We start from the raw sequence: 57671 nt of genomic DNA, 5'->3' as shown, positions 1-57671 counted from the left end.
TCCACAGAATGAACCCCCCCGCAGGCCGACTGATCTGCGTGCCTTCGGGGAACATCTGCTGCACCGCCAGCTGAAACGCACTGAGGTTCTTGCGGTGTTCCTGGCGGATAAAGCGTAAGTGCCGGTCATAGCCGCCGTTTTCAAGGTAGGACGCCACCGCCATCTGCGTCACGCTGCACGCCGAATGCGTAGTGAAGGTCTGCAGGCGCTGGATTTCCGCCTGGTACTTGCCGGCGATCATCCAGCCGATCCGCACCCCCGGCGACAGGGTCTTGGAGAAGCTGGAGCAGTAGATGACATGGCCCAGCCGGTCGAAGGCCTTCAACGCCTTGGTCTTGTTCTGGTCGTACATCAACTCGCCGTAGATGTCGTCTTCGACGATTTGAATATCAAAGTCTGAGGCCAGCCGCAGCAAGTGTTTCTGCCGTTCTTCCGGCATGGTGCTGCCCAGCGGATTGCTCAGTCGCGAAGTCATCACCAGCGCCTTGATTGACCACTGGTTGGCGGCCAGTTGCAAGGCTTCCAGGCTGATCCCGGTGTTAGGGTCGCTGGGAATCTCAATGACTTTCAGGCCGAGCAGATCGGCCAGTTGCAGCAGGCCGTAATAGGTCGGGGATTCTGCAGCGATCAGGTCGCCCGGACTGGTCAGCACCCGCAGCGACATTTGCAGCGCATCGACGCAGCCGTGGGTGATCACCACTTCAGACGGGTCGATCACCACGCCGGCGTCGCGCATGCGAATGGCCACCTGACGGCGCAGCGGCTCGAAGCCGGGGCTGAACATGTAATTGAACGCCCGAGGGCTCTGAAAACGGGTCACCTTGGCCAGTTGCTGATGCAGCGCGCGCAGCGGCAAGTAATCGATGTGAGGGACAGCAGCGCCGAAGGCGAACACCCCTTCACGCCGCGCTTCGACCAGCACCTGTTGAATGATACTGGCGCGAGTCACCAAGCCGGGGCGCTCCACCCGCGCGATATCCGGGGTCGCCGCGGTGAGGGCCGGGGTTTGATGCACGTAGTAGCCGGACTGCGGCCGCGCGCGGATCAAGCCCTGGTCTTCGAGATTAGCGTAGGCCTGCAGGACGGTGGCATGACTGACGTTGAGCTGGGAGCTCATCTTGCGCACCGAGGGGACGCGCTCGCCGGGCTGATACACGCCCCGGCGAATGTCTTCGGCCAGTTGTTGGGCGATGCGTTGGTACAGCAACAGACTGGTCATTTCGCGTCCCTCGATCCCATGCTCTGATCATGCGTGCGGCGATCAACAGGGAAGATCACCGGAACAGTTCGGAAGTGTACGGTGACAGTTCCTGTTCCGGCTAGAGGGCGCAGTGTTTGAATAGAGATTGACTGCCTGGATGGGTTCTGTAGGAGCCGGCTCTCTGGCCAATCCGGTAGATCACGCGCCCTCTATGGCGTCTGATCAAATGCGTTCGCCAGCAAGCCGGCTCCTACAGACTGCGCGGCCGCAAAACTCTGCAAGCCCGACAAAAACACGACACTTTGAACAGCCAGGCCGGCGCTGTCATTCCTCTCAACGAGGGGCGCTGAGGTGACCCTTGTCGTCCGAGAAGACAATTTCAACACGGCGATTCTGTGCACGACCGCTTTCGGAGGTGTTTGCGTCCACCGGGTATTGGTCGCCGTAGCCTTCGACCTGAATGCGGTCTTCCTCGATGCCCAGATCAGACAGCACGTCAGCCACGGACTGTGCCCGGTCTTTCGACAGCGCGAGGTTTTCCTGAGCGTCGCCGGTACTGTCGGTATAGCCCTCGATCCGCACCACACGCTTGGGATTGAATTGCAGGAACTGCACGACCTTCAGCACGGTGCGGTTGGCGGAGCTTTTCAGTTCGGCGCGGCCGGTATCGAAGAGCATGTCGCCGAGGGTCATCACCAGCCCGCGCTCGTTCTGCTGCGTCGACAGGCTGATCACTTGATCTTCCGCCCACTTGCCCTGTTGCTGCGCACCGGCGAGCTTGGCTTCACGCAAGGCCAGTTGCAGACGCTGACGTTCCAGCTCCAGCCGCGCGAGCTTTTCCTGATTCAGCAGCAGCTTGCTGTGCTCACGGGCGATCGCGCTGTAACGACTGCTCAGGTACGCGTAATGACTGACGTCGTCAGCGCTGCCGATATAGCTCGACAGGCGCTCGGCCCGGCCCAGCAACTCGCCGGCACGGATGACGTCCTTCGGCGCGCTGCGCAGGACGTTGGTGTCTTCCCTGACCTTCTGGTAATCGGCAATGGCGCCCTGCAGCGCCTGCTCACTGCTCTGATGACCGGCACAGCCAGCAAGGCCGACACTGGCCAGCAACAGGCCGAGGCTGAGGCTTCGCCCGACGGCATTCATTGATTAGCCCCCAACTGCTTGCGCAGACGCTCGAGCCGGGTGTTGACCTGAGCCACCTGCGCTTCGCTCTTCTGGGTCAGCACACGGGCCTCGGCCAGACGCGCGTCCAGCTCGGCCTGTTCAGCCTGCATGCGTGCGTCCTTATAGGACTTGTCCGCCATGTCGGCGCGGGCCTGGGTCAGCTTTGTCTGCGCCGTCACCAGGTCCGGCTCTTCATCGGTAGCGCCGACCGCTGTGGCCTGGGCGACAGCCTGTTCGGTGAGTTTGAGTTGTTCGGTGGGCGCCGGGTCGTTGGCACAGCCGACGAGGGCGGCGAGCACGACAGCGGCGAAGACAGGCTGGATTTTCAAAAGAAAGCTCAAAACACATTCCTACTGATGGAGGGCGCTGGCGGACTGCTGCAACTGGATTTTCCACAGGTCCAGATTGCGCGTGACGGCTTCACTGGAGCGACCGGAAGCCGCCAATTCTGTCATTTTTTTCGCCAGCTGTCCGCGCAGCCATGGATCATTGCAGGCGGAGTTGAACGACAGCGCCAGATAAAAGCCCGGGCGATCGAGGGGCATGGGCTGGGTTTGCAGGTCTTTGGCGATGTTCAGCGCCTGAGTCACGGCCATCCCCGCATAGCGGCCGGCAAGGACGTACTCGACCTGCCCCGCCGCCAGTTTCTGAAAGGCCAAGGGAAGACTGGCCTGCTTCTCCAGCGTCAAGTGCGCCTTGATCGCCTCATCGAACCCAACGGTCACCCGGGTCTTTTCAGACATGGCGCCGGGATGAGCCTGCAAGTCGGCCAGCGCATTGAACGGCTGCTCATGGCCGTTGCGCGTCCACACCATGATTTCGTTCTGGGCGATGGACGGGTGGATGAAATCCAGGGATTCCAGCTCGGCGCTGTTGAGCGGCGTGTCCGCCAGCATGTCCATGCGCCCGGTGCGCACTTCTTCAAGGGCCTGGCTGCGCTTGCCGCCATACAGCAGCTCGACCTTGACGCCGATCTGTTGCGCGACCTCCTTGAGCAGGTCGGCATTGGCGCCCATCAGGTGTTTGGGGTCCTGGGGGTCGCGCCACAGGTACGGCGGCGCGTCCGGGCTGCCGGTGACGATCAGCCGGTCGCACTTGCCCGCAGACCAGGCCAGCGACGGCAGCAACAGCAACCCGCCCAGCAATGAAGCCAGCGTCTGCTTTGGCGACAACATGACAACGTCCTTTTTTGAGCCCATAAAAAAACCCGCCAGCTCCGACTGCCTGGGCGCTGGCTCATCGACTGAACGATGATTCACGCGTGCGGCAGCCCGAACGAACGGGTTCTCTTTATAAGTCAGGGAAGTGGATTAAACCAGCTTCTCCAACTCAGGGATCGCTTCGAACAGATCCGCCACGAGGCCGTAATCGGCCACCTGGAAGATCGGCGCTTCTTCGTCCTTGTTGATCGCGACGATCACCTTGGAGTCTTTCATGCCGGCCAGATGCTGGATCGCGCCGGAGATGCCGACCGCGATGTACAGCTGCGGCGCGACGATCTTGCCGGTCTGGCCGACCTGCATGTCGTTGGGCACGAAGCCTGCGTCGACGGCCGCGCGGGAAGCGCCGACCGCCGCACCCAGCTTGTCAGCCAGGGTATACAGGTGTTTGAAGTTGTCGCCGTTCTGCATGCCACGGCCGCCGGAGACGACGATCTTGGCAGCCGTCAGTTCCGGACGATCGGACTTGGCCAGCTCTTCACTGACGAAAGACGATTTGCCCGCATCATGGGCCGCGCTGACGGCTTCAATCGAAGCAGAACCGCCTTGCGCTGCCACTGCGTCGAAACCGGTGGCGCGAACAGTGATGACTTTCACCGCTGCCGACGACTGAACGGTCGAAATAGCGTTACCGGCATAGATCGGGCGCTTGAAGGTGTCAGCGCTTTCGACCGAGACGATTTCGGAAATCTGGTCGACGTCCAGGTGCGCCGCGACGCGCGGCAGGATGTTCTTGCCGTTGGAGGTTGCAGCGGCCAGCACGTGGCTGTAGGCCGAGGCCAGCTCGACAACCAGAGGGGCGACGTTTTCCGGCAGTTGGTGCTCATAGGCAGCGTTGTCGGCCACGAGGACCTTGGACACGCCTGCGATTTTTGCAGCTGCTTCGCCGACGGCAGCGACGTTCAAACCCGCGACCAGAACGTGGATATCACCACCGATTTGGGTGGCAGCGGCAACGGTATTCAGGGTGGCGGGAGCGATTGCGCCGTTTTCGTGCTCAGCGATAACCAGGGTCGTCATCAGATCACCTTCGCTTCGTTTTTCAGTTTATCAACCAGTTCAGCCACCGACTTGACCTTGATGCCTGCGCTGCGGGCAGCCGGGGCTTCAACTTTCAGGGTCTTGTTGGTCGACGCAGTCGAAACACCCAACGCATCAGGCGTCAGCACTTCGAGCGGCTTTTTCTTGGCTTTCATGATGTTTGGCAGCGACGCGTAGCGCGGCTCGTTCAAACGCAGGTCGGTGGTGACGATGGCCGGCAGCTTGAGGGAAACGGTCTGCGCGCCGGCGTCGATTTCACGGGTGACGTTGATGCTGTCGCCGGAGACTTCGACTTTGGAGGCGAAAGTGCCCTGCGGGTAGCCGCTCAGCGCAGCCAGCATCTGGCCGGTCTGGTTGTTGTCGCTGTCGATCGCCTGCTTGCCGAGAATGACCAGCTGCGGCTGCTCTTTGTCGACAACCGCCTTCAGCAACTTGGCCACAGCCAGGGAGGTCAGTTCGTCAGCGGATTCTACGAGGATGGCGCGATCGGCACCCAGTGCCAAGGCGGTACGCAGTTGCTCCTGAGCCGTGGTCGGACCAATGGAAACGACGACGATCTCGGTCGCAACGCCTTTCTCTTTCAGGCGGACGGCTTCTTCTACAGCGATTTCGCAGAAGGGGTTCATCGACATTTTAACGTTGGCGAGATCGACGCCGGAGTTATCCGCTTTGACGCGAACCTTTACGTTGTAGTCGACCACTCGTTTGACAGCTACAAGAACCTTCATGGATTCCTCGTTTCTCTCCGGTGAAAAGAAATCGCCAGGCCTTGCCCGGCGATGGGTACTCGTCAGTGTAAAGAACACCTGTGAAAACAACGTATTCGCGGTTGCTGAATGCGGATGTCAGCAAAAGCGGCCACGCTCCGGCGGCAATCCAAGCCAGACGTTGATCGCCCGTGTAAACTGCTGCGCGCCGCCGGCGCTGGTGGTGCTGCTGCTGCTGCTGACGGTTGCGCGGGGGGCTATGCTCACGTTGCTTTTACCGGTGTTCTGATACCGACGGTCTGTACGCTGCTATAAAAAATCCGGGGCTGACGAACGACCCGGAGCGAGCGCAAAACCGCCCGTATCTTGACCGCAACGCCGGGTCGGGTCAATACGACATAAACGCCAGTCACAAGCCGTCTCACCGTGATTTATCAGGGTTTCGGCCGATTCAAACAAACGTTTGTATTGGACCTGCGAGGTGGTGTAGATATAATGCGCGCCTTCAAGATGACAGCCGGGCCAACGACCTTCCCGGTGTCGGTTTTAGCCATCTATAAAAATACGCCTAAAAAATACGCCGTTTAGCCTTGAGTAGGAGATAGCCTGTGGAACGCGAATTTATGGAATTCGACGTCGTCATCGTCGGAGCCGGGCCCGCCGGGCTGTCTGCCGCTTGCCGCCTGAAACAGAGAGCCGCTGACGCCGGTCAGGAAATCAGCGTCTGCGTGGTGGAAAAAGGCTCCGAAGTCGGTGCTCACATCCTCTCCGGCGCCGTGTTCGAACCGCGCGCCCTCAATGAGCTCTTTCCCGACTGGAAAGCCCTTGGCGCCCCGCTGAACACACTGGTCACACGTGACGACATCTACGTCCTGACCGGCGCCGACGCCAGCCAGAAAGTGCCGGGCGCGTTCGTGCCCAAGACCATGCACAACGAAGGCAACTACATCATCTCCCTGGGCAACCTGTGCCGCTGGCTGGCGCAGCAGGCCGAGAACCTGGGCGTAGAAATCTACCCCGGCTTTGCGGCTCAGGAAGCACTGATCGATGAAAACGGCGTCGTGCGCGGGATTCTCACCGGGGACTTGGGCGTTGACCGTGAAGGCAACCCCAAAGCAGGTCTGTACACCCCCGGCATGGAACTGCGCGGCAAGTACACGCTGTTCGCCGAAGGCTGCCGTGGCCACATCGGCAAGCAACTCATCAACCGTTTCAACCTCGACAGCGAAGCCGACGCCCAGCATTACGGCATCGGCCTGAAGGAAATCTGGGAAGTCGATCCGGCCAAACATCAGCCAGGCCTGGTGGTACACACCGCGGGCTGGCCGCTGGAAGTCATGGGCACCGAAAACACCGGCGGCTCGTTCCTTTATCACCTGGAAAACAATCAGGTCGTGGTCGGGCTGATCGTCGACCTGTCCTACGCCAACCCTTACCTGTCGCCGTTCGATGAATTCCAGCGCCTCAAGCACCACCCGGTCCTGAAGCAGTACCTGGAAGGCGGCAAGCGCATCAGCTACGGCGCGCGGGCGATCTGCAAGGGCGGCCTGAATTCGTTGCCGAAGATGGTCTTCCCCGGCGGCGCGCTGATCGGTTGCGACCTGGGCACGCTGAATTTTGCCAAGATCAAGGGAAGCCACACCGCCATGAAGTCCGGCATGCTCGCCGCTGAAGCGGTGGCGGATGCGCTGTTCGCCGGCAACGAGGGTGGCGACGCGCTGAACGGCTACGTCGAGGGTTTCAAGGCCAGCTGGCTGCACGAAGAACTGTTCGCCAGCCGCAACTTCGGGCCGGCGGTGCACAAGTTCGGCGCGATCTTCGGTGGCGCGTTCAATTTCATCGACCAGAACCTGTTTGGCGGCAAGATCCCCTTCACCCTGCACGACACCACGCCGGACTATGCGTGCATGAAGCTGGCGGCTGACTCGAAGAAGATTGATTACCCGAAACCCGACGGCAAGCTGAGCTTCGACAAGTTGAGCTCGGTGTTCATCTCCGGCACCAACCACGAAGAAGAGCAGCCGTGCCACTTGAAGCTGAAGGATCCGAGCATCCCGATCAGCGTCAACCTGCCCAAATGGGATGAGCCTGCGCAGCGTTACTGCCCGGCGGGGGTTTACGAGGTGGTGACCCAGGAAGACGGCGCCAAGCGCTTCCAGATCAACGCGCAGAATTGCGTCCACTGCAAAACCTGCGACATCAAAGACCCGTCGCAGAACATTACGTGGGTAGCACCGGAAGGCGCAGGCGGCCCGACCTACCCCAATATGTAAGGGAAGCGGCAAGCTTCAAGCTTTGAGCTGCAAGCTTTCCGGCTGAAGCCGGTCCTACTGACACTGTGCGTGTTCAGTGGGACCGGCTTTAGCCGGGAAGGCGCCAGCGGTCATACCGCAAAATTGATGTTGTACACACCGGCCTCTTCCCGGCTGAAGCCGGTCCCACAAAGACACCGCATAACCTTCGTAGGACCGGCTTTAGCCGGGAAGCTTTTGAGGTTCAGCAATCACCCTCACGCTGATACCTTCAGCCGCTCGCCCTCTTCCCCCGGATTGCGCTCGAAGTAGCGTTTGTACTCGCGACTGAATTGCGACGTGCTCTGATACCCGACCTTGTGCGCGACCTGCGCCACCCCCATGCCCTCGCCAATCAGCATCTGCTGTGCCTTGAGCAGCCGCACGCGTTTGAGGTACTGAACCGGCGACAGCAAGGTGCTGCGCTTGAAATGCTCGTGGAAGGTCGAGGCGCTCATGTTGGCGCAGCGGGCCAGATCCTCGACACTCAAGGCCTGATCGTAATGGTCGCGCAGGTGCTGCAGCGACGCGGCAATGCGCGCGAAGTGGCCGGTCTGCTCGACCAGTGCCCGCAGCACCCCGGCCTGGGGACCGCGCAACGCGGCATACACCACTTCCCTGACCCGAGCCTGACCCATCACTTGCGCGTCCAGCGGATCGTGCAGGCAGCGCAGCAACCGCTCGACGCTCTCACGCATCGGCGTATCCAGCTCGGCCGACGTCATGGATTCCGGCGTCTGCGCCTTGACCTTCACGTTGGGCGCCTCGCCCATGGCTTGCACCAGCTCGCCCAGCAGCGCGCGATCGATCGACACCGCGACGCCATACATGGGCGCCTGGGCGGTGGCGAAGGTCTCGCACATAAACGGCACCGACAACGCCTGCACCAAGTAATGGCCGGCGCCGTACTCCAGCGTTCGCGGGCCCAGGCGCGCGAGTTTACTGCCCTGGGCAATGATCACCAGGCTCGGTTCATAGATCTGCGGGCTGCTGGCAACGTAGTAATCCCACGACATCGCCTGCACGCCCGGCACGCGGGTGTCGACGAAACCCGGGCGCGGCGCCAGGGGCTTGATGAGGGCGACCAACTCGGCGTTGGCGTCGGAATGGGAAAGAGGAGACATGGGCAGCCATACGGAGGATTTGACACCGCCATCATCGCAGATCAGCCGCCCGCCGCCCTACTCCAAATGATAAATCCGGAGGATCAGGCATGACAGACGGAGGAATGACCATGGCCGGCGATGCCCTGGCTGCGGACAATGCACCGCCTCAACCGTCATCGTTTTTGCGAGGTTCTTCATGTACACAGCCATCGGTTACGCCGCCCAGTCCGCCACCGCTCCCCTCGCCCCCATGACGTTCAGCCGCCGCAGCCCGCGGCCCGACGACGTGGCCATCGAGATCCTCTACTGCGGCGTTTGTCACTCCGACATCCACCAGGCGCGCAACGAGTGGGGCATCGCCGTGTACCCGCTGATGCCGGGCCACGAGATCGTCGGCAAAGTCACCGAAGTCGGCGCCAACGTCAGCAAGCACAAAGTCGGTGATCTGGTCGGTGTCGGCTGCATGGTCGATTCCTGCCGTCAGTGCGAAGCCTGCGCCCGCGACCTCGAGCAGTATTGCCTCGAAGGCGCGACCATGACGTACGCCACCCCGGACCGTGTCGACGGCAGCAACACCATGGGCGGCTATTCCAACAGCATCGTGGTCAGCGAGCACTTCGTCGTACGTATCCCGGAAAAACTCGACCTGGCCGCTGCCGCGCCGATCCTGTGTGCCGGCATCACCACCTACTCGCCGCTCAAGCATTACGGCGTCAAGGCCGGCGACAAGGTCGGTATCCTGGGCATGGGCGGTCTGGGCCACATGGGCATCAAGTTCGCCAAGGCCATGGGCGCGGAAGTGACGCTGTTCACCCGCTCGGCGAGCAAGGCAGAAGAAGGTCGTCGTCAGGGCGCCGATCACGTCATCGTTTCGACTGACGCCGAGCAGATGAAAGCCGCTGCCGGTCATTTCGACTTCCTGCTGGACACCATTCCGGTGCAGCACGACTTGAACCCCTACCTGGAAACCCTGCGTTTCGACGGCGTGCACATCCTCGTCGGCCTGATCGAACCCGTGGAACCGGCGCTGCATGCGGCCAACCTGGTGATGAAGCGTCGCGTACTGGCAGGCTCGCTGATCGGCGGCATCGCCGAGACTCAGGAAGTGCTGGATTTCTGTGCCGAGCACGGCATCACCTGCGACATCGAGATGCTCGATATCAAGCACATCAACGAAGCGTACACCCGCATGATTGCGGGCGATGTGAAATACCGTTTTGTGATCGATATGGCGACGCTGAAGGCCTGATAAAACAGTCGCCCCAGCAGGAGCTGCGCTTGCCCGCGATCGGAATATGTCTGCAACCCCTGTGTTGAATGAGATGACGCCATCGCGGGCAAGCGCGCTCCTACAGTTTGGGTTCCGCCCGACGCACTACCCGCCCAACTCCGCCGACAACCGTGCCGCTGCGTCCTTGATCACCGGCACCAGGTCGGCCATCTTTTCCAGCGGCATGTACGGCACGGTGCTGGCAATGCTGATGCCGGCGACAATCTGCTTGCTGGCGTCACGCACGGGCGCGGCCACGCAGCGAATCGACGGTTCGTTGTCTTCCAGATCGAACGCATAACCGCCCTGCACATACTCGTGCATGCGCGCCTGCACCTGCTCCCAGGTCTGCTCCTCATGGGCCGGCCACAACGGGTTTTTGCCGGTGGTCGGCACGCTGATTTCGTACAGCCGTTGCCATTCGCTTTCCGGGCTGTCCAGCAACAACGCCTTGCCGATGCCGGTGCGCGCCAGCGGCATACGATGGCCCACCCGTGAACGCATTTCCGGGCCATTGCGCCCGGGATTCTTATGCAGGTACAAGACCTCGTCGCCATCGCGCATCGCCAGGTGAACGGTGTCACCGGTGAGCGCCGACAGTTCGTCGAGAAAGGGTCTGGCCAGCACCAGCAGCGGCACTTCTTCCTGGGCCTGATACCCCAGCTCGATCAACCTGGGCCCCAGCACATAACCCGTTAGCGGCAACACTCGCAGGTAACGCTCATCCACCAGACAACTGGCGAGCCGGTGGGTGGTGCTGCGGGTGGTGCCGATCAGCCGGGCGATTTCCTTGAGGTCGCGAGCGCCGTTGGCGACCGCATGAATCACACCCAGGCCGCGAATCAGCGTTTGCGTGCCGGTGGGTGCAGGGTCTTTGCCAGTGACGGCGGTGTCGGATGCATCTTGCATGGCGCGCCTTATCGAATCAGAAAACCGGCGACATTATCGTCGCCAGCCTTGAAGCCTGCCAGCGCTGTGCGGAATCTGGCCTGCATCTGCACTGCGTCATTACACCTCGATGCGTTCGACCTTGCCCACCAAAAGGGTGTAGGACAACGCCCCGAGCAGCGCGAGAACGGCGATGTAGGCAAGTGGCAGTGTGGACGCGTTTGCTGATCGACGCTAAAGCAGCGATGTAACAGTTGGCATCAGTTGCGTGTATTTAGTATTCGTTGACGAAATCCGCTTTCCTTGATCAATTTTGGATAGCCTTCGACATGGGTCATTTCTTTGAAGGCATGCAAAAAAGCCCCTTCTTCATATTGAATCTGGCAGGAAGCTAGATCAAACGCATGCCGTAATAACGACTTTGCCTGAGACACCCGATCTCCTGAAACTCGAATGACTATTCCGATAATGTCTAATTGATCTGTCTGACCACGGTACAAGTCAAAGGCCATTGTATTCTCCGGTTGGTCATCACTGATGAAGGCGTGGACGTTACCCTCGCCAATCGGTGTCCTATCGAAATAGAGGTCACACAATGCCGTTATTTTTTCCACATCGAATCCCAGCAGATCAATGATTTGCACCCAGTCATCCAGAAGATGAGGGACGTCGTCATCCGACCACTCGAATAGATCCGGCATGGAAACAACCAAATGAAACTGCCTGCTTTCTATGATCACTTTGCCCTCGAAAATCTACTTAAATACGGGCGTGAACTGACTTAACCAGACCAAGGGGTCGCGGGTCAAATGTGGTCTGATCCTGATGCCCCAAATGTCGCGCAGGGGGAGCGGTGCGGCGGGCTCAACCGCACTACGGCGGCGACAGGAATGGTGGTGTTTCGTGGGAGGGGTGCAGAGAAACTACGAAATGGCTATAAATCTGCTTACAAACTCTCGGTGGACGTAGTGGTGGCCGATTGCTAGCTTCCGCAAATTACCACTGCGAGTGCTGCCATCTTGGCCCCAGTCAACGTCAAGCTCCCCTATCTGCGTCTGAGCTACCTATTCTGCGGCATCGCCCTCACTTTACTTGGCATCGGCGGCCTGATCGTGCACTCGTGGCTCGTTGGTGGGGCGTTGGGGGCTGTCGGGTTGACTGCCTTGGGAATCGCCGCGTATCCCAGTCGGGAGACCTTTAACCGAATGTGGAATGATGGCGCTTGGGTAGATTTCGCAAATCTCGTGGTGCAAGTATTGGAGTTTTTGACATCCTGAGCCGGCAGTTAGGTGGTGTTAGTTCACCCGCAGGCATTTTGTTTGAAGGGACTGCTGACCTTCATGGGGGTCATGGCTGCCCCTTTAGAAAGCGACGTTCATGATCTTGAGTCGGCATCAGGCAGGCATCGTATTGGCCGAACAACCGATACCGGTTGAGCGCGATACGGTCATAAACCCAGTCCCGCAGCCAACGTGGAAATACCTTCAGCACTTGAAGCAGGGGCCACGCGCCCGGCAGCCGACTGATGACCTCAAAAAACGCATCAGACCTCACCCAGTAACGATGATCGCGGATCACCACCATTGTATCGAAGGTATCGACGGGTAACCCCGCCCAAGCCAGCAACGCCTGACCTTCCCTGGACTGAACGGTGGCAAGCCGAACGCGGTGGCCGTGATCATACCGGATCAAAAACTTCGCCCAGCCATTGCAAAGCTTACAGACCCCGTCGAACAAGACGACGGTTTCATCAGGCGCCAGATAGGGTGCGGGGGTGGGACGAGTGAACGACGCAGGCATAGGCAGGACTCTCGGGCGATACAGTGGGTCATTCTAGGCGCCAGCGAATGCGCTACTGAACTGTTGATCCATACAGTATCTGGCGCTACTCTAGCCGGAGAACATACGTACTCCTGGCGGCAATTTTATGACCCACCCCACTCAATCGCTAGCTCACACTGCTCTAGACCGTGGTATGCCCACCGAACTCGAAAGCTACCAGCACCAGTGTCTGATGCTGTTGGACGAGCTGCAGGAGGCCTGGTCTGACATCCGAAGGTTGAAAGCTGATGCACATACCTTGATAGCCATGAACGACGGCCTCAAGGCAGAGCTCAAAGCTTTGAAACCCCCGGCCACAGCACAATCGATGGAGAGTCATGTCGCGTTGGTCGGGACGTCAGCTGGACAGCAAGCGCGGTGATTGGCGTCCGGTGAGAAAATGCAGATACTGCCACCAAGCCAGCCCATCATGATGGAAGCACGTAATGGCAAGGAAGCATCAAAGCAGCCCAGATATGGCGGCCATGGCGACCTTGATATTCATACTGGTCGTGCTCATCGTAGCCGTGCCACCCCGAATGCGGCTCTTGGTCGCGCTTTTGGCGGGGATCGCTGGCTTCATCTGGCTCGTAAAAAAGTCTATTAGAGCGTCATCAACCGGCCCTCCTCGCCCGAAGAGTACGATCCTCTCCGACTCAAAAGGTCAGACTACACCCTTGTCGAATAACGAGCCCAAATCAGAAATCAGTCTTGAAGTGAGCAACGCGAACGGTGCTCACTCGGATTTCCATGTGGTCAGGGTGAACTCGCCTGAGCAGCAGTTCACGATCCCCAAGCCCAATGATGTTTTTCCGCAAGCTCGATGGATTGGCACGGATGAAACCATCACTGTCAGCGGCCACGTTCTTCAGGGTGGCATGGTCTATTTTGCTGAAAAAGCAGATCGCACGTTCAAACAAGAGCCCTCGCTGATTAACGGCCAGCTGCCTGTACAAGCTGCGCATGTCGATCTAACCGAAAGAATTACCGGCTACTGGCCCAGTTACAGCGGCATCTCACCTGCAGCCCGGCGTGGCTACCTGCAATGGCTGTCCGGAGGGCGAAGTACACCCGATGTGGATATTGGCTACGTCTTCATCTTCTTTTACGGGCTTGAACGTCGGGCGGTCGTTGATTCGCTCACGGACGATGTAGCGCGCGCTGAGCTCCCCACCCTCGTCAGAGAGGTCAAGCGTCTAAGGATGCTTTACCGTGAGAACGCGTCGTTTCGAAACTACGCGTCGAATTTGCTCAATCACATCCAGCTCATGGATGTGAAGCCGCAGATGTACATAGAAGCACCGCCTCGTTTCGAGTCGACTGACGTTGAAATGCCGATGTCGCTGCGGCTGGCATTGGGGCAAATGGCCCAGGACAAGCATCCTTTAAATGCTGCGTGGGCGTTGGCATGGGCAAAGTCAGACCCAAACATCAGCCGACGCACCTCAGTAAGCAGATGTGCGGATCAGTTTGAACAGCTGTTCGTGGCGCAGTATTCCACCCGTTATCCAAACGGTCTTGTGCTCAACCAAAACAAGACCATGCTTAAAACGAGCTACCGCTCAGCCTCTTCTCGCCTGGGTGTTCCCGACATGGCGCTGGGCGACATACCGGATGTTTCCGTTACGTCGGCAACGCGCAAAAAGCTACAGGCCATAGTCGATGAATGCACCTTTATCCTCGACCCATACAGTAGATACCTGGGTCGCAATCCTGAAGGGGCCTCAGATCTGGAGGGTATTTTGCAACTGCCAGTGACGCTCTGGCCGACTGCAGCAAAGGATGTGATTACTGATCTGCAACGGCAAGTCGGCGAGGAGCATCTGGTCATGACCTTCGAGGATCTTGCAGGGCGCTTTGGGTCTGCAGGCGCTCTCCCGCGCGGAACAATCGTCGCCCTGGCGAGAGCATTCGAGTCCTTGAATATCGGCTTTGAGCCGGACGTCCTGTCCGGCAGCCGTACTCCCAAGAATCTGGACACGATCGTATTGTTCGCGGCAGGTGACGATGATGCGAACGTACGGACAACCTCGGACTACCACGCCGCAGTGGTGACGCTGGATTTGGCAAGTGCGGTGGCAGCAGCAGATGGGGAAACCTCCAGCAATGAGATGGCCCTGCTCGGGCGGCATATCGACTCCTGGACTCATCTTGGTATAACCCATCGCAAACGGCTCCAAGCCCACTTGCAGATCCAGATTCTGCAGCCACCTACCCTGGCGAGCCTGAAGAAAAAGTTGAGCCCTCTGAACGCCGATGCCAAACGCGCCATGGCCAGGTTTGTCGCTCATCTCGCTCAAGCTGACGGAAACGTTTCGCCGCAGGAAGTCAGGCTGCTGGAACGCGTCTATAAAACTCTGGAGCTGGATCCCCAGTTGCTTTACGGGGACTTACACGGCGCAGCCATCACCCCTCGTGAAAATGTCTCCACGGCGCCCAGATTTGGTGCCTTGCCCAGTTCCCACCAGGCCGGTGAGATGCCAGGCAATTCTGCCGCCACCCAAAGCTTCAATCTGGACATGGATAAAATTGCGCAGCTCCAGCGCGAGACAGCAGTGGTGTCAGCGTTGCTGGCCGAGGTATTCAGTGATGAATTCCCAGAACCGCCTGCCATCGTGGACAGCATCAAAGATCAGCCCAATGACCATGCAGCAACCGTACATGGGCTCGACACAGAGCACTCAGCGTTTCTGCGAATGATCGTGTCACGCCGCGAATGGAGCCGCCAGGAGCTGGAAGATGTGGCCACCGATATGGAGCTCATGCTGGATGGCGCTCTTGAGCAAATCAACGACATGGCGTTTGAGCGGTTCGACATGCCAGTCTCTGAGGGGGATGACCCCATCGAGATCAACCCGGATATCCTGGAAGAATTAGCCCTATGAGCACGATACGCCCAAAGGATCGCGATGCGGTCATCCAGTCATTGCGAGCCGGTGTAGTCCCTCGTGCGGGCCAGCATCTTATTCAGGTGGGTCGAGCGGGTGAACTGGACGCCCTTCTGAAAGACATAGATCGACTCGCTGACGGCGGCTCCGCCTTCAGGATTGTGGTAGGCGAATATGGGGCCGGGAAAACCTTCTTCCTCAACCTCGTCCGGGGCATTGCGATGGAGCGAAAGCTGGTCACAATGCACGCCGATTTGAACCCGGATCGCCGTCTGCATGCCTCAGGCGGACAGGCACGCTCACTGTATGCAGAGCTTGCTAAAAACATGTCCACCCGGACGAAACCGGACGGTGGTGCGCTGCAGGGTATCGTAGAAAAATTCATTTCTCAGGCTAAATCGGAAGCGAAAACTCGGGGCGTCGAGAGCGAAGTCGTTATTAGAGAATTCCTCGCCGATCTCACTGAGATGGTAAACGGCTACGACTTCGCTGACGTCATTGCCAAGTATTGCCAAGGGTTTGAACAAGGCAACGAGCAACTCAAGGCGGATGCCATCCGGTGGCTTCGAGGCGAATTCACTACCAGGACAGATGCACGTGCGGCGCTCGGTGTCCGAACCATCATTGATGACGCATCGGTCTACGATCAGCTGAAGTTGCTGTCGCGGTTCGTACGCCTGGCGGGGTTCGGCGGCCTCATGATTTGCCTGGACGAGCTCGTCAATCTATACAAGCTCGCGAACACTCAGGCACGCAACGCCAACTACGAGCAGATCTTGCGGATTCTGAACGACTCCCTACAAGGCTCGACCGAGGGCCTTGGCTTCGTCCTCGGCGGTACGCCTGAGTTTCTGATGGACACCCGGCGCGGACTTTACAGCTACCCCGCTTTGCAATCCCGGCTTGCCGAAAACACGTTTGCCAAATCTGGCTTGATCGACCTGTCCGGGCCGGTCATCCGCCTGAGCAGCCTCACCCCGGAAGACTTCTACGTACTGCTTCAAAAGCTGCGTAACGTCTATGCCTATGGTGACCCGGGAAAATACCTGATGCCTGACGAGGCAATCCCTTCGTTCATGGCGCACTGTAACCAACGGTTGGGTGAGGCCTACTTCCGCACTCCACGCACAACCATCACAGCCTTCATCAACCTGCTCGCGGTGCTGGAGCAGAACCCTGGAGCGGACTGGCGTGCCTTGGTGGGGGCCGTTCAGATTGCCCAGGATGATGGCGGCAAGCAGGATTTAAGCATCGAGGCGGACGATGAGCTCACAACCTTCAAACTCTGAATCCTCGTCTTTCGAGCGCCTGCACCCCGACGTTCAACAGTGGGTCTGGGCTCAGGGATGGACAGCGTTAAGGGACGCACAGGAATGGGCAATTTCCGCGCTGGTCGATGCTGATCGGGATGTGATTATTGCCGCCTCAACAGCTGCCGGTAAGACTGAGGCCGCATTCCTGCCCATCCTCACTAACCTGATGGAGCACCAAGACCCTGCCGGGGCCGTCCTCTATATCAGCCCGTTAAAGGCACTCATCAACGATCAATGGGACAGGCTGAGTCGACTCTGTGAGCAGTTGGATCTTCCCGTCGTCGCATGGCACGGCGATGTGTCTGCCAGCAAAAAACATACGTTTCTCAAGTCTCCTAATGGCGTCTTGCTGATCACCCCAGAGTCGCTTGAGGCGCTGTTCGTCAACAGAGGCTCCAGCCTGATAGCCCTGTTCCAGAACCTGCGTTACATCGTGGTCGACGAGCTGCATGCCTTCATTGGCAGCGAGCGTGGCAAGCAGCTCCAGTCATTGATGCAGCGAGTCGAGCTTGTAGCCGGAAAAACCCTGCCGAGAGTCGGCTTGTCCGCCACGCTGGGAGACATGTCGCTGGCGAGCGAGTTTCTCAGGCCCGGGCATCCAGAGCGGGTGCAGGTGATTGAATCGAAATCATCTGGCCAGAATCTTCAGGTGCAAGTGCGCGGCTACATGATGCCGCCGATGCAAAAGTTGCGTGCTGTCGACGTACCAAATGCCGACCCTGATCAGAACCCTGAAGAAGAGGAGGAAGAAGACGAGTCCGGCTCCAGGCATGCCATCGCCGCACACATGTACAAGGTGCTGCGGGGCAGTAACAACTTGGTTTTCCCAAACAGTCGGCAGGAGGTGGAGTGGTACGCAGACCGCCTGCGTCGGCTGTGTGAAATCACCGGTATGCCCAACGAATTCCTGCCTCATCACGGCAGCCTTTCGAAAGACCTTCGAGAAGACACGGAGCGTGCGCTCAAAGCAGGCACACCGCCGGCGACCGCGGTCTGCACCACTACCCTGGAGCTTGGCATAGACATCGGCAACATCAAGACTGTTGTCCAGATAGGTTCGCCTCCATCAGTTGCGAGCCTGCGCCAACGCCTGGGCAGGTCAGGCCGCCGCAACGACGAACCCGCCACTCTCCGGGCCTACTGTCAGGAACGGGAGCTGACTGACCAATCATTATTGTCAGACCTGCTACGCCAGAACCTCGTCCAAACTATCGCGATGATCAGGCTGCTGATAGGCAACTGGTTCGAGCCGCCCAGGGCTGAGGGTTTGCACGCCTCGACTCTGGTGCAACAGATTCTGTCAGTGATCGCACAGCAAGGAGGCGCCAGCGCTGCACAACTGTGGGGTGGTCTTGTCGGAAGCGGGACATTCAAGAGCATTTCCAAGACTGACTTCTTCTCTCTGCTGAAAGGTCTCGGCGAGAAGAAACTGATCGTGCAAGACAGCTCAGGCCTGTTGCTTCCAGGAGAGATCGGCGAACGACTCATCAACCACTACGAGTTCTACAGCGCCTTCACCAGCGATGAAGAGTTCAGGCTTGTTCGAGAAGGCAAACCGCTTGGCTCAATACCGGTCAGTCGGCCTCTGATGAAGGGCCAGCGCATTATCTTTGGTGGCCGGCGATGGCGGGTACTCGATGTCGATATCGAAAAAAAGGTGATTGTCGTCACTGCCGCCCGAGGCGGTCAACCACCCCAATTCGATGGACTAGGTGCCATGGTGCACGATCATGTCCGCGAGGAAATGCGCGCTGTACTGACCGAAACGACGCCCTGCCCCTTCATCGATAGCAAAGCACAGGAGTTGCTGAGCGAAGCCCGTAAATCGTTCAGATCACTCGGGCTGGTAGATGAATTCACCTATGGCTCTGACTCGAAAACTCATTTAGTCACCTGGCGTGGCGATCAAACCAACGACGCTCTGGTACTCATGTTCAACCACGTAGGAATGGCGTGCGAGAGCTCAGGCCTTGCGTTGTCGGTTGGCGGCTCACAAAAGAATGTCGCTGAAGCGCTCGCCAAGATCGCTGAGCTGGATCCGGACGATATCGAATCACTGCTGGAAGGTGTCGAGAATCTCATCAAGGAAAAATGGGACTGGGCGTTGCCCCGCTCGCTGCTCATGAAATCCTATGCCTCGTCTCAGCTCAACTTCAAAGGCGCGGTCGAGTTCGCAACGTTGTTCAGTACTCGGTGGCTTCACGGTGCAAGCACGTTTGAAAGCACAACCGTTCACTAGCGCTAGTGCTCGATTACTAAAGGCGATGGCTGAAGATATAGCGTGTGTGCTTGAGGTGAACGAGGGTGGGAAGTTTGGCGACTCGAACGTCCGAACGCGTTTCAAGCGTCGCTCTCTCACGCCCTCACCTAACTCCGCCATGCCTTCGTGGTGCCGATCAGGCCGAGACCCGACACATGGCAAATCGACCTCATCGCTACGCTTGCGCCCTCGGCAGTAAATGCGCGGACGCTGCGATGGTCGAGGAGTTGATCGATGATATCGTTCCAGGCGAGGAGCGCTGATGCATCTGGCTCACCATAGCGAGCCGCCATCTTTGATTGGTTGTTGGTAGCCACGAACACTCTCCAAAAAGGTGAACGGAGGCTATCAAATCGATGCCTGCGCCGCATGCCCCAGCAAAAATACTTCCTGCACCTAGTCCTCGAAAGCCAGAGCCACGAAGGTATATCCGTTTGTCTCCAAACCCACTCACCGCGCGCGAAACCTATCAAATCCTGCGGGACATCGCCCTGGGGGTGCGATCGATGCGCCGCATAGGCGAACACTCGTGGGTAGAAATTTACTGCGGCCTGATGACAGTCGAAACCGATGGGTGGGTGATCACGTTTTACAACGATTGCGACACACTCGATTATTGCGACAGCTGCTACAACCCGGAAGGCAGTGCCTATACCTTTGACTCCTCCAAACGGTTCGGTACCGATCCGGTGGAGCTGCTAAGCACGTGGGAACACCGCGAGCTCGAAAGGTTGCTCTCTTTGATGTAGACAAACTCTCAACCACGGTCCTACCAGAGCGCTCGGGCCAGGTGATTCTCGGTGACCCTTTCAGCAGCAACACCCCACGAACGATCTGCGACTCCAGGAAATAGTGAATATGCGCCCTGAGCGCAGCTCTCAAGGAAATGCACTCAGGTAAAGGTTCGTCACACGGTAAGTGATTGACGTGCCTCATTACGTATCGACAGAGCCATTACACCTCGATGCGTTCGACCTTGCCCACCAAGAGGATGTAGGACAACGCCCCGAGCAGCGCGAGAACGGCAATGTAGGTGATCGCAGGCGCAAAGGAATCACCCGACGCCAGGAAGCCGATGACGATCGGCGTGGCGATCGCCGCCAGGTTGCCGATCAGGTTGAACGTGCCGCCGGTCAGCCCTAACAGCCGCGCCGGGGCGAGGGTCGACACCAGTGACCAGGTGATCGACGCCAGGCCGTTGCCGAAGAAGGCCAGCGCGAGGAAGGCGATCACCAGCGGGGTCGAGTCGACGTAGTTGGCGCCGATGATCGAGGTGGAGATCAACAGCCCGGCGATGATCGGCGTCTTGCGCGCGAAACCCACGGTGTGGCCGCGACGGATCAGCCAGTCGGAGAAGAACCCCGAACAGAGCACACCGACGAACGCTGCGAGAAACGGCAGCGAGGCCAGCAGGCCGGACTTGATGAAGTCCATGCCGCGGTATTTGACCAGATAGGTCGGGAACCAGGTAAGGAAGAACCACAGCGTCGAGTTCAGGCAGAACTGGCCCAGGTAGATGCCCCACAGCTTGCGCTTGGTCAGCACGATGCCCAGATCCTGCCAGCTGAAACCGCTCTTGCGTTTCGAGGCATCGGTCTGCATGTCGACCAGGCCGCCGCCGTCCTTGATCAGGTCGATCTCGCCCTGGTTGATGCCTTTGAAGTCACGCGGTTCGCGATACACCATGTACCAGATTGCTGCCCAGAGCACGCCGACGCCACCGGTGGCCACGAACACCATGTGCCAGCCGTAGCGGCTCTGCAGCCACGCGAGCACCGGCGTCAGGAACGCCAGGCCGACGAATTGGCCGGAGGTGTAAAAGCCGACGGCGGTGGCGCGTTCCTTTTCCGGGAACCAGGCGGTGACGACCCGGCTGTTGATGGGATAGGCCGGGGCCTCCAGCGCGCCGACGGCCATGCGCAAAATAAACAGTCCGATGAAGCTGCCGACGAAGCCGAGGAAGATGGTCGCGATGGACCACAACGCCAGCGCTACGGTGTAGAGGATGCGCGGCGGTACGCGATCCACCAGCCAGCCGCCGGGCAGCTGCATGGCGGCGTAGGTCCAGCCGAACGCGGAGAAGATCAGGCCGACGTGCACCGGGTCGATGCCCAGCTCGCTGGTCAGTGCGGGCGCGGCGATGGACAGGTTGCTGCGGTCGAGGTAGTTGATCACCACGGTGATGAACAGCAGCACCATGATGAAAAAGCGTTTGCGGGTCGGCGTGGCCGTGGTCGCCCGCGCTTGCGGAACAGTCTGTGTGCGCATGGGAAGTGCCTCTTTTTATGGTTATCTGAGGTCTGGAGTTTTGTGTTTCGTGTGTTAATTGATTGGTGATGTGATTGGTCCCACGCTCTGCGTGGTAACAACGCCCCGACGCTCCGTGTCTGCCGGTCGACGCGGAGCGTCGGGAGATGCATTCCCACGCAGAGCGCGGGAACGATCAACATGCAGGGGCATGAACACCGCCCTGTAGGAGCCGGCTTGCTGGCGAACGCAATTCATCATTCACCAACGCAGCGCCTGACCCACCGCGTTCGCCGACGAGCCGACTCCTATGGGTTCAGCGCCTGTCAGTCAGCACGCTGCAATCACCTCAATCACCACTCGGCAAAGCTGCCGTCGGCGTGGCGCCAGATCGGGTTGCGCCAGCGGTGGCCGATGGCGGCGCGTTCCTTGACGTACTCTTCGTTGATCTCGATGCCCAGGCCGGGGCCGTTCGGGATCTTCACCATGCCCTTGTCGTAGTCGAAGACTTCCGGGTTTTTGATGTAGTCGAGCAGGTCGTTGCTTTCGTTGTAGTGAATGCCCAGGCTCTGCTCCTGAATGAACGCGTTGTAGCAAACGGCGTCCAGTTGCAGGCACGCGGCCAGCGCGATCGGGCCCAGCGGGCAATGCAGGGCCAGCGCCACGTCATAGGCTTCGGCCATGTTGGCGATCTTGCGGGTTTCGGTGATACCGCCGGCGTGGGAAGCATCCGGCTGGATGATGTCGACGTAGCCTTCGCTCAACACGCGCTTGAAATCCCAGCGGGAGAACAAACGCTCGCCCAGGGCAATCGGCGTGCTGGTCAACGGCGCCAGTTCCTTCAGCGCTTCGTAGTTCTCGCTGAGCACTGGCTCTTCGATGAACATCAGCTTGTACGGGTCCAGCTCTTTCATCAGGACTTTGGCCATCGGCTTGTGCACGCGACCGTGGAAGTCGACGCCGATCCCCACGTTCGGGCCCACGGCATCGCGTACCGCGGCGACGTTGGCGAGGGCCAGATCGACCTTGTCGAAGGTGTCGAGGAACTGCAGCTCTTCGGTGCCGTTCATTTTCACCGCAGTGAAGCCACGCTCCACCGCTTCTTTCGCCGCACGCGCGGTGTCAGCCGGACGGTCGCCACCGATCCACGAATACACCCGAATCTTGTCGCGCACCTGGCCGCCGAGCAGGTCGCTGACCGACACGCCCAGCGCCTTGCCCTTGATGTCCCACAGCGCTTGGTCGATACCCGCCAGCGCGCTCATGTGAATGGCGCCGCCTCGGTAGAAGCCGCCGCGATACAGCACGGTCCAGATGTCTTCGATGTTGCGCGGGTCTTTGCCGATCAAATAGTCGGACAGTTCCTCAACCGCGGCAGCCACGGTGTGGGCGCGGCCTTCGACCACAGGTTCGCCCCAACCGGTGACGCCCTGGTCGGTCTCGACTTTCAGGAAGCACCAGCGCGGCGGAACGATGTACGTCGTGAGTTTCGTGATTTTCATGTCTTGTCTCTCTTATTCAAAAACACATGCTGTTCGCGCACTGCTCAAAAACACAGCCTCGATGGCGCAACGAGCGGGTGGATCACTGATTGTTTGCAGGCTTGTGCTGGTTCCAGGCGTCCACGTAGGCCTTGGCGCTCTTGGCGACGTCATCGGCGCTCATGCCCGGCTTGAACAGGCCCGAACCCAGGCCGAAACCGGAGACGCCGGCGTCGAGGAAGACTTTCATGTTGTCCGGGGTAATGCCCCCGACCGGAATCAGCGCCGTGCCGGCCGGCAATACCGCCAGCCAGGCCTTGACCACCGCCGGGCCCATTTGCTCGGCCGGGAACATCTTCAGCACGTCGGCGCCTTCGGCCAGCGCGGCAAAGGCTTCGGTCGGCGTCGCCACGCCCGGGGACAGGAACAGGCCTTCGGCCTTGGCCGCCCGCAGCACCTTCGGATCACTGTGGGGCATGACGATGACCTGGCCGCCGGCTTCCTTGACCTGGCGCACTTGCTCCGGCGTCAGCACCGTGCCCGCTCCGATCAGGCAATCGGCGGGCAGGCTCTGACGCAGCAGGCGGATGCTGTCGTACGGCTGCGGGGAATTGAGCGGTACTTCGATGACGCGGAAACCGGCGGTGTACAGGACATCACCAATGGCCGGCGCTTCTTCGGGGCGCAGGCCGCGCAGAATCGCGACCAGACCGTTTTGCACGAGGGCTTGCTTGAGCATGTCAGTTCTCTACGTGAAGGGGCCGGGCAGCGGCCGAAGAGGATGATTGAATCAGACCGGCCTGCACCGCGACCTGCCAGAGGCCACGCTCGGTGGCCTGCTCCGCCGGGGTCACCTGGGCAAAACCGTTGGCATCGAGGGCGCGCTGATAGCGTGCGATCAGGGCGTCGCTGCCGACAAGGATCACGGCAGGCAGCTGCGCGTCGGTCTGGCGCAGCAGTTGCGCCAGCGCGACGATCTCGTGGCCGATCAACAGGCCGGACAGGTAATCGGATTGAGCGGTGCCGGACAGTACGCCGGTCAAACCGAGCGTGCGGCAGCTGAAGATGGTCGACAGCGGACCCGCCGCGCCGTTGGCCGACCGCGACACCCCCACGCCTCGGTCAAACGCTTCAGCGTCGAAGGTGTCGCTGCGCTGCATCGTACGGCCGAGAATGGTATGACTGGACAGCGCGGCGTAGACCTCACCGGTCATGAAGGTATCGAAATGCTCGATCCGGCCGTCCACCGCCCTCACCCACTTCGAGTGGCTGCCGGGCAGGCCGATCAACAGGGGTTTGGCGGCTTCGCTGGCGGTCAGCGAGTCGAGAATGCCGAGGACTTGGGTTTCTTCGCCGCGCATCACGTTGGGCAGCTCGGAACGCTGCAGGATGCCGGGAATGATGTGAATGTCGACGCCGCGCACGCTGCGCACCGTGACCAGCGCAGAGCTGAGGGCTGCAACGCTGGCGGGCGTCTGCTGATAGACCGCCTCGCGCCAGCCCTGGGCGCTGCCGACCATGCCGCAGGCGATCACCGGCAGCGTTGGTTCGGCGTCGAGCCAGTCGCCGCAGGCTTCGTCAAACGCCAGCTCGAATCCGTTGGAAACCTGCTGCCCGCCGATCGAACGGGGTGTCGATGGCAGCTGCATGATGCCCGCGCTGAGCGAACGTTGTTCCAGTACCCGGCCGTGTTCGCCGAGTCGATACGCGCGAAGGGATGTCGTACCCCAGTCGAGCGCGATCAATTGCGCCTGCATGGCTTCACCTGATTGTTATTAATGAGTGAATGCGGAGCGGACTATAAACCTGTTGCGCGGGCGATCTCAATATATAACTGACGATCCCATATAGTGGGATTTACTGTGTCAGGGCAGTGAGATCGATGAATGCCTGTTCCGAACAAGTTTGCGGTTAGGGCATACTCCTGCCCGCCGTTGGCAAAACTTTCACGAATCCCGTGTTAGTTTTTGGCTTGCAGCCTACGGTGCGTCAACCCCTGTTTTTCAAGCAGCTCCCACCACTCATCAGCCTCAGTGCCGAAGGTGGTAACTTTCCTGTATGCCCCATCCTTTCGCTCTCTGCCCTGCACGCCTGCTGGCGCCTGTTCGCGCGCCCGCACGCCTGACTCATCTGAAAAAAGGATACTCAAGATGAAGCGATTCCTCGTGCTCGACAGCCTGCGCGGTCTCTGCGCCCTCACCCTGATTGTTCATCACTCGCACATCGAGCGAAGCATCACGGAGCTTTCGTTTTTCCGTAACGCCAGCCAGTTCGCAGGTCTGTTCTTCGCCCTGAGCGGGTTTCTGATTTACCGGCGATACGTCGGCACGCTGAACACCTCGCGACAGCTGGGCGACTTCATGATTGGCCGGGCCTGCCGGGTCATGCCCCTGCACATCGCGGTGTTGTTGTTCTTCATCGGTTTCGAGTGTTTGAAGCTGGTGCTGGAACGCTATGGGCTGCTGTTGAATTTCCCGGCGTTCAGCGGTGACCGGGCGCCTGGGGAGATCCTGCCCAATCTGTTGCTGATTCAGGCGTGGTGGCCGGGCTTCAATGCGCTGTCGTTCAACTATCCGTCGTGGTGGGTCAGCGTCGCGTTTTATCTGTGGCTGATCTTCGGGCTGGTCTGCTATGCGCTGCCGGGCATGGCGCGGATGATTTTCACGCTGCTGGGGGGGTTGGCGTTTGTCGGGCTGTTTGCGGATTCCGATCTGCTGAAGCGCTATGTGTTGTCGGGCGGGGCCTGTTTTTTTGCGGGCACGGTGACGTATCGGTTGTACGCGCGCCTGCGCAATTTCGCGCCGGGGCTGGTGCTGGGCAGTGTGCTTGAGGTGGGGATATTGGCGTCGATCGGCTGGCTGATGGTGGACGGCGAAGCCCCGCTGACGATTGAGCTGGCGCTGCTGTTTTGCCTGGCGATTCTGGTGTTCGCCTGGGAGGCCGGGGTGGTGTCGCGGCTGTTGCAGGTGCGGGTGTTTCCGGCGCTGGGCAAATTGTGGCTGTCGATTTACCTGACCCATGCCGCGGTGATTTTCGTGGTCGCGACGGGGCTGACAGTGGCGGCGAAGTTTGGCGGTTATCCGCTGTTGGTGGATAAGCCAGGGGAGATTCCGGGGTCGTTGGTGCGTTATCTGAGTACGGGCAGTGCCCTGAACGACAATCTGTTGTTGCTGTTGGTGGTGGTGGCGGTTTTGGTGGTTTCGATGTTGGCGCATCGGTATATCGAGGTGCCGGGCGTGCGGTTTGCTGCAGTTTTAAGATCAAGGTCAAATTCAAGATCAGAAGCATCTGCCTAGGGGCAGATTGTTTCGCCTTCGGCGAGTTACTTTTAAAAAGCACTAAAAGTAACCAAAAGTGCCTGCTCTCGGTTTGGCCCGACTACGTCGGGTTCCCTCACTCCGACGACGCTCCGTGGGCCCGCGCCGAACGGACATCCATGTCCTGACGGCGCTCTCGCGGCATCCATGCCGCTCGGCCCACTGCGCGTCGTCTGCGTTCGGCCTGCACCAAAGTCGCGTTTTGCGGTGTTTGGGCTTTTTGCACATGAAGATCAAAAGCGCCATCAAGCAGATCAACAGCTTCCCGGCTGAAGCCGGTCCTACAGGAAACGGCGTGCATTCAGTGGGACCGGCTTTAGCCGGGAAAGCGTCAGTGGGCACGCCGCGAAATTGATGGCGAATGAACCGGTCCCCTTATTGATTGTTGATCGTTCCCACGCTCCGCGTGGGAATGCGTCCTGTGACGCTCCGCGTCAGATCGGTGGCTTGATGCACATCTTCTGCAGGACGCAGAGCGTCCGAGGCGGCATTACCACGCAGAGCGTGGGAACGATCGGATTCGACGCCAAACCGTGCGGCGGATGAAGATCAATTGTAGGAGCGCGCTTGCCCGCGAATTATGGTGGGTCAGCTTTATCTGTGTGACTGACAGAACGCCATCGCGGGCAAGCGCGCTCCTACACTGGATTGCGTCAGCCCTTGATCTGCTTTTGATCTTCGTACGCAAAAAGTCCAGACAACACAAGTCGCGACTTGGGTGCAGGCTGAACGGAGGTTTCGCGGAGTGGGTCGAGCCGCATGGATGCGGCGAGAGCGCCGTTGCGGACATGGATGTCCGTTCGGCGCGGACCCACGGAGCGGGACCGGAGTGAAGGAACCCCGAGGAACGAGGGGCCCAACCGAGAGCAGGCACTTTTGGTTACTTTTGGTGCTTTTCAAAAGTAACTCGCCGAAGGCGAAACGTCTGCCCTCAGGCAGACGCTCTTGATTTTGAAGTACTAACCCACGCCGCAGGGCTAGCGCGAACGCCGGATTACCGTTCCAGCAGAATACGAAGCATCCGACGCAACGGCTCGGCCGCGCCCCACAACAACTGGTCGCCCACGGTAAACGCGCCCAGATACTGCGAACCCATGTTCAACTTGCGCAAACGCCCCACCGGAATATTCAACGTCCCGGTCACCGACGTCGGGCTCAGCTCCTGAATGCTCGCTTCGCGATTATTCGGCACCAGCTTCACCCACGGGTTGTGCTGACTGATCATCCCCTCGATGTCGGCGATCGGCACATCCTTGTTCAGCTTGATCGTCAGCGCCTGACTGTGGCACCGCATCGCGCCGATGCGCACGCAAATACCGTCGACCGGGATCGGGCTCTTGAAACGACCCAGAATCTTGTTCGTCTCCGCCTGCCCTTTCCACTCCTCGCGGCTCTGACCGTTCGGCAGCTCCTTGTCGATCCACGGGATCAGACTGCCCGCCAGCGGCACCCCGAAGTTCTCGGTCGGGAAGCCCTCGCCACGCATCGCGTCAGCCACTTTGCGATCGATGTCCAGAATCGCGCTGGCAGGGTTCGCCAGTTCGTCCGCCACCGACGCATTGATCGCACCCATCTGCTTGATCAACTCACGCATGTTCTGCGCACCGGCACCGGAAGCGGCCTGATACGTCATGACGTTCATCCACTCCACGAGACCTGCCTCGAACAGCCCGCCCAAGCCCATCAGCATCAGGCTGACGGTGCAATTGCCGCCGATGTAATTTTTGGTGCCGGCATCCAGCTGCTGGTCGATGACCTTGCGGTTGACCGGATCGAGGATGATCACCGCATCATCCTGCATGCGCAGGGACGACGCCGCGTCGATCCAGTAACCCTGCCAGCCCGCTTCGCGCAGCTTGGGGAATACTTCGTTGGTGTAGTCGCCGCCCTGGCAGGTCAGCACCACGTCCAGGGTCTTGAGCTCGTCGATGCTGTAGGCATCTTTGAGCGGCGCGACGTCCTTGCCCACCGACGGGCCTTGGCCGCCGACGTTGGAGGTGGTGAAAAAAACCGGCTCAATGAGATCGAAATCCTGCTCTTCCAGCATGCGCTGCATGAGCACGGAACCGACCATCCCGCGCCAACCGACCAGACCTACACGTTTCATCGCAACTACACCTTAATTAAAAGTGGGGCCCCGACCGCAGAGAGCCACAGGGCTCAACCTGACAGTCGTGGGCCCGAGATATTACAGATTGCGCAGCGCGGCGACTACGGCATCGCCCATTTCCTGCGTCCCGACCCGGGCATTGCCTTCGGACCAGATGTCGCCGGTGCGCAAGCCCTGGTCCAGCACCAGGCTCACGGCTTTCTCGATGGCGTCGGCGGCGGTGTGTTCGTTGAAGCTGTAACGCAGCATCATCGAAACCGACAGAATCGTCGCCAGCGGGTTGGCCACGCCTTTGCCAGCGATGTCCGGCGCCGAACCGTGGCAAGGCTCGTACATGCCCTTGTTGTTCGAATCCAGCGACGCCGACGGCAGCATGCCGATGGAGCCGGTGAGCATCGACGCTTCGTCGGAGAGGATGTCGCCGAACATGTTGTCGGTGACGATCACGTCGAACTGCTTCGGTGCGCGGACCAGCTGCATGGCGGCGTTGTCGACGTACATGTGGCTGAGTTCGACGTCCGTGTAATCCTTGGCCACCTGCTCGACGATTTCGCGCCACAACTGACTGGACGCCAGCACGTTGGCCTTGTCCACCGAGCAGAGCTTCTTGCCGCGCACGCGAGCCATGTCAAAGCCGACACGGGCGATGCGGCGGATCTCGCTCTCGCTGTACGGCAACGTATCGTAGGACTGACGCTCGCCGTTTTCCAGTTCGCGGGTGCCACGTGGTGCGCCGAAGTAGATACCTCCGGTCAGCTCGCGAACGATGAGGATGTCCAGGCCGGCGACGATTTCGGGCTTCAGGCTGGAGGCATCTGCCAGTTGCGGATAAAGGATCGCCGGACGCAGGTTGGCGAACAAACCCAGTTGCGAGCGGATCTTCAGCAGGCCGCGCTCAGGACGGATGTCGCGGTCGATGGCGTCCCATTTCGGACCACCCACGGCGCCGAGCAATACCGCGTCAACCGAACGGGCGCGCTCAAGGGTCTCATCTGCCAGCGGCACGCCATGCTTGTCGATGGCCGCGCCGCCGATGACGTCGTGGCTCAGTTCGAAACCCAGCTGATATTTCTCGCTGGCCAGTTCCAGCACCTTGACCGCCTCGGCCATGATTTCCGGACCGATGCCATCACCTGGGAGAATCAGAATCTGCTTGCTCATAACGTCCTCGTTTCAATAAGTGCATCGGCGCTTCGAAAGCGCCGATTATGTAAGCAGGTGCTATGCCGTCTGTAGGAGCCGGCTTGCTGGCGAATGCGCCTTTTCAGTCACCGTCGCGTCGCCTCGCACACTGAGTTCGCCAGCAAGCCGGCTCCTACAGACCGGGTATCAATCAGGCATCCCTGAAAAGCCACGGCTGCGACGCGCGGTGCTTGCTCTCGAACGCTGCAATTGCCTCGCCGTCCATCAGGGTCAGGCCGATGTCGTCCAGGCCATTGAGCAGGCAGTGCTTGCGGAAGGCGTCGATTTCAAAGTGGTACACCTTGCCATCTTCACGGGTCACGGTCTGCGCTGCCAGGTCCACGTTCAACTGGTAGCCCGGGGTTGCCTCGACCACTTTAAACAGCTCATCGACTTCGCTTTCGCTCAGGATGATCGGCAGCAGGCCGTTCTTGAAGCTGTTGTTGAAGAAGATGTCCGCGTAGCTCGGCGCGATGATGCTGCGAAAACCATACTCTTCCAGCGCCCACGGAGCGTGTTCACGACTCGAACCGCAACCGAAGTTTTCCCGGGCCAGCAAGACACTGGCGCCCTGGTAGCGCTCGGCGTTGAGCACGAAATCCGGGTTCAGCGGACGCTTGCTGTTGTCCTGATACGGCTGGCCCACGTCGAGGTAGCGCCACTCGTCAAACAGGTTCGGGCCAAAGCCGGTTCTGCGGATCGACTTCAGGAACTGCTTGGGAATGATCTGATCGGTGTCGACGTTGGCGCGATCCAGCGGAGCGACCAGACCAGTGTGTTGGGTAAAAGGCTTCATACGGGGCTCCTTATGCCTGGCTCATGGTGCGAACGTCGACGAAACGGCCGTTGACCGCCGCCGCTGCCGCCATCGCCGGGCTGACCAGGTGAGTACGCCCACCGGCGCCCTGACGGCCTTCGAAGTTGCGGTTGGAGGTCGACGCGCAGTGCTCGCCGCTCTCGAGGCGGTCCGGGTTCATCGCCAGGCACATCGAGCAGCCCGGCTCGCGCCATTCGAAACCGGCTTCGATGAACACCTTGTCCAGCCCTTCCCGCTCGGCCTGTTCCTTCACCAAACCCGAGCCCGGCACGACGATCGCCTGCTTGATGGTCGCCGCCACTTTGCGGCCCTTGGCGATTTCCGCCGCGGCGCGCAGGTCTTCGATCCGCGAGTTGGTGCACGAGCCGATGAACACGCGATCCAGTTGAATATCGGTGATCGCCTGATTGGCTTTCAGGCCCATGTACTTCAAGGCCCGCTCGATGGAGCCACGTTTGACCAGATCGGTTTCCTGCGCCGGATCGGGCACATGCTGATCCACGGCGACGACCATTTCCGGCGACGTGCCCCAGCTGACTTGCGGTTTGATCTGGGTCGCGTCGAGCTCGACCACGGTGTCGAACACCGCGTCGTCGTCGGACACCAGGTCTTTCCAGGCCTCGACGGCTGCGTCCCATTGCCCGGCACTCGGTGCGAAAGGACGACCCTTGACGTAGGCAATGGTCTTTTTATCGGTCGCCACCAGCCCGACGCGAGCGCCGGCTTCGATGGACATGTTGCAGATGGTCATGCGGCCTTCGACGGACAGGTCGCGAATGGCGCTGCCGGCGAATTCGATGGCATGGCCGTTACCGCCGGCGGTGCCGATCTTGCCGATGATGGCCAGGACAATATCCTTGGCCGTGACGCCGAACGGCAGCTTGCCGTCGACCTTCACTTGCATGTTCTTCATTTTCTTGGCGACCAGGCACTGGGTCGCGAGGACGTGCTCGACCTCGGAAGTGCCGATGCCGTGGGCCAGCGCGCCGAAAGCGCCGTGGGTGGAGGTGTGCGAGTCGCCGCAGACCACGGTCATGCCGGGCAGGGTCGCGCCCTGCTCCGGGCCGATGACATGAACGATGCCCTGACGGATGTCGTTCATCTTGAATTCGGTGATGCCGTACTCGTCGCAGTTGTCATCGAGGGTTTTGACCTGCAAGCGCGACACCTGATCGACGATGGCGTCGACGCCGTCCTTGCGGTCCGGGGTGGTCGGCACGTTGTGGTCGACGGTGGCGACGTTGGCGTCGATGCGCCACGGTTTGCGACGGGCCAGGCGCAATCCCTCAAAAGCCTGAGGCGAGGTCACTTCGTGGATGATGTGACGGTCGATGTACAGCAGCGCGGAGCCATCGTCGCGCTGCTTGACCAAATGCGAATCCCAGAGCTTGTCGTAGAGCGTTTTGCCGGCCATCAGACGGTTCCTCATCAGCGTATTTCTATGCCCCGGCCGCCGATGTCGAGATGACACCGTAAAGACCTTTGGCTTGTGGGGGTGATGCTATGGAATATGCTTAAATAACTCAAATTCATATTTTTCATGCTTTGCATAACCAACAGGAATCCGAGATGGATCTGGCTAATCTCAATGCCTTTATCGCCATCGCCGAGATGGGCAGTTTCTCGGCAGCCGGTGAGCGTCTGCACCTGACGCAGCCGGCGGTCAGCAAGCGCATTGCCGGTCTGGAGCAGCAGCTGGACGTGCGGCTGTTTGATCGGCTGGGTCGCGAGGTCAGCCTGACCGAAGCCGGACGCGCCCTGCTGCCCCGCGCTTATCAGATCCTCAATGTGCTGGACGACACCCGTCGTGCGCTGACCAACCTGACCGGGGAAGTCACCGGGCGTCTGACCCTGGCGACCAGTCACCACATCGGACTGCACCGGTTGCCTACGCTATTAAGGGCGTTCACCAAGACCTATCCGGACGTCGCGCTGGACATTCAGTTTCTTGATTCGGAAGTGGCCTACGAAGAAATCCTCCACGGTCGTGCGGAGCTGGCGGTGATTACCCTGGCGCCCGAGCCTCACGCGCTGGTCAAAGCCGTGCAGATATGGGACGACCCGCTGGATTTCGTCGCGGCCCCCGAGCATCCGCTGGCGACCCAGGCAAACGTCAGCCTGGCGGACATCGCCGGCTACCCCGCGGTGTTCCCGGGCGAGAATACCTTCACCCACCACATCGTCAGCGGTCTGTGCGAGGCCCAGGGTTTGAAGCCGAACATCGCCATGAGCACCAACTACATGGAGACGATCAAGATGATGGTGTCCATCGGCCTGGCCTGGAGCGTGCTGCCCAGGACCATGCTTGATGAGCAAGTCACGGCCATCCCGTTACCGGGCATTCAGTTGCGGCGACAGCTGGGGTACATCGTCCACACCGAACGCACGCTCTCCAACGCGGCACGGGCGTTCATGGCGCTGCTGGACGCGCAGGCTGCGGAGTTTCAGCAACGGTAGAACCCGGCTTGCTGGCGAACGCGGTTCGGCGATCCCACTTCGGTGAATGACAGACAGCATTCGCCAGCAAGCCGGCTCCCACGGACCTCATGCACGCCAAAGCTTGTGTGCCATGGCCAGATTCATCGTAAGAGCGCGCTTGCCCGCGAACGCATTCTACCTGTGACGAATCACTCGCCTGACACCCTGCCTTCGCGGGCAAGCGCGCTCCTACAGGTTTTGCGGGGATCCGGGATTGGTTGGGTGTCAGGTTGAGCTTTTGATTCTGCCCGCAGGGCGTAGGAGCGCGCTTGCCCGCGATCGGCTGCACAGCAGTCGTGAATGCCGATCGGCGCCACACTCACGATGGGCACGAGACAGAAACAAAAAAGGCGCCCCGCAGGGCGCCTTTCTGGCCTGACTCGGGATCAGTGAGTCAGGGTTTTGCGGGCATTGATTTCGATGCGTTTTGGCTTGGCCTCTTCAGGCACCAGACGCAGCAGATCAATGCTCAGCAGGCCATTGGCCAAAGCGGCGTTCTTGACCTCGATGTGGTCAGCCAGGCGGAACGACAGCTTGAAGGCACGCTGGGCGATGCCCTGGTGCAGGAAGGTCACGCCTTCCGCGGTGTTCTCGCGCTTGTTGCCGGTGACGGTCAGTACGCCCTTCTCGACTTGCAACTCCAGATCTTCCTCCTTGAACCCCGCCGCCGCGATGACGATGCGGTATTGGTCATCAGCGTGTTTCTCGACGTTGTAGGGAGGGTAGCTGCTGGCCGACTCGTTGCGCGCCGCCGATTCGAACAAGTCGTTGAAGCGGTCGAAGCCAACCGAGTGACGGAACAGTGGAGCCAGGGAAAATGCAGTAGTCATCTGAAAATCTCCTGATAGATCAGCAAGTGGTTATAACCGCGACCCGTCTTCGGCATCGCGTAACCCCAAAATAGGGACGGCCATTTGCGTTTCAAGCCTCATCAAAAAAAAATTTCAGGCGGCTTCCGGCACGCTCACACCGAGCATCTGACTGATCCGCTCGCAGTCGGTTTCGCGGCGCAGGGCATCAAACAGCAGAGTCGCTTCGGGGTAGCTTTTGGTCAGCAGGACCACCCATTGCTTGAGGCGGCCGGGTGCCTGCACGCGGGTCATCTTGGCCATGGCCTGCAGCCAGAAATCCCGCAGCAGCGGCTGCAGCTCCGCCCAGGTCATGGGGATGACGTCGCGCCCGGCTTGCGCAGCGGCGATCTGCCGGCCCAGGTCCGGACGCGCCACCAGACCGCGGCCGATCATGATGTCGCGGGCTCCGCAGATCTCCCGGCAGCGGCGCCAGTCGTCGACGGTCCAGATCTCGCCGTTGGCGATGATCGGAATCTTCACCACGTCCTGAATCTTGCCAATCCACTCCCAGTGCGCCGGCGGCTTGTAGCCGTCGACCTTGGTGCGAGCGTGGACGACGATGAGTTCCGCGCCGCCTGCTTCCAGCGCCCGCGCGCAATCCAGGGCTGGCTCGGTGCTGTCGTAACCCAGGCGCATTTTGGCGGTGACCGGAATGTGCGCCGGCACAGCGCGGCGAACGTGGCTGAGGATGGTGTGCAGCAGCTCTGGCTCCTTGAGCAGCACCGCCCCGCCCCGGGATTTGTTGACGGTCTTGGCCGGGCAGCCAAAGTTCAGGTCAATGACCGGTGCGCCCAACTCGGCCGCGAAGGCGGCGTTCTCGGCCAGGCACACTGGGTCTGAACCCAGCAGTTGCACACGCAAGGGCACGCCGGCGCGGGTTTTCGAGCCCTGCAATAGCTCGGACGCAAGCTTGTGGAAGTAGTGCTCCGGCAGCACGCGCTCGGTCACCCGGATGAATTCGGTCACGCACCAGTCGATGCCGCCGACTTGCGTCAGCACGTCGCGCAGGATGTCGTCGACCAGGCCTTCCATGGGCGCCAGGGCAATTTGCATGGGTCACACTCAAAAAAAAGTCAGGCAGTTTACGCAGAGGCCGGCGGATTGGATACGGATTAAGCGCGCCGGACGTCAGGACACAACGCGGTGAAGGCCGGCTGCATATCCGTCGATGAATTCGCTCGGCATGCGCTTGGGCTTGCCCGACGACAACTCGATGCAGACGAAGGTGGTTTGCGCGCGCAGCAACGTCACGCCGTCGCTGGGCCGTTTGAGCTGGAAGCGCCGGGTCATCTTCAGGCGCTGGTCCCAGTCGACGATCCAGGTCGCCAGTTGCAGTTCGTCATCCTGATAGGCGCTGGCCAGGTAGTCGATTTCGTGACGCACCACGGCCATAGCCCGGTCAAGTCGGCGGTACTCGGTCAGGTCCAGTCCCAACTGCTGGGAATGCCGCCACGCGCAGCGTTCAAGCCAAGTGACGTACACGGCATTGTTGGCGTGGCCCAGGCCGTCAATGTCCTCCTCGCCCACCTGCAGATCGATGACGAACGGCGTTGCCAGATCCCAGACCATGTCTTCCCGCCCTATCAAATTCATTACGCGGACAGTGTAACCAAAAGCATCGGACAAAAACGGATGAGGGTCTCGCTTGACCAGAGGCTGCGGGTGTCCACGCGGGCCTCTTCCCGGCTGAAGCCGGTCCTACAAATGCGCGGTGATCCGGCGGGAACCATTAGAGCCAGGAAAGCGCTGCGCATTCTGTAGGACCGGCTTTAGCCGGGAAGGCGTCGGATGTCACGCCGCAGAATGGATGGTGCCGGTCCCACTGACGGACCGCGTGTATCTCGTAGGACTGGCTTTAGCCGGGAAGACGTCGGATGTCACACCGCAGAATGGATGGTGCCTGCGCTGGCCTCTTCCCGGCTGAAGCCGTTCCCACGGGGTCCAGAGCGACTCAGAGCACCGCCGACTTCGCCGCCCTCAGCACCCGATCCGACAGTTCGCTGGGCCCCAGGGCTCGGGCGAGTGCCAGACCACCGACCATCAAGGCGATATCGGCCAGGGTCTTGTCGGTCTCTTCAGGGCTGGCGGCGAGCTGCGCCACCATCAGTTCGACGTGTTCTGCCAAGGCGTTGCGAAAATCATCGGACAGACGCGCCATCTCCCCTATCGCCGTCGGCAGCGGGCACGCGTGCTCTTGGGCGTCTCGGTGCCTGCGCGACAGGTAGAACGCCGCCAACAGCGCACGGCGTTCCTCACCCGGCAATTGATCGTCGATGCCGGCGACCATCTCACGTCGCTCGGCCAGCAGGTGGCTGAACGCCTCAAGCATCAACGCTTCCTTGCTGTCGAAATGCGCGTAAAAGCCACCCACCGTGAGCCCGGCTGCGCCCATGATTTCGTTGACGCTGGGCTCGATCGGGCCGCGTGCGATCAGTGCGGAACTGGCAGCAGTGAGAATACGTTCGCGGGTCTGTGCTTTTTTGTCGTTCATGACCGCCTCCGGGATGATGGCGATAATATTATCCTCATCATGTGCGTTGGCAAGGGCGTATCGGTGCCTTGGGATAAACGATAAGCGGGATGAACGAGGGAGATAAACAGAGAAAGGGTCAGGAACCAAACCCCGGAAAAACAAAAGGGCCATTCAATAATCGAATGACCCTTGGTCTCGCAGAGCGAGAAATCGTGGCGTCCCCTAGGGGACTCGAACCCCTGTTACCGCCGTGAAAGGGCGGTGTCCTAGGCCACTAGACGAAGGGGACGCAAAACCTTCAGTCAGGTTCGTCGTCCCGCAATGACGAACCCTGGCGAAATTGGTGGAGCTTAGCGGGATCGAACCGCTGACCTCCTGCATGCCATGCAGGCGCTCTCCCAGCTGAGCTAAAGCCCCGACTTTACGCCTCTCGGCGGAGATCAGCTCTAACAACGGCCTCACTCGGTAAAACTGGCGTCCCCTAGGGGACTCGAACCCCTGTTACCGCCGTGAAAGGGCGGTGTCCTAGGCCACTAGACGAAGGGGACGTAACCCTTGCGTACCGCATCGGTGCTGGTTCCGATGCGGGACGAACTTCAAGGCAGTAAAGCAAACCTTGAAGCTTCTAATTTGGTGGAGCTTAGCGGGATCGAACCGCTGACCTCCTGCATGCCATGCAGGCGCTCTCCCAGCTGAGCTAAAGCCCCACAATACACTTACGTAGAACGCCGCGTTACCGCGTGTTTCTGCGTTGCCGTGTGGACGGGGCGCATATTAAGTGCGACCCACAAAGCTGTCAAACTCTTTTTCAAACAATTCCAAAAGAATTTTCCGGGATAACAATCACTTACCGCCTCCCGGAAAACCGGTTCACGCCGGGCCATTGGGCCATCGCTCAATGGCCCGGGCTGACTCAGGTAGCCAATCAGCCAATTGCGCCGAGCAGCTTTTCCCACTCTTTGTTCTCTTTCTTCGACACGCCGCCCAGCATGTCCAGCGCCTGGCGCAGACGGAAACGGGTCAGGTCGGGGCCCAGGATCTCCATCGCGTCGGTGACCGATACCGAGTTCGCCTGACCGGTAATGGCGGCGAACATCAGCGGCATGGCGTCACGCAGCTTAAGCTCCAGGTACTCGACCACCGCCTGAATGCAACCGGTGATCTTGTCCTTCTCCCACTGACGCAGGGATTCCAGCTTCCACAGAATCAGCTGAATGACCTGACGCACCTGCTCCGGCGACAGCTTCTTGTGCTCGAACAGCTTGGCGTCCGGCGTCACGCCACCGGCGAAGAAGAAACCGCCCAGCGGTGCGATCTGGCTGAAGGTCTCGACGCGGCCCTGCACGTGGGGCGCGATCTTCATCATGTAGTCGCTGTTGAACGCCCACTTCTGCACGCGGGTGGCGAATTCTTCCACCGGCAGTTCACGCAGCCATTGGCCGTTTAGCCACGAGAGTTTCTCGATGTCGAAAATCGGGCCGCCGAGGGACACGCGGGTCAGGTCGAAGTGCTCGACCATTTCGTCCAGCGAGAACTTCTCGCGCTCGTCGGGCATCGACCAGCCCATGCGTCCCAGGTAATTGAGCATCGCTTCCGGCATGAAGCCCATGCGCTCGTAGAACGTCACCGAGGTCGGGTTCTTGCGCTTGGACAGCTTGCTCTTGTCCGGGTTACGCAGCAGCGGCATGTAGCACAGCGCCGGTTTTTCCCAGCCGAAATATTCGTAGAGCAGGATCAGCTTGGGTGCCGACGGCAGCCATTCTTCGCCGCGCAGCACGTGGGTGATGCCCATCAGGTGGTCGTCGACGACGTTGGCCAGGAAGTAGGTCGGCAGGCCGTCGGTCTTCATCAGGACCTGCATGTCCATGCGGTCCCACGGGATTTCGACTTCGCCACGCAGGAGGTCCGGCACTACGCAGACGCCTTCGCTCGGCACCTTCATGCGGATCACATGGGGTTCGCCCGCGGCCAGGCGACGCTCGACTTCTTCTTTGGCGAGCAGCAGCGCGCGGCCGTCGTAGCGAGGGGTTTCGCCCCGGGCGGTCTGCTCGGCGCGCATCTGGTCGAGCTCTTCAGCGGTGCAGAAACACGGGAAGGCATGACCGGCGTCGACCAGTTCCTGCACGTACTTCTTGTAGATGTCGCCGCGCTCGCTCTGGCGATACGGGCCATGGGGACCGCCGACGTCGGGGCCTTCGCTCCACTCGATGCCGAGCCAGCGCAGGGCGTCGAAAATCTGTTGTTCGGACTCGCGGGTCGAGCGCAGTTGATCGGTGTCTTCAATGCGCAGGATGAATTCGCCGCCATGCTGCTTGGCGAAGCAATAGTTGAACAGCGCGATGTAGGCCGTGCCAACGTGGGGGTCGCCGGTGGGCGATGGCGCGATGCGGGTGCGAACGGTGGTCATGGAAAATCCCGGATAGGTCGAACAAGCCGCGAATGTTAACAGGCGCGGCCTGCGCGGCTCCAGCGCCGGCGCTTGATGGACCGCAGAATCGTGGTGATGGCAGGACAGGCGGCCCCGCCCTCGCCGCCCGGCACACGTACCGACGCGTGTTAAAACGAATAGCTCGCCATCAGTGGCGGTCATGATCGCGACGATGGCTAGGTGCCAGACCGCCAACCCTGATAAGTTTGCTTACATTCCAATAATTCAGAACGCCCATGCCCGCCCAACTCAAGCGCCGCCTGTTCATTTTCTTCGTGGTGGTCCTGCTGATCGCCCTCGCCTTCTTCGCCCAGTGGTACCTGAAAGGACGCTTTCACGAGTCCACCGACAACGCCTACGTGCAGGGTGAAATCACCCGGGTGTCCAGCCAGCTTGGCGCGCGGATCAACGAGGTGTTGGTGCAGGACAACCAGCACGTGGAAAAAGGCCAGTTGCTGGTGCGGCTTGAGCCGGATGATTTCCGCCTGGCCATCGACCGTGCCCAGGCGACCCTGGCCACCCGCGAGGCGGAGCGCCTGCAAGCCCAGAGCCGTCTGACCCAGCAGTCGAGCCTGATCGCCGCCAGCGATGCGCAGGTGCAAGCGAATCAGGCGACCCTTGGGCGCACGCAACTGGACCTGGCACGACTGCAAAAGCTGCGCACCCCGGGTTTCGTTTCGGAAGCCCAGGTCACCACCATGACCGCCGACAGCAACGTCGCCCGCTCCCAGGTCACCAAGGCCCAGGCCGACGCCCAGAGTCAGCGCCAGCAGGTCAACGCGCTGAACGCCGAGATCAAGCGCCTCGACGCGCAGATCGCCACCGCACGCGCCGACCTGGCCCAGGCGCAGATCAATGTGCAGCGAACCGAAATCCATTCGCCCCTCAGCGGGCTGGTCGGCCAGCGGGCGGCGCGCAATGGTCAGTTCGTTCAGGCCGGCGCTTATCTGCTGTCCATCGTCCCCGATGAAGACATTTGGGTGCAGGCCAATTTCAAGGAAACCCAGATCGAGCACATGGAGATCGGTCAGGTTGCCCAGTTGACGTTCGACAGCTTTCCCGGCACGCCCATCGACGGCCGCGTCGACAGCCTGTTTGCCGCCTCCGGTGCGCAGTTCAGCCTGCTGCCGCCGGACAACGCCACCGGCAACTTCACCAAGGTCGTGCAGCGCATCCCGGTCAAGCTCACCTTCGCACCGGACAACCCGCTGCACGGCAAGATTCGCCCGGGCATGTCGGTGACCGTTTCGGTCGATATCCGGCCAGCGAACGACCCGCAACGTGGCCGGTGACGAGCTGATCCGCCCGGTCGGCGAACCGACCCGGCGCGACTGGATTGCCGTGATGAGCGTCATGCTCGGCGCGTTCATGGCCGTGCTCGACATTCAGATCACCAACTCGTCGCTCAAGGACATTCAGGGCGCGCTGTCGGCGACGCTGGAAGAAGGCTCGTGGATTTCCACCTCGTATCTGGTGGCGGAAATCATCATGATTCCGCTGACGGCCTGGCTGGTGCAGTTGCTCTCGGCGCGGCGTCTGGCGGTTTGGGTGTCGGTGGGGTTTCTGCTGTCGTCCCTGCTCTGCTCCATGGCCTGGAGCCTGGAAAGCATGATCGTCTTCCGCGCCCTGCAGGGCTTCACCGGCGGCGCGCTGATCCCGCTGGCGTTCACCCTGACCTTGATCAAACTGCCGGAGCATCACCGGGCCAAGGGCATGGCGCTGTTTGCCATGACCGCCACCTTCGCCCCTTCCATCGGCCCGACCCTGGGCGGCTGGCTGACTGAGAATTTTGGCTGGGAATACATCTTTTACATCAACATCCCGCCGGGGTTGGTGATGATCGGCGGCCTGCTGTACGGCCTGGAGAAAAAGGCGCCGCACTGGGAATTGCTCAAGAGCACCGACTACGCCGGCATCGTCACCCTGGGTGTCGGGCTGGGCTGCTTGCAGGTGTTTCTTGAAGAGGGGCATCGCAAGGACTGGCTGGAATCGAACCTGATCGTCGGCCTGGGTAGTATTGCGCTGGTGAGCCTGATCAGCTTTGTGATCATTCAGCTGTCCAAGGCGAAACCGCTGATCAATCTGGGCATCCTCGGCAACCGCAATTTCGGGCTGTCGAGTATTTCCAGCGTCGGCATGGGGGTCGGCTTGTATGGCTCGATCTACTTGCTGCCGCTGTACCTGGCGCAGATTCAGGGCTACAACGCGCAGCAGATCGGCGAGGTGATCATGTGGATGGGCGTGCCTCAGCTGTTTCTGATTCCGCTGGTGCCGCAGCTGATGAAGATTATTTCGCCAAAGCTGCTGTGTACGCTGGGGTTTGGTTTGTTCGGGCTGGCGAGCTTTTCTTCCGGCGTGCTCAATCCGGACTTCGCCGGGCCGCAGTTCAATCAGATTCAGATCGTGCGGGCGCTGGGTCAGCCACTGATCATGGTGACCATTTCCCTGATCGCGACGGCATTCATTCAGCCCCAGGATGCAGGGTCGGCGTCGAGCCTGTTCAACATTCTGCGCAACCTGGGCGGCGCCATCGGCATTGCGCTGCTGGCGACGTTGCTGGATGCGCGGACCAAGACCTACTTCGACTATTTGCGCGAATCGATCTCCCCCGCCAACCCGCAAGTGGCCGAACGCATGGCAATGCTCACCGACCGGCTGGGCAGTGAAACGGCGGCGTTGGGCAAGCTCAGCGAGATCGCCCATCAACAGGCGGCGATCATGGCCTACAACGACGCGTTTCATTTTGTCGGCATTGCGCTGGGGGTCAGCATGCTGGCGGTGTTGCTGACGAAGAAGTTGCCGTCGGGGGTCAAGAGTGGCGCGGCACATTGATTAATCAGCGGTCTGGCACCGGTCTGTAGGAGCGCGCTTGCCCGCGAAAGCGTCAGGCCGCCCACCTCCTTGGTGATTTGAATCAATGCAATCTCCAAGGAGCCGGCTTGCTGGCGAATGCTGTGTGTCAGTCGCCGGGTGGGTGACGGCTAGAACGCGTTCGCCAGCAAGCCGGCTCCTACGGATTGAATGGCGCCGTGACGACAGTCTGCGCCATCACGACAGTCCGCGCGTTCTCGCGGCATCAAACCGCCAGCAACCGCTCGCGCAGCTTGCCGATCTCGTCGCGCATCTGTGCCGCGGCTTCGAACTCCAGGTCGCGGGCCAGTTGGTACATCTTCTCTTCCAGCTGACGGATGCGTTTGGTGATTTCGCTCGGCGAGCGCAGCTCGGCTTCGTACTTGGCGTTCTCCTCGGCGGCTTTGGCCATGCCCTTGCGCTTCTTGCTGCGCGAACCGGGCACGGTGGCGCCTTCCATGATGTCGGCGACGTCCTTGATCACGCTTCTCGGCGTGATGCCGTTGGCCAGGTTGAAGGCAATCTGCTTCTCGCGACGGCGATCGGTTTCGCCAATCGCGCGCTCCATGGAGCCGGTGATGCGGTCGGCGTACAGGATCGCCCGGCCGTTGAGGTTACGTGCGGCGCGGCCGATGGTCTGGATCAGCGAACGCTCGGAACGCAGGAAGCCTTCCTTGTCGGCATCGAGAATCGCCACAAGCGACACTTCCGGCATGTCCAGGCCTTCGCGCAGCAGGTTGATCCCCACCAGCACGTCGAAGGTGCCCAGACGCAGGTCGCGGATGATCTCGACGCGCTCGACGGTATCGATGTCCGAGTGCAGATAACGCACGCGCACGCCGTGGTCGGCCAGGTAATCGGTGAGGTCTTCGGACATGCGCTTGGTCAGCGTTGTCACCAGCACCCGTTCCTCGATCGCCACGCGCTTGTGGATCTCGGAGAGCAAGTCGTCGACCTGGGTCAGCGCCGGACGGATCTCGATCTGCGGATCGACCAGACCGGTCGGCCGTACCACCTGCTCGACGATGCGACCCGCGTGTTCGGCCTCGTAGTTACCCGGCGTCGCTGACACGAAAATGGTCTGCGGGCTGACGTTTTCCCACTCATCGAAACGCATCGGCCGGTTGTCCAGCGCCGATGGCAGCCGGAAACCGTACTCCACCAGTGTTTCTTTACGCGAACGGTCGCCCTTATACATGGCGCCGACCTGGGGCACGCTGACGTGGGATTCATCGATCACCAGCAAAGCGTCAGCGGGCAGGTAGTCGTAGAGCGTCGGCGGCGGCGCGCCGGACGGACGCCCGGACAGATAGCGCGAGTAGTTTTCGATGCCGTTGCAGTAACCCAGCTCGAGGATCATCTCCAGGTCGAAACGGGTGCGTTGCTCCAGACGTTGCGCTTCCACAAGCTTGTTGGCGCCGCGCAAGTATTCCAGGCGCTCCTGCAGCTCGACCTTGATGCCTTCCATCGCGTCCAGCAGCGTTTCGCGCGGGGTCACGTAGTGGCTCTTCGGGTAGAAGGTGAAGCGCGGCAGCTTGCGGATGACTTCGCCGGTCAGCGGATCGAAGGCAGAGAGGCTCTCGACTTCGTCGTCGAACAACTCGATGCGGATGGCTTCCAGGTCCGACTCCGCCGGGTAGACGTCAATCACGTCGCCGCGCACCCGGAAGGTCGCCCGGGCGAAATCCATGTCGTTGCGGGTGTATTGCAGGTCGGCCAGACGGCGCAGCAAGGCGCGCTGATCGAGCTTGTCGCCGCGATCCACGTGCAACACCATGCGCAGGTAGGTCTCCGGACTGCCCAGACCGTAGATGCAGGACACCGTGGTGACGATGATCGAGTCCTTGCGCTCCAGCAACGCTTTGGTCGCGGACAGGCGCATCTGCTCGATGTGGTCGTTGATCGACGCGTCCTTCTCGATGAAGGTGTCCGACGACGGCACATAGGCTTCGGGCTGATAGTAGTCGTAGTAGGAAACGAAGTACTCGACCGAGTTGTTCGGGAAGAACGCCTTGAACTCGCCGTACAGTTGGGCGGCCAGGGTTTTGTTCGGCGCCAGCACCAGGGTCGGGCGCTGCACCTGCTGAATGACGTTGGCGATGCTGAACGTCTTGCCCGAACCGGTGACACCGAGCAGGGTCTGGTGCGACAGCCCGGCGTCGATGCCTTCAACCAGCTGACGAATCGCTTCTGGTTGATCGCCGGCCGGCTCAAAACGGGTAACGAGCTGAAACTCGGACATAACGTACCTCTGGACGGGCTACTGCCAGATTCTGCAGCAACGCAATGAGCACGGACGACTGATCCCGCCAGGGAAAAGACGTACATAGAAGAAAGTGATGGGACTACAAGTGGAGTCGACCGCGCCACCTTTCAAGCCACCCTCCGCAGATTAGTCCGCGGCACGGGACTAACGGTCGAAAAATTTCGCGAAAAACCCGGAAAAACCGGTCCCGGCCTGTCGCCCACACTGGCGCGGGCCTTTATACTTGCTCCCCGTTTGTGCACCGCTCTAGTGCAATCGGCTGGAGCGACGCGATCCATTCACTCCCCACTCAGAGCCCCCGCACAATGAGCCTGTTCTCCGCTGTCGAAATGGCACCACGCGATCCTATCCTGGGCCTCAACGAAGCATTCAACGCCGATACCCGCACGACCAAGGTCAATCTGGGTGTGGGCGTCTACAGCAACGAAGAAGGGAAAATTCCGCTGCTGCGCGCCGTTGTCGAAGCGGAAGAAAACCGGGTGGCCCAACACCTGCCTCGCGGCTACCTGCCCATCGACGGCATCGCCGCCTATGACAAGGCCGTGCAAACCCTGCTGTTCGGCGCCGAGTCACCGCTGTTGGCCTCGGGCCGGGTGATGACGGTCCAGGCGGTCGGCGGCACGGGCGCGCTGAAAATCGGCGCTGACTTCCTCAAGCAGCTTTCCCCTGACGCTGTTGTGGCGATCAGCGACCCGAGCTGGGAAAACCACCGCGCGCTGTTCGAAACCGCCGGTTTCCCGGTGCAGAATTATCGCTATTACGACGCCGCCACCCATGACGTGAACCGCACGGGGATGCTGGAAGATTTGCAGAACCTGCCGTCCGGCTCGATCGTTGTGCTGCACGCCTGCTGCCACAACCCGACCGGCGTTGACCTGACCCTGGAAGACTGGAAGAAGGTGCTTGAGGTGCTGAAGGCCAAGGGGCACGTGCCATTCCTGGACATGGCGTATCAAGGCTTCGGTGATGGCATCGACGAGGACGCGGCGGCGGTGCGTCTTTTTGCCGACAGCGGTCTGACGTTCTTTGCTTCCAGCTCGTTTTCGAAGTCGTTTTCGCTGTACGGCGAGCGGGTCGGCGCTTTGTCGATCGTGACGGATTCGAAGGAGGAGACGGCGCGGGTGTTGTCGCAGGTGAAGCGTGTGATCCGCACGAACTATTCGAACCCGCCGACCCACGGCGCGTCGATTGTGGCGGCGGTGTTGAACAGCCCTGAGTTGCGTGCCAAGTGGGAAGAAGAGCTGGGTGAGATGCGCCTGCGGATTCGTGGGATGCGTGAGGAGATGACGCAGCGTCTGGCGAATAATGCGGCGGAGCAGGATTTCAGTTTCGTCGCGCGGCAGCGGGGGATGTTTTCGTATTCGGGTCTGACGACGGCGCAGGTTCATCGGTTGCGCAATGAGTTCGGGATTTATGCGTTGGATACCGGGCGGATTTGTGTGGCGGCTTTGAACCAGGGGAATATCGGGGCTGTTACCGAGGCGATTCTCGCCGTTATCTAAAAAGCAGCGCTGGCGCTTGGAAGATCAAGATCTGGATCAAGATCTGGATAACAAGCGTCTGCCTAAGGGCAGACCGTTTCGCCTTCGGCGAGTTACTTGGAAAAGCACCCCAAGTAACCAAGGGTGCTTGCTCTTGGTTTGGCCCGACTTCGTCGGGTTCCCTCACTCCGACGACGCTCCGTGGGCCCGCGCCGAACGGACATCCATGTCCTAGCGGCGCTCTCGCCGCATCCATGCGGCTCGGCCCACTCCGCGTCGTCTGCGTTCGGCCTGCACCAAAGTCGCGTTTGGTGTCGTCTGGACTTTTTGTGATTGAAGATCAAAAGCGCGTTTAAGCAGATCGAAGGCTTCCCGGCTGAAGCCGGTCCTACAGGTGCGCTCGGTATCTGATCCTTTGATCGTTCCCACGCTCCGCGTGGGAATGCATCCTGTGACGCTCCGCGTCACATATCTGGATTGATGCACATCTTGCAGGACGCAGAGCGTCCGAAGCGGCATTACCACGCGGAGCGTGGGAACGATCGGTGAACGCAATGCATGCGCTGCTTTGAGTGGGACCGGCTTCAGCCGGGAAGCTTTTGCTTTTGCTCGCCTTTGCTTTTGATCTTCATACGCAACAGGTTCAAACACCGCAGAACGCGACTTGGGTGCAGGCCGAACGCAGACGACGCGCAGTGGGCCGAGCGGCATGGATGCCGCGAGAGCGCCGTCAGGACATGGATGTCCGTTCGGCGCGGGCCCACGGAGCGTCGTCGGAGTGAGGGTATTCCGACGAAGGAGGAACCCAACCAGGAGCACGGCCTTTTTGGTTACTTTTTCGGCTGTTGGAAAAAGTGACCCGCCGTAAGGGCGGAACCATAACAACAGCACACCGAGATAATGGATACGCGTAAATCTCTGCGCGTTTATCCGCTTTTCGGAGCCTGCGACTACGCCTTCTTCCGATACGCCATCGAATCATCAATCCGCTTAAGTATGTAATCCCCCGCCGCCACCGCCGGATAAAGGCTCGCAGCAGCATCAATCCCCAAATCGCAGGGATCAACAACCGCCCCATAGGTCGGGTCATAAAACGTCGCGATCGAATACCGCTCATGCCCTGACTGATTGATCACCCGATGCAACGTCGACCGGAACCGATCGTTCGACCAACGCGCCAGCAAATCCCCCACGTTCACCACCAAAGTGCCCTCGATTGGCGTCGCATCGACCCACGCCCCGCTGCCCAACTCACGCACCTGCAGACCGCCGCTGTTGTCCTGATGCAACAACGTAATGCACCCATAATCCGTATGCGGCGCCACGCCGAACTGATCGGTTTCAGCCCGCGGTGGATGGGGCGGGTAATAGACCATCTGCGTGCGCTGCAAACGCTTGCCGTATTTCGGCGCAAAAAAATCGGGCTCGATACCCAGTCCCACGGCCACCGCCTTCAACAGATCAGCGCCCGCCTTGCCGATCTCCTCGTAATACGCGTCCAGCGCCAGCCGCAACGCCGGCATGAAATCCGGCCACTGATTCGGACCGCGCAAAGCCTCCCCCGCCAGTACGCTCGGGTCATCCTCCGGCAGCTCGAGGCCGATGCTGAAAAACTCCTTAAAATCCGGCTTGGTCGCCTCATACATCAGCGCCCCGCCCAACGCATGCCAGCCGCGATGACGTTTGTTCACCGCGACCTGGCGCTTCACCTCCGGCGCTAAAGCGAAGAAGGCTTTCGCTGCCGACATGGCGCTGTCGATCACCTGGCGGGGCACGCCGTGGTTGATGATGTAGAAGAAGCCGCTCTCGCTGCAGGCGCTACGGATGGCTTCGCCGGCGCGGCGGATCGCGGCATCGTCGCCTTCGCGGACCCCGGCCATGTCGATGATCGGGAGGTTGGCGGTGACGGTCATGGCAGGCTCCGGGTGCAGGAAATGGACTGGGCGGTATAGACCGGATCAAGCATTTACTGTGCCGCGCCGCCCACCACGTTATTCGTAGGACACCGGGCGATCACTATGTGGGACCGGCTTTAGCCGGGAATGCGCCAGCGCGTGCAACCTGGATTCTGTGGTGTGACAGACGACGCTTTCCCGGCTAAAGCCAGTCCTACAGCGAAGCCGTTAGCGCCCTCAGCCTAATGGCGTCGATCAACTGGCCTGCATCTTGCGTCAGCTGTCTATACAGCCTCCCCCGCTGTCAGGCACGCCCCACCCCTGACGCGGATTGATCGAGTGGATTCCATGAGCGACCTGCAACAGACCATCAGACATTTGCGCGAGGCCTTGGGCGACCCTCAGGTGCTGACCGGCGAGGCCATTAGCCCGCGTCATTACAGCGACTGGACCCGCCATGCCCCCGCCTGCCCGGCCGCATTGCTCTTGCCGACCAGCACCGAACAGGTTTCCCTCGCCCTGCGCATCTGCAACGCGGCGGGGCAAAGCGTGGTGCCCCAGGGCGGCATGACCGGGCTGGCGGGCGGCGCCGTTCCGCGCACCACCGATATCGCGTTGTCGCTGGATCGCCTGCGCGGCATCGAGGAGATCGACACAGCCGCCGCCACCGTCAGCGTGGGTGCGGGGACGACGCTGGAGGAGATCCAGCACGCCGTGGCCGACGCCGGTTTTTTGTTTCCGCTGGACCTGGGCGCCCGGGGCTCGTGTCAGATCGGGGGCAACATTGCTACCAACGCGGGTGGCAATGCGGTGATTCGTTACGGGATGACCCGCGACCTGGTGCTCGGTCTGGAGGTGGTGTTGGCGGACGGGCGTGTGCTCGACCTGATGAACAAGATGATCAAGAACAACTGCGGTTATGACCTAAAACAGTGCTTCATCGGCAGCGAAGGCACCCTTGGGGTGATTACCCGTGCGGTTCTGAAAATGGCGCCGCTGCCCGGCCCCACCACCACGCTGCTCTGCGCCCTGCCCGATTACCAGAGCGCCGTCGCGCTGCTGCGGCGCATTCAGTCGAGCGTCGGCACGCCCCAGGCCTATGAATTGATGTGGCAGGATTTCTTGCGCCTTGGCGTGTCGTGGCTGGAGAAGCCCGTCGCGCCGATCCCCGATCATCATCCGCTGTACGTGCTGCTGGAATCGTCCGCCCCCGGCGATGCGCTGGAGCAGACCCTTGAAGCCGCAATCGAGGCCGGTGAAGTGGTCGACGCCATTCTCGCCACCTCCCAGACCCAGGCCCGCGGGCTGTGGAAAATACGCGAGGCCACCGGCGAGTTTCCCCAGCGCATGGCGCCCCTGAACTTCGACATCAGCCTGCCCATCGGCCGCATCGGTGAGTTCGCCGAGCGCTGCCGTGAACGCATCGACGCGCGCTGGCCGGGTAACCGAAGCGTGTATTTCGGCCACATCGGTGACAGCAACCTGCACCTGACCGTGGACTGCCATTCGCTGCCGCAGCCCGCGCCGGTGCTGGAAATCGAAGAGCTGGTCTACAGCGCCGTCGGCGAGTTGGGCGGCGCGGTGTCAGCTGAACATGGCATCGGCCTGCTCAAGCGCGAGTTTCTCCATCACTCGGTCAGCGCGCAAGCGTTGCAGGTGATGGCCGAACTCAAGCGCAGTTTCGACCCCAACGGCATTCTCAATCCGGGCAAAATCCTCGGCTGATAACCACCTGCCGGTTGTATATACCGGTATGGCACGCTAACTGCAGCTCACCACCATCCCGCAGCCTTCGACGCCACACGCCCCATCCACCCAGGAGCCATCCCATGCCACTCGACTCTGTGTTCCGCAGGACGTTTAAACGCTTGAGCATCGCTGCCACGCTGACGCTGTTGCCATTGGCGGTGCTGCCACTGTCGGCACAGGCCGATCAACTGGCTGATGTGAAAAAGGCCGGTGAGCTGGTGGTCGGCACCGAGATGCAGTTCGCGCCGTTCGACTTTCTCGAAGCGGGCAAGCAGAAAGGCTTGAACGCTGAGTTGTTCGAGGCGCTGGGTCAGGAGCTGGGGGTCAAGATCAAGTTCCTCGACCTGCCGTGGCCGAGCGTGCTGCCGGGTCTTGAAGCGAAGAAATTCGACGTGGTGGCCGGCCCGATCATCGTGACCAAGGCGCGCAAGGAGCGTTACCACTTCGTCTCGCCGATTGCCGAAGCGACCGTGGCCCTGCTCGCGGGCGCCAAGGACGACAGCATCAGCAAGCCTGAAGACATCGCCGGCAAAACCGTCGGTGCCGGCAAGGGCTCGGCGCAGCTGGAAGAGTTGAAAGCCTTCGCCGCGACCCTGCCGCAGAAGGTCACCATTCGTGAATACGTCGACAACAATCAGGCCTACGCTGATCTGGCCGCCAAGCGCATCGTCGCCGTGGCCAATTCGCTGCCGAACATCTCCTTCGTCGCCGCGCAGAAAAGCAATCTGTACAAAGTGGTGCAGCCGCCGTTCGGCAAGAAATCCTATTTCGCCTACCTGGGCCGCAAGGACGCCGATGCCGACAGCCTGATCGCCGCACTGGATGCTGCCCTGACCAAGATGCACGACGACGGCCGCCTGGCCGCGCTGCAGAAGAAATGGCTGGGCGCGGAAATGGACGTGCCGAAGGGTGATTTCGAGCCGACGTGGTGATAAGGAGCTAAGTCAACTGCATCGTCCCGAAACGATGCACGACCTGTAGGAGTGACCGGGGTGGCGCTCCACCCTGCCCGCGAATGCGGTGTGTCAGTAATGGATAAGTTGGCTGACACACCGCAATTCGCGGGCAAGCGCGCTCCTACAGGATTTGCGTCAGGTATAGGTCCTTCTACAAGATTTGCGTCAGGCATACGCTGGAGAAACGCCGTGGTCGATTGGCCCTTGCTGCAGCAAAACGCGCCGTTACTGCTAGGCGCCCTGTGGGTGACGTTGCAGGTGTCGATCGCCGCGCTGGTGTTCGGCTTTGTCATCGGCATCGTCGTCGGCAGCCTGCGCCTGTCGCCGATCCCTTTTCTGCGCCGCCTGGGTGGCGCCTACATTTTCGTGTTCCGCGGCATTCCGCTGCTGGTGCAACTGCTGTTCATCTATTACTTCCTGCCCCGGGTCGGCCTGCCCAATGTCTCGCCCACGGTGGCGGCGATCATCGGCCTGTCCCTGGCCGCCGGCGCGTACATCGCCGAGATCATGCGCGGCGGTTTTCTTGCGATTCCCGGGGGCCAGCTGGAGGCCGCCGGCCTGTTGGGCATGAGCGACGCGCAGATGCTCATGCGCATCCGCGTGCCCCAGGCCGTGCGCCTGACGCTGCCGGCGCTGGTCAATGAAATGATCCTGCTGATCAAGGCCTCGTCGCTGGTCTCGGTGGTGGGGCTGGCCGACCTCACCCGCACGGCGCAGAACCTCGCCGCCAGCGATTACATGTTCGTCCAGGACTACCTGATGCTCGCCGGCTTCTACTGCCTGATCAACGTGCCGCTGGCGTACGCCGCGAGCCTGCTGGAACGACGGCTGAAGGAGCGCACGGCATGACCTTCGACCCGAGCATTTTCACCGACCACCTGGACGACATCGGTTCGGGGTTTCTGGTCACCCTCGGCACCTGGAGCAGCGGCGTCGTGCTAGGCCTGGCCTTGGGCATGCTGATCGCCGTCGCCCAGGTGTTCGGCAACAACCTCGTGCGCGTGCCGCTGCGGGTGTTCCTCGAGCTGATCCGCAGCACGCCGTTTCTGGTGCAGCTGTTTCTGGTGTATTACGGCGGGCCGTCGTTCGGCATCAGCCTTGACCCGATCCCCGCCGGCATTCTCGGCCTCGGGGTCTACGGCGGCGTATACTTCGCTGAAATCTTTCGCACCGGCTTCCAGTCGGTCGCCCGGGGCCAGCTGGAAGCCGCCGATTGCCTGGGCATCACTCGCCTGCAAAGCATCTGGCGCATCCAGTTGCCGCAGATGCTGGTGATGATTCTGCCGGCGCTGGTGAACATGGTCACCGTGCTGTGCAAGGAAACCGCCGTGCTGTCGATCATCACCATTCCCGAGCTGACGATGGTCCTCACCGGCATCGGTTCGGAGACCTTCGCCTTCGTCGAAACCCTGCTGATGCTGTGCATCGGCTACCTGATTCTGGTGGAGCTGTGCTCGCGACTGGGCATGCTCCTGGAAACCCGCGTCGGCCGTTTCATGAGCAGGCAACCCCGATGAACAGCCTTCTGATCCCCGGCGGCAACGTGCCCGCCCCTACCGGCGAAACGACCCGCGAATCCCTGGATGAACCTATGAAAACCAACGGCGAGCAGTCGTCCGTGCTGACCCTGAGCCAGGTGGGCAAAAGCTTCGGCCACCTGCGCGTGCTCAAGGGCATCGACGTGCAGGTGCAGCGCTCGGAAGTGGTGTGCCTGATCGGCCCGTCCGGCTCGGGCAAGAGCACATTGCTGCGCAGCATGGCGTTTCTGGAGGAGTACGACGAAGGCGAGATCCGCATCGAAGGCCAGTTGCTTGGCTGGCAGGACACCGACAAGGGCCGTCGCCGCGCGCCGCAATCGCAGATCAACCAGGTGCGGCGCAACGTCGGCATGGTCTTTCAGCAGTTCAACCTGTGGCCGCACATGACCGCCCTCGGCAATGTCTGCGAAGCCTTGCGGCGGGTGCGCAAGCTCTCGGCCGACGAAGCGAAGAAGCGCGGTATGGCGATGCTCGACAAGGTCGGTCTGGCGCACAAGGCCGAGGCGTATCCCGCGCAATTGTCCGGTGGCCAGCAGCAGCGGGTGGCGATTGCCCGGGCGCTGGCGATGGAGCCGCACATCATGCTGTTCGACGAGCCGACCTCGGCCCTCGACCCGGAACTGGTGGGCGAAGTGCTGCAGGTGATGAAGACCCTGGCGAAGGAAGGCATGACCATGGTGGTGGTCACCCACGAGATGGGCTTTGCCGCCCAGGTCGCCGATTCGGTGATTTTTCTCGATCAGGGCGAAATCGTCGCACGCGGTACGCCCCGGCAGATCTTTCACAACGCCGAGCAACCCCGGCTGCAGCAGTTCTTGCAGAACTACCTGGACCGCAACGCGTTCTGGCAGGACGCCAAGCCGTGATGCGCTTTTTTTAGGGCCGTCAACGCACGCCTGTTCTGAAAGGGAGAGAGACGATGGACAAACCGGCACCCCAGGCCCTGTATCGGCGGGCGAAATCCTTCGTTCACGGCAAGCTGTCGTCGGGGGAATGGCAGCCCGGCGACCTGATTCCGTCGGAGAACCGTCTGGTGGTCGAGCTGGGCATGTCGCGGATGACCGTCAACCGGGCGTTGCGCGAGCTGACCGAAGAAGGCCGCCTGCTGCGGGTGTCCGGGGTCGGCACCTTCGTTGCCGCCAGCAAGCCGCAATCCAACCTGCTGCGCATCACCAACATCGCCGACGAAATCCTCGCCCGCGGTCATCGCTACCGCTGCCAGGTGCTGCACCTGGCACGGGAATCGGCGTCGATGCCCATCGCCTCGGCCCTCTCGCTGGCCACCGGCGCGTCGGTGTTTCACCTGTTGTGCGTGCATTACGAGGACGATGTGGCCGTGCAGCTGGAAGACCGTTACGTCAACCCCCACGCCGCCCCGGACTTTCTGCAGCAGCCCTTCGGCGACGCGTTGCAGTCGGCGCGGTATCTGCTGCGGATCATCCAGCCCGATGAAATGGAGCACATCGTCGAGGCCAGCCACCCGAGCGCCGAGGAGCTCAAGCATTTGCAGATCGAACCGGGCGAGCCGTGTCTGGTGCTGATGCGCCGCACCTGGAACAGCGGCAACGTGGTGACCTACGTGCGGTTGGTGCACCCGTCGTCGCGTTATCGCCTGGGCAGTCGCATGCCGGTGACAGGCGCCTATCGGGACAGCTGATCAATGCCGGTCAGCACATTGATCGAACCCTTGCGCGCGGTTGCCCTCGATATCTGTAAGTCCTGTGAACGGGACATGACAGAAGAGGTGCGTATGGCTACCCAGAACAACGATCAAACCGTCAACCGCAACGACCCGGCGATCAGCCCGGCCACGCAACCGGAAGCCCCGGAAAGCAGCGTGGCGCAGGAGGACACGGTCAAACCACTGGGCGAGTCGAAAGACGGCGCTCAGGGTCAGGCGAAGGCCGGGGTCGATACGGGGGATAACAGCTTTACTCCGGACTTCGAGCCTGAAGAGCATGAGTCGCCGGACACCACCAAAGAAGAACTGCAGACGGGTGAGCTGGACAAGGACATTGATACCGCTGGGGGTTGAGGTCGGTCGCTGAATGCTTGCCTTGCCCCCTCCGTAGCAGCCGGCTTGCTGGCGAACGGGTCGGGGCAGTTGTGAAACGGGCGTCTGACACACAGCATTCGCCAGCAAGCCGGCTCCTACAGTTGGATGCCGGCGCTGCCATACCTGCAGCTGCGCGGCCGTATGCCGTCGCGATCCGTCCTGCTTCGCGCATCTTTAATTGCGTAGCACCCTAACAAAACGGCACCATCACGCTTTCGTCTGCGCTTGCAGACCTGCCTGAAGTTCATCCCCGGAGCGTTGTCGATAATGGTCCAGCCCGTCACTCAGGATGCCCCGCGCGTCGGTAACAAACTCACACCCCGCGAGTTTCGCGGCATGGCGGCGATTCTGATGTCCATCGCCCTCGCCACCCTCGACACCGCCATCGCCAACACTGCCCTCCCCGCCATCGCGGCTGATTTACACGCCTCGCCGGCAGCGTCGGTATGGATCATCAACGCCTACCAGCTCGCCGCCGTCGCCACGCTGTTGCCGTTCGCGGCACTGGGCGGTGTGCTCGGGCACCGCAAGGTCTATCTGGGCGGGCTGATTCTGTTCGTGGTGTCGTCGGCCTTGTGTGCGCTGTCCTGGTCATTGCCCACGCTGACCATCGCCCGGGTCCTCCAGGGCATCGGTGCCAGCGCGATCATGAGCGTCAACGCCGCGCTGATCGGTTCGATCTTCCCCCACGAACGGCTCGGCCGCGGACTGGGCATGAACGCGCTGGTGGTCGGCACGTCGTTTTCCATCGGCCCGACCGTGGCCTCGCTGGTGCTGTCGGTGGCGAGCTGGCCGTGGCTGTTCGCGATCAACCTGCCCATCGGCCTGTTCGCCTTGGTGTTTGCCTGGAATTCACTGCCCGCGACCCGTCTCGGCACCTTAACCTTCGACCGCATGACCGCCGTGCTCAACGTCATCACCTTCGGCGCGCTGATCTTTGCCCTGAGTCAGGCGGCACAGCTGGGTTCCATGACCAGCGTGCTGATCGCCCTGGCGGTTTTTCTGGTGGGCGGCGCGCTGATGCTCAAGCGGGAGGCCGGGCACCCTGCGCCAATGTTCCCGCTGGATCTGCTCAAGCGGCCGATGTTTGCGCTGTCGGCGCTGACGGCGTTCTGTTCGTTCGCCACCCAGGGCCTGGCATTTGTCTCGTTGCCGTTCTTTTTTGAGAGCACCCTGGGCCGCGACCCGGTGCAGACCGGGTTTCTGATGACGCCGTGGTCGGTGGTGGTGGCGATGATTGCGCCATTTGCCGGGCGCATGTCGGACCGTTATCCGCCGGGGCTGCTGGGCGGGATCGGCCTGGCCATCCTCTGTGTCGGCATGATTTCCCTGGCGAGCATGCCGGCGGACGCCAGCGTGATCTCCATCATCGGGCGGATGATGCTATGCGGGATCGGCTTCGGGTTCTTCCAGGCGCCGAATCAGAAAGCGCTGATGACCAGCGCGCCGAAGGAACGCTCCAGCGGCGCCAGCGGCACGATTGCGACGGCACGCCTGATCGGTCAGGCCACGGGCGCGGCGTTGGTGGCCTTGAGTTTCGGGATTTCCAATACTCACGGCCCGGTGTTGGCCTTAAGCATCGGCGCAGGCTTTGCGGCGGTGGGCAGTCTGGCAAGCGGGTTGCGGCTGGTGACCAAGAACACGGCCAATCCGCGGGTGTGAGATGCAGGTCATCTGCACCTTGCAAGCTCACTCCTACAGGATGACCAGCAGTCTTCCCGTGGCAGCGCCAAGCCAGGGCAGGATCAGGCAATCATCGCGTAGGACTGGGTCATCGGTTTGAGGCGCAGGGTTCCTACCATGGGGGCCTACGATCAACGGCTTAGGGCCGGAGAGGAAACGCACAATGAGCACATCAAAAACCCTGTTCATCACCGGTGTCAGCAGCGGCTTCGGTCAGGCCTTGGCGCAACAGGCGCTGGCGGCGGGTCATACCGTGATCGGCACCCTGCGCAATGAAGACGCCGTTCAGGCATTCGAAGCCCAGGCACCCGGTCGCGCCCACGGCGTGCTGCTGGACGTCACCGACTTCGACGCCATCGACCGCGTGGTCGCCGAGGCCGACACCGCGTTCGGGCCCATCGACGTGTTGGTCAACAACGCCGGTTATGGTCACGAAGGTATTCTGGAAGAGTCGCCGCTGGATGACTTGCGTCGGCAGTTCGATGTCAACGTGTTCGGCGCAGTGGCGATCATCAAGGCCTTCGTGCCGCTGTTCCGTCAGCGTCGCCGCGGGCACATCCTCAACGTCACCTCCATGGGCGGCTTCATCACGATGCCGGGGATTTCCTACTACCACGGCAGCAAGTTCGCCCTGGAAGGCATTTCCGAATCTTTGAGCAAGGAGTTAAAGCCGTTCAATGTGTTTGTCACCGCCGTGGCGCCGGGTTCGTTCCGTACCGATTGGGCCGGGCGCTCGATGCAGCGTACCGCGCGGCAGATTGCCGACTACGACGCCAGCTTCGACCCGATCCGCAAGGCCCGCGAAGAACGCAGCGGCAAACAGCCGGGTGATCCGGTGAAGGCGGCAGATGCGATGCTCAAGCTGATTGATAGTCCCAGCCCGCCGGCGCATCTGTTGCTGGGCAGCGACGCGTTGAAGCTGGTGCGGGAAAAGCTGGCGCAGCTGGAAGCCGAGTTTGCGGAATGGGAAGAGGTGTCGCGCTCGACGGATGGGTGAGTGAGGACCCATTCAGCCGTCTGCGCTGACACGCTGATATTCAGCTGCCACCGCAACACGTGTAGGAGCGCGCTTGCCCGCGAAGGCGTCGGCATGGACGACAGAGATGCGTCGGACGCACCGGCCTCTTCGCGGGCAAGCGCGCTCCTACAGGTGCTGCGATAGCGGGGAAGTCTGCGGTGCCCCCTTCTGAACGCTACACCCCGCCGCGGCTGAAGATGCGGATCACTTCATCCAGATGCCCGGCCATCGCCTGCCTCGCGGCGCCTGCATCGCGGTGTTGCAGGGCGTCGAGGATCAGGCGGTGTTCGTGTTCGGAGCGGAACGGCATGTCGTCGGAGGTGTAGTGGGCCTGTAAGCGCTGGAACATGCTGCCGTACTGATGGCCGAGCAGGTGCTTGATCATCAGTGCATAGGCCGGATTGCCAGAGGCCTGGGCGATGCGGATGTGGAACAGGCGATCGCCGGGGTGGGTGTGGGAATGCTCGCGGTTGTCGCGGGCGTTACGTTCGAAGGCCTCGCGAATCGCTTCCAGCTCTTCATCGCTGGCGTTCTGCGCCGCCAGCGCCGCTGCTTCCGGTTCGATCAGCCGACGCGCCTGAAGCAGGGCAAACGGCGGGATCTCGGCGCTGAAATCCACCTCGATGCCCAGCTCCGGGTCGACGTCCTTCCACTGATCGCGGGTGACCTGGGTCATTACCGGTTCATCGGACAGCTTCTGCCCCGGCGGCTCACAGACCAGCACGCCATTGCCCACCCGCACATCCACCAGCCCGATCACCTCAAGGGCAATCATCGCCTCGCGCACCGACGCCCTGCTCACCCCCAGCATCTTGGCCAATTCACGTTCCGCCGGCAGGCGGCTGCCCGGTGGAAATTCACCGCTGTCGATCAGCGCGCGTAGCTGATCGGCGATCTGGCGATAAAGTCTCTGGTTATCAATTACTTGGATTGGCATCGGGAATCGGCTCGAAAATTTACAGCGCACTGGATCGAAAAATGGCCTTGTTGCGGCCCATGACAAGTGCTAAAAACAGGACCAATGGCCTGACCATTGGAGCGCTGCAGTGAGCCGAGCATAGCAAACCCCAACGAGGTTCGCGTGCGTCGTCTTTGCCTGAATGCGGCCTCAGTGGCCCGGTCAGCAGACCTGAAGCGCTCGATAGCCAGACAGGTCGTCTCAACAATAAAAACAAGGGATCAACATGGACCTCACCGGTAAGCGAGTGCTCATCACGGCCGCCGCCCAGGGCATCGGGCAAGCCAGCGTCGAGGCCTACCTGAAGGCTGGCGCAGAAGTCTTCGCAATCGACATCAACGGCGCAGCGCTGGATCACTTCCAGGGCGTCCACAAGCGTGTGCTCGACGTCACCGATCACGCCGCGATTCAACAGCTGGCCGCCGAAGTGGGCGCGCTGGACGTGTTGTTCAACTGCGCGGGTGTGGTGCACAGCGGCAACATCCTCGAATGCTCCGAGGACGACTGGCGCTTCGCCTTCGACCTCAACGTCACCGCGATGTACAAGATGATCCGCGCGTTTTTGCCGGCGATGCTGGCCAACGGCGGCGGCTCGATCATCAACATGTCGTCGGTCGCCTCGGCCATCAAGGGCGTGCCCAACCGCTTCGCCTACTGCGCA

General features: G+C 60.9%; 50 protein-coding genes and 4 tRNA genes (2 of these 54 only partly in view). 23 read left to right on the top strand and 31 right to left on the bottom strand.

Annotated elements, in window-relative coordinates; genetic code table 11:
* From OKW98_RS11920 to OKW98_RS11895, 6 genes are all read right to left on the bottom strand, one after another.
* Positions 1 to 1219, bottom strand: partial view of a PLP-dependent aminotransferase family protein gene (locus tag OKW98_RS11920; RefSeq protein WP_074884992.1) — the 5' portion only. 221 nt of this gene lie to the left of the window's left edge; only the first 1219 of its 1440 coding nucleotides appear in the window; it begins with the start codon at positions 1217 to 1219; its stop codon lies beyond the left edge, outside the window.
* A 315-nt stretch (positions 1220 to 1534) separates the two neighbouring features.
* Positions 1535 to 2350, bottom strand: a complete 816-nt coding sequence (locus tag OKW98_RS11915) for an OmpA family protein (protein WP_265389334.1) — start codon at positions 2348 to 2350, stop codon at positions 1535 to 1537.
* Entirely contained in the window at positions 2347 to 2700 is a 354-nt protein-coding gene (locus OKW98_RS11910; RefSeq protein ID WP_265389716.1) for a DUF4398 domain-containing protein, read from the bottom strand. The genes OKW98_RS11915 and OKW98_RS11910 overlap by 4 nt, the downstream gene beginning before the upstream one ends.
* Before the next feature lie 21 nt (positions 2701 to 2721).
* A complete protein-coding gene (locus tag OKW98_RS11905; protein ID WP_416148456.1) occupies positions 2722 to 3543 on the bottom strand; it encodes a substrate-binding periplasmic protein in 822 nt (273 codons plus the stop codon).
* A 138-nt stretch (positions 3544 to 3681) separates the two neighbouring features.
* On the bottom strand, positions 3682 to 4611 hold the full coding sequence (locus tag OKW98_RS11900; RefSeq protein ID WP_265389332.1) for an electron transfer flavoprotein subunit alpha/FixB family protein: 930 nt from the start codon (positions 4609 to 4611) through the stop codon (positions 3682 to 3684).
* Complete coding sequence (locus OKW98_RS11895; RefSeq protein WP_265389331.1) at positions 4611 to 5360, bottom strand: electron transfer flavoprotein subunit beta/FixA family protein; 750 nt, start codon at positions 5358 to 5360, stop codon at positions 4611 to 4613. Before OKW98_RS11895 ends, OKW98_RS11900 begins: the two co-directional genes overlap by 1 nt.
* On the opposite strand from OKW98_RS11895, the gene OKW98_RS11890 reads away from it, so the two are divergent.
* Both OKW98_RS11890 and OKW98_RS11885 read left to right on the top strand, forming a co-directional pair.
* Positions 5359 to 5628: a hypothetical protein gene (locus OKW98_RS11890; protein WP_265389330.1), complete on the top strand. Its 270-nt coding sequence runs from the start codon at positions 5359 to 5361 to the stop codon at positions 5626 to 5628. The two genes, OKW98_RS11895 and OKW98_RS11890, sit on opposite strands and share 2 nt — an antisense overlap.
* A gap of 319 nt (positions 5629 to 5947) precedes the next feature.
* The gene (locus OKW98_RS11885; protein ID WP_265389329.1) at positions 5948 to 7612 is read left to right on the top strand and encodes an electron transfer flavoprotein-ubiquinone oxidoreductase; all 1665 of its coding nucleotides are present in this window, start codon (positions 5948 to 5950) and stop codon (positions 7610 to 7612) included.
* Positions 7613 to 7848: 236 nt separating this feature from the next.
* On the opposite strand, the gene OKW98_RS11880 is transcribed toward OKW98_RS11885, so the two are convergent.
* Complete coding sequence (locus OKW98_RS11880) at positions 7849 to 8754, bottom strand: AraC family transcriptional regulator (protein WP_265389328.1); 906 nt, start codon at positions 8752 to 8754, stop codon at positions 7849 to 7851.
* Between the two features lie 178 nt (positions 8755 to 8932).
* On the opposite strand from OKW98_RS11880, the gene OKW98_RS11875 reads away from it, so the two are divergent.
* Entirely contained in the window at positions 8933 to 9985 is a 1053-nt protein-coding gene (locus tag OKW98_RS11875; protein WP_265389327.1) for an NAD(P)-dependent alcohol dehydrogenase, read from the top strand.
* Positions 9986 to 10111: 126 nt separating this feature from the next.
* Here the strand turns inward: OKW98_RS11875 and OKW98_RS11870 are convergent, their stop codons facing one another.
* The 3 genes from OKW98_RS11870 to OKW98_RS11860 form a co-directional block, all read right to left on the bottom strand.
* Positions 10112 to 10915 carry an IclR family transcriptional regulator gene (locus OKW98_RS11870; RefSeq protein ID WP_265389326.1) on the bottom strand — a complete coding sequence of 268 codons (804 nt, stop codon included), beginning with the start codon at positions 10913 to 10915 and terminating at the stop codon, positions 10112 to 10114.
* 239 nt (positions 10916 to 11154) lie between these two features.
* On the bottom strand, positions 11155 to 11634 hold the full coding sequence (locus tag OKW98_RS11865; protein ID WP_265389325.1) for a hypothetical protein: 480 nt from the start codon (positions 11632 to 11634) through the stop codon (positions 11155 to 11157).
* Between the two features lie 607 nt (positions 11635 to 12241).
* A complete protein-coding gene (locus tag OKW98_RS11860; protein ID WP_265389324.1) occupies positions 12242 to 12694 on the bottom strand; it encodes a thiol-disulfide oxidoreductase DCC family protein in 453 nt (150 codons plus the stop codon).
* 175 nt (positions 12695 to 12869) lie between these two features.
* On the opposite strand from OKW98_RS11860, the gene OKW98_RS11855 reads away from it, so the two are divergent.
* The 4 genes from OKW98_RS11855 to OKW98_RS11840 all read left to right on the top strand — a co-directional run bounded on the left by OKW98_RS11855 (position 12870) and on the right by OKW98_RS11840 (position 19155).
* On the top strand, positions 12870 to 13097 hold the full coding sequence (locus OKW98_RS11855; protein WP_265389323.1) for a hypothetical protein: 228 nt from the start codon (positions 12870 to 12872) through the stop codon (positions 13095 to 13097).
* A 64-nt stretch (positions 13098 to 13161) separates the two neighbouring features.
* Positions 13162 to 15600: a TerB N-terminal domain-containing protein gene (locus tag OKW98_RS11850; RefSeq protein WP_265389322.1), complete on the top strand. Its 2439-nt coding sequence runs from the start codon at positions 13162 to 13164 to the stop codon at positions 15598 to 15600.
* Positions 15597 to 16892: an ATP-binding protein gene (locus OKW98_RS11845; protein WP_265389321.1), complete on the top strand. Its 1296-nt coding sequence runs from the start codon at positions 15597 to 15599 to the stop codon at positions 16890 to 16892. Before OKW98_RS11850 ends, OKW98_RS11845 begins: the two co-directional genes overlap by 4 nt.
* Positions 16867 to 19155 (top strand): DEAD/DEAH box helicase, encoded by a 2289-nt coding sequence (locus OKW98_RS11840; RefSeq protein WP_265389320.1) that lies wholly within the window; start codon positions 16867 to 16869, stop codon positions 19153 to 19155. The genes OKW98_RS11845 and OKW98_RS11840 overlap by 26 nt, the downstream gene beginning before the upstream one ends.
* Positions 19156 to 19283: 128 nt before the next feature.
* Here the strand turns inward: OKW98_RS11840 and OKW98_RS11835 are convergent, their stop codons facing one another.
* On the bottom strand, positions 19284 to 19493 hold the full coding sequence (locus OKW98_RS11835; protein WP_265389319.1) for a hypothetical protein: 210 nt from the start codon (positions 19491 to 19493) through the stop codon (positions 19284 to 19286).
* 117 nt (positions 19494 to 19610) lie between these two features.
* On the opposite strand from OKW98_RS11835, the gene OKW98_RS11830 reads away from it, so the two are divergent.
* On the top strand, positions 19611 to 19925 hold the full coding sequence (locus OKW98_RS11830) for a hypothetical protein (protein ID WP_265389318.1): 315 nt from the start codon (positions 19611 to 19613) through the stop codon (positions 19923 to 19925).
* Between the two features lie 205 nt (positions 19926 to 20130).
* On the opposite strand, the gene OKW98_RS11825 is transcribed toward OKW98_RS11830, so the two are convergent.
* The 4 genes from OKW98_RS11825 to OKW98_RS11810 all read right to left on the bottom strand — a co-directional run bounded on the left by OKW98_RS11825 (position 20131) and on the right by OKW98_RS11810 (position 24661).
* Positions 20131 to 21444, bottom strand: a complete 1314-nt coding sequence (locus OKW98_RS11825; RefSeq protein WP_265389317.1) for an MFS transporter — start codon at positions 21442 to 21444, stop codon at positions 20131 to 20133.
* A 332-nt stretch (positions 21445 to 21776) separates the two neighbouring features.
* Positions 21777 to 22925 carry a galactonate dehydratase gene (dgoD, locus tag OKW98_RS11820; protein WP_065986272.1) on the bottom strand — a complete coding sequence of 383 codons (1149 nt, stop codon included), beginning with the start codon at positions 22923 to 22925 and terminating at the stop codon, positions 21777 to 21779.
* A gap of 82 nt (positions 22926 to 23007) precedes the next feature.
* Positions 23008 to 23643 (bottom strand): 2-dehydro-3-deoxy-6-phosphogalactonate aldolase, encoded by a 636-nt coding sequence (locus OKW98_RS11815; protein WP_265389316.1) that lies wholly within the window; start codon positions 23641 to 23643, stop codon positions 23008 to 23010.
* Position 23644: 1 nt separating this feature from the next.
* On the bottom strand, positions 23645 to 24661 hold the full coding sequence (locus tag OKW98_RS11810) for a 2-dehydro-3-deoxygalactonokinase (protein ID WP_265389315.1): 1017 nt from the start codon (positions 24659 to 24661) through the stop codon (positions 23645 to 23647).
* 393 nt (positions 24662 to 25054) lie between these two features.
* Here OKW98_RS11810 and OKW98_RS11805 point away from each other — a divergent pair, with 393 nt between their 5' ends.
* Positions 25055 to 26200 carry an acyltransferase family protein gene (locus OKW98_RS11805; RefSeq protein ID WP_265389314.1) on the top strand — a complete coding sequence of 382 codons (1146 nt, stop codon included), beginning with the start codon at positions 25055 to 25057 and terminating at the stop codon, positions 26198 to 26200.
* A gap of 1015 nt (positions 26201 to 27215) precedes the next feature.
* Here OKW98_RS11805 and asd read toward each other — a convergent pair.
* From asd to leuC, 4 genes are all read right to left on the bottom strand, one after another.
* Positions 27216 to 28328 carry an aspartate-semialdehyde dehydrogenase gene (gene asd / locus OKW98_RS11800; RefSeq protein ID WP_065986059.1) on the bottom strand — a complete coding sequence of 371 codons (1113 nt, stop codon included), beginning with the start codon at positions 28326 to 28328 and terminating at the stop codon, positions 27216 to 27218.
* A gap of 81 nt (positions 28329 to 28409) precedes the next feature.
* On the bottom strand, positions 28410 to 29492 hold the full coding sequence (gene leuB / locus OKW98_RS11795; RefSeq protein ID WP_265389313.1) for a 3-isopropylmalate dehydrogenase: 1083 nt from the start codon (positions 29490 to 29492) through the stop codon (positions 28410 to 28412).
* 172 nt (positions 29493 to 29664) lie between these two features.
* On the bottom strand, positions 29665 to 30309 hold the full coding sequence (leuD, locus tag OKW98_RS11790; protein WP_265389312.1) for a 3-isopropylmalate dehydratase small subunit: 645 nt from the start codon (positions 30307 to 30309) through the stop codon (positions 29665 to 29667).
* A gap of 10 nt (positions 30310 to 30319) precedes the next feature.
* Positions 30320 to 31744, bottom strand: coding sequence for a 3-isopropylmalate dehydratase large subunit (gene leuC, locus OKW98_RS11785; protein WP_265389311.1), 1425 nt, complete (start codon positions 31742 to 31744; stop codon positions 30320 to 30322).
* Between the two features lie 155 nt (positions 31745 to 31899).
* On the opposite strand from leuC, the gene OKW98_RS11780 reads away from it, so the two are divergent.
* Positions 31900 to 32787, top strand: a complete 888-nt coding sequence (locus tag OKW98_RS11780) for a LysR family transcriptional regulator (protein WP_265389310.1) — start codon at positions 31900 to 31902, stop codon at positions 32785 to 32787.
* 407 nt (positions 32788 to 33194) lie between these two features.
* Here OKW98_RS11780 and OKW98_RS11775 read toward each other — a convergent pair whose 3' ends face one another.
* From OKW98_RS11775 to gltX, 9 genes are all read right to left on the bottom strand, one after another.
* Complete coding sequence (locus tag OKW98_RS11775; RefSeq protein WP_265389309.1) at positions 33195 to 33638, bottom strand: Hsp20 family protein; 444 nt, start codon at positions 33636 to 33638, stop codon at positions 33195 to 33197.
* Between the two features lie 114 nt (positions 33639 to 33752).
* Positions 33753 to 34712, bottom strand: a complete 960-nt coding sequence (locus OKW98_RS11770) for a tRNA dihydrouridine synthase (RefSeq protein WP_265389308.1) — start codon at positions 34710 to 34712, stop codon at positions 33753 to 33755.
* Between the two features lie 75 nt (positions 34713 to 34787).
* The gene (locus OKW98_RS11765) at positions 34788 to 35228 is read right to left on the bottom strand and encodes an acyl-CoA thioesterase (protein WP_265389715.1); all 441 of its coding nucleotides are present in this window, start codon (positions 35226 to 35228) and stop codon (positions 34788 to 34790) included.
* A gap of 382 nt (positions 35229 to 35610) precedes the next feature.
* Positions 35611 to 36150 carry a TetR/AcrR family transcriptional regulator gene (locus OKW98_RS11760; RefSeq protein WP_265389307.1) on the bottom strand — a complete coding sequence of 180 codons (540 nt, stop codon included), beginning with the start codon at positions 36148 to 36150 and terminating at the stop codon, positions 35611 to 35613.
* Positions 36151 to 36345: 195 nt separating this feature from the next.
* Positions 36346 to 36421: transfer RNA gene (locus OKW98_RS11755), tRNA-Glu, on the bottom strand.
* Between the two features lie 52 nt (positions 36422 to 36473).
* Positions 36474 to 36549 (bottom strand) — tRNA-Ala (locus tag OKW98_RS11750).
* Between the two features lie 55 nt (positions 36550 to 36604).
* Positions 36605 to 36680: transfer RNA gene (locus tag OKW98_RS11745), tRNA-Glu, on the bottom strand.
* Positions 36681 to 36763: 83 nt separating this feature from the next.
* A tRNA-Ala gene (locus tag OKW98_RS11740) sits at positions 36764 to 36839 on the bottom strand.
* Positions 36840 to 37057: 218 nt separating this feature from the next.
* Entirely contained in the window at positions 37058 to 38539 is a 1482-nt protein-coding gene (gene gltX, locus OKW98_RS11735) for a glutamate--tRNA ligase (RefSeq protein WP_265389306.1), read from the bottom strand.
* Between the two features lie 257 nt (positions 38540 to 38796).
* Here gltX and OKW98_RS11730 point away from each other — a divergent pair, with 257 nt between their 5' ends.
* Together OKW98_RS11730 and OKW98_RS11725 are read left to right on the top strand one after the other, a co-directional pair.
* A complete protein-coding gene (locus OKW98_RS11730; RefSeq protein ID WP_265389305.1) occupies positions 38797 to 39852 on the top strand; it encodes an HlyD family secretion protein in 1056 nt (351 codons plus the stop codon).
* A gap of 49 nt (positions 39853 to 39901) precedes the next feature.
* Entirely contained in the window at positions 39902 to 41392 is a 1491-nt protein-coding gene (locus OKW98_RS11725) for an MDR family MFS transporter (RefSeq protein WP_265389714.1), read from the top strand.
* 244 nt (positions 41393 to 41636) lie between these two features.
* Here the strand turns inward: OKW98_RS11725 and uvrB are convergent, their stop codons facing one another.
* Positions 41637 to 43652 carry an excinuclease ABC subunit UvrB gene (gene uvrB / locus OKW98_RS11720; protein ID WP_265389304.1) on the bottom strand — a complete coding sequence of 672 codons (2016 nt, stop codon included), beginning with the start codon at positions 43650 to 43652 and terminating at the stop codon, positions 41637 to 41639.
* A gap of 329 nt (positions 43653 to 43981) precedes the next feature.
* Between uvrB and OKW98_RS11715 the strand changes: the two genes are divergently transcribed.
* A complete protein-coding gene (locus OKW98_RS11715) occupies positions 43982 to 45178 on the top strand; it encodes an amino acid aminotransferase (protein ID WP_265389303.1) in 1197 nt (398 codons plus the stop codon).
* 929 nt (positions 45179 to 46107) lie between these two features.
* Here OKW98_RS11715 and OKW98_RS11710 read toward each other — a convergent pair.
* Entirely contained in the window at positions 46108 to 47070 is a 963-nt protein-coding gene (locus OKW98_RS11710) for an isopenicillin N synthase family dioxygenase (protein ID WP_265389302.1), read from the bottom strand.
* Between the two features lie 330 nt (positions 47071 to 47400).
* Between OKW98_RS11710 and OKW98_RS11705 the strand changes: the two genes are divergently transcribed.
* From OKW98_RS11705 to OKW98_RS11665, 9 genes are all read left to right on the top strand, one after another.
* Positions 47401 to 48777, top strand: a complete 1377-nt coding sequence (locus tag OKW98_RS11705; protein ID WP_265389301.1) for an FAD-binding oxidoreductase — start codon at positions 47401 to 47403, stop codon at positions 48775 to 48777.
* Between the two features lie 104 nt (positions 48778 to 48881).
* The gene (locus OKW98_RS11700; RefSeq protein ID WP_265389300.1) at positions 48882 to 49733 is read left to right on the top strand and encodes a transporter substrate-binding domain-containing protein; all 852 of its coding nucleotides are present in this window, start codon (positions 48882 to 48884) and stop codon (positions 49731 to 49733) included.
* Between the two features lie 213 nt (positions 49734 to 49946).
* Positions 49947 to 50606 (top strand): amino acid ABC transporter permease, encoded by a 660-nt coding sequence (locus OKW98_RS11695; protein WP_265389299.1) that lies wholly within the window; start codon positions 49947 to 49949, stop codon positions 50604 to 50606.
* A complete protein-coding gene (locus tag OKW98_RS11690) occupies positions 50603 to 51274 on the top strand; it encodes an amino acid ABC transporter permease (protein ID WP_265389298.1) in 672 nt (223 codons plus the stop codon). The genes OKW98_RS11695 and OKW98_RS11690 overlap by 4 nt, the downstream gene beginning before the upstream one ends.
* A gap of 74 nt (positions 51275 to 51348) precedes the next feature.
* On the top strand, positions 51349 to 52161 hold the full coding sequence (locus OKW98_RS11685; RefSeq protein WP_322114184.1) for an amino acid ABC transporter ATP-binding protein: 813 nt from the start codon (positions 51349 to 51351) through the stop codon (positions 52159 to 52161).
* Between the two features lie 53 nt (positions 52162 to 52214).
* Positions 52215 to 52952, top strand: a complete 738-nt coding sequence (hutC, locus tag OKW98_RS11680; protein WP_265389297.1) for a histidine utilization repressor — start codon at positions 52215 to 52217, stop codon at positions 52950 to 52952.
* A 93-nt stretch (positions 52953 to 53045) separates the two neighbouring features.
* The gene (locus OKW98_RS11675; RefSeq protein WP_265389296.1) at positions 53046 to 53330 is read left to right on the top strand and encodes a hypothetical protein; all 285 of its coding nucleotides are present in this window, start codon (positions 53046 to 53048) and stop codon (positions 53328 to 53330) included.
* 357 nt (positions 53331 to 53687) lie between these two features.
* On the top strand, positions 53688 to 55013 hold the full coding sequence (locus OKW98_RS11670; RefSeq protein ID WP_265389712.1) for an MFS transporter: 1326 nt from the start codon (positions 53688 to 53690) through the stop codon (positions 55011 to 55013).
* 184 nt (positions 55014 to 55197) lie between these two features.
* Positions 55198 to 56031, top strand: coding sequence for an oxidoreductase (locus OKW98_RS11665; RefSeq protein ID WP_265389295.1), 834 nt, complete (start codon positions 55198 to 55200; stop codon positions 56029 to 56031).
* A 196-nt stretch (positions 56032 to 56227) separates the two neighbouring features.
* Here the strand turns inward: OKW98_RS11665 and OKW98_RS11660 are convergent, their stop codons facing one another.
* On the bottom strand, positions 56228 to 56989 hold the full coding sequence (locus OKW98_RS11660) for a FadR/GntR family transcriptional regulator (RefSeq protein ID WP_265389294.1): 762 nt from the start codon (positions 56987 to 56989) through the stop codon (positions 56228 to 56230).
* Between the two features lie 247 nt (positions 56990 to 57236).
* Between OKW98_RS11660 and OKW98_RS11655 the strand changes: the two genes are divergently transcribed.
* A protein-coding gene (locus tag OKW98_RS11655; RefSeq protein WP_265389293.1) for an SDR family oxidoreductase crosses the window boundary here: on the top strand, positions 57237 to 57671 show its 5' portion. 306 nt of this gene lie beyond the right edge of the window; only the first 435 of its 741 coding nucleotides appear in the window; it begins with the start codon at positions 57237 to 57239; its stop codon lies off the right edge, out of view.

Origin of the sequence: Pseudomonas sp. KU26590, assembly GCF_026153515.1 — a bacterium.
In the GTDB taxonomy this organism is placed as follows: domain Bacteria; phylum Pseudomonadota; class Gammaproteobacteria; order Pseudomonadales; family Pseudomonadaceae; genus Aquipseudomonas.
This window is presented reverse-complemented; position numbering and strand designations above follow the sequence as displayed.

Bases quoted from the DNA above. Each gene is read 5' to 3' on its own strand.
- OKW98_RS11660 (WP_265389294.1), bottom strand. From the start codon at position 56,989: ATGCCAATCCAAGTAATTGATAACCAGAGACTTTATCGCCAGATCGCC.
- OKW98_RS11915 (WP_265389334.1), bottom strand. From the start codon at position 2,350: ATGAATGCCGTCGGGCGAAGCCTCAGCCTCGGCCTGTTGCTGGCCAGT.
- OKW98_RS11860 (WP_265389324.1), bottom strand. From the start codon at position 12,694: ATGCCTGCGTCGTTCACTCGTCCCACCCCCGCACCCTATCTGGCGCCT.
- hutC (WP_265389297.1), top strand. From the start codon at position 52,215: ATGGACAAACCGGCACCCCAGGCCCTGTATCGGCGGGCGAAATCCTTC.
- OKW98_RS11670 (WP_265389712.1), top strand. From the start codon at position 53,688: ATGGCGGCGATTCTGATGTCCATCGCCCTCGCCACCCTCGACACCGCC.
- dgoD (WP_065986272.1), bottom strand. From the start codon at position 22,925: ATGAAAATCACGAAACTCACGACGTACATCGTTCCGCCGCGCTGGTGC.
- OKW98_RS11780 (WP_265389310.1), top strand. From the start codon at position 31,900: ATGGATCTGGCTAATCTCAATGCCTTTATCGCCATCGCCGAGATGGGC.
- OKW98_RS11875 (WP_265389327.1), top strand. From the start codon at position 8,933: ATGTACACAGCCATCGGTTACGCCGCCCAGTCCGCCACCGCTCCCCTC.
- OKW98_RS11730 (WP_265389305.1), top strand. From the start codon at position 38,797: ATGCCCGCCCAACTCAAGCGCCGCCTGTTCATTTTCTTCGTGGTGGTC.
- OKW98_RS11770 (WP_265389308.1), bottom strand. From the start codon at position 34,712: ATGCAAATTGCCCTGGCGCCCATGGAAGGCCTGGTCGACGACATCCTG.
- gltX (WP_265389306.1), bottom strand. From the start codon at position 38,539: ATGACCACCGTTCGCACCCGCATCGCGCCATCGCCCACCGGCGACCCC.
- leuB (WP_265389313.1), bottom strand. From the start codon at position 29,492: ATGAGCAAGCAGATTCTGATTCTCCCAGGTGATGGCATCGGTCCGGAA.
- OKW98_RS11760 (WP_265389307.1), bottom strand. From the start codon at position 36,150: ATGAACGACAAAAAAGCACAGACCCGCGAACGTATTCTCACTGCTGCC.
- OKW98_RS11825 (WP_265389317.1), bottom strand. From the start codon at position 21,444: ATGCGCACACAGACTGTTCCGCAAGCGCGGGCGACCACGGCCACGCCG.
- OKW98_RS11815 (WP_265389316.1), bottom strand. From the start codon at position 23,643: ATGCTCAAGCAAGCCCTCGTGCAAAACGGTCTGGTCGCGATTCTGCGC.
- OKW98_RS11840 (WP_265389320.1), top strand. From the start codon at position 16,867: ATGAGCTCACAACCTTCAAACTCTGAATCCTCGTCTTTCGAGCGCCTG.
- leuC (WP_265389311.1), bottom strand. From the start codon at position 31,744: ATGGCCGGCAAAACGCTCTACGACAAGCTCTGGGATTCGCATTTGGTC.
- OKW98_RS11870 (WP_265389326.1), bottom strand. From the start codon at position 10,915: ATGCAAGATGCATCCGACACCGCCGTCACTGGCAAAGACCCTGCACCC.
- OKW98_RS11880 (WP_265389328.1), bottom strand. From the start codon at position 8,754: ATGTCTCCTCTTTCCCATTCCGACGCCAACGCCGAGTTGGTCGCCCTC.
- OKW98_RS11895 (WP_265389331.1), bottom strand. From the start codon at position 5,360: ATGAAGGTTCTTGTAGCTGTCAAACGAGTGGTCGACTACAACGTAAAG.
- OKW98_RS11700 (WP_265389300.1), top strand. From the start codon at position 48,882: ATGCCACTCGACTCTGTGTTCCGCAGGACGTTTAAACGCTTGAGCATC.
- OKW98_RS11810 (WP_265389315.1), bottom strand. From the start codon at position 24,661: ATGCAGGCGCAATTGATCGCGCTCGACTGGGGTACGACATCCCTTCGC.
- leuD (WP_265389312.1), bottom strand. From the start codon at position 30,309: ATGAAGCCTTTTACCCAACACACTGGTCTGGTCGCTCCGCTGGATCGC.
- OKW98_RS11685 (WP_322114184.1), top strand. From the start codon at position 51,349: ATGAAAACCAACGGCGAGCAGTCGTCCGTGCTGACCCTGAGCCAGGTG.
- OKW98_RS11775 (WP_265389309.1), bottom strand. From the start codon at position 33,638: ATGACTACTGCATTTTCCCTGGCTCCACTGTTCCGTCACTCGGTTGGC.
- OKW98_RS11705 (WP_265389301.1), top strand. From the start codon at position 47,401: ATGAGCGACCTGCAACAGACCATCAGACATTTGCGCGAGGCCTTGGGC.
- OKW98_RS11900 (WP_265389332.1), bottom strand. From the start codon at position 4,611: ATGACGACCCTGGTTATCGCTGAGCACGAAAACGGCGCAATCGCTCCC.
- OKW98_RS11855 (WP_265389323.1), top strand. From the start codon at position 12,870: ATGCCCACCGAACTCGAAAGCTACCAGCACCAGTGTCTGATGCTGTTG.
- OKW98_RS11710 (WP_265389302.1), bottom strand. From the start codon at position 47,070: ATGACCGTCACCGCCAACCTCCCGATCATCGACATGGCCGGGGTCCGC.
- OKW98_RS11665 (WP_265389295.1), top strand. From the start codon at position 55,198: ATGAGCACATCAAAAACCCTGTTCATCACCGGTGTCAGCAGCGGCTTC.
- OKW98_RS11890 (WP_265389330.1), top strand. From the start codon at position 5,359: ATGGATTCCTCGTTTCTCTCCGGTGAAAAGAAATCGCCAGGCCTTGCC.
- OKW98_RS11765 (WP_265389715.1), bottom strand. From the start codon at position 35,228: ATGGTCTGGGATCTGGCAACGCCGTTCGTCATCGATCTGCAGGTGGGC.
- OKW98_RS11845 (WP_265389321.1), top strand. From the start codon at position 15,597: ATGAGCACGATACGCCCAAAGGATCGCGATGCGGTCATCCAGTCATTG.
- asd (WP_065986059.1), bottom strand. From the start codon at position 28,328: ATGAAACGTGTAGGTCTGGTCGGTTGGCGCGGGATGGTCGGTTCCGTG.
- OKW98_RS11715 (WP_265389303.1), top strand. From the start codon at position 43,982: ATGAGCCTGTTCTCCGCTGTCGAAATGGCACCACGCGATCCTATCCTG.
- OKW98_RS11850 (WP_265389322.1), top strand. From the start codon at position 13,162: ATGGCAAGGAAGCATCAAAGCAGCCCAGATATGGCGGCCATGGCGACC.
- OKW98_RS11805 (WP_265389314.1), top strand. From the start codon at position 25,055: ATGAAGCGATTCCTCGTGCTCGACAGCCTGCGCGGTCTCTGCGCCCTC.
- uvrB (WP_265389304.1), bottom strand. From the start codon at position 43,652: ATGTCCGAGTTTCAGCTCGTTACCCGTTTTGAGCCGGCCGGCGATCAA.
- OKW98_RS11675 (WP_265389296.1), top strand. From the start codon at position 53,046: ATGGCTACCCAGAACAACGATCAAACCGTCAACCGCAACGACCCGGCG.
- OKW98_RS11690 (WP_265389298.1), top strand. From the start codon at position 50,603: ATGACCTTCGACCCGAGCATTTTCACCGACCACCTGGACGACATCGGT.